This window comes from Clostridium sulfidigenes, assembly GCF_000732635.1.
GTDB classification, from domain to species: domain Bacteria; phylum Bacillota; class Clostridia; order Clostridiales; family Clostridiaceae; genus Clostridium_J; species Clostridium_J sulfidigenes.
Genome location: NZ_JPMD01000023.1, coordinates 1 through 57,671, shown reverse-complemented (window position 1 = coordinate 57,671; position 57,671 = coordinate 1). Strand labels below are relative to the sequence as shown.

Here is a 57,671-nt window from a genome sequence, read left to right as displayed (position 1 = left end):
TTTTACAGATCTATTGTATCCTTCATAGGAATTCTCTAAAGTTACTAAAGCATTTAGTCTAGCTTCTTTATTTCCTTGCTCTCTCAATATTTCTTTTAATTTTTTCTCTAAGATCTCTAAGTCATGCTTACACTTAGATAGTTTTTTTCTATTTTCCTTAACTTCCTCTTCATATTTCTCAATATTAATACTAGCCTTATTCTCTTCTTCTATTAAATGATTCTTGGTCTTGTTATTTATTAATATAGAATTTTTAAAAGTTTGAACATCTAATATTAAGTTTTCTACATTTCCACTACTAATTTCGATATTATTTTTTAAAATATCTATTTCGCTAGTTTTAGAATTAATATTATTATAATACTTAAATTTTATCTCTTCTAATTCCTTCAATCTATTATTATCACTAGTTACACTATTTAATACATTTGTTAATTCTAATTGTTTTTTTTCTATTTTATTATTTATGTCTAATTCTTCTTCTTTTAAGGCAGCAATACTTTTTCTTTGATTTTCTATTTTCAAATACGCCTCTTCAAGATATTGATTTTTTTGCAGTATTTCACTGTTTAATCTATTTATACTGTCTTCTAAATGTAATATTTTTTCTTCAAAGAGTTTAACTTCTCCAATTACTCCTTGATGTTTATTTTGACTTTCATAATAAATCTTTTTCTTTTCTTCTAAAATATTATTTAAAGCTTCTAGCTCTTCATTATTATTTTCATAAGCTAGTTTTAATTCATATTTTTCTTTCTTTAAGGTTTCTATATCTGTAGTTACAGCATTTATTGTGTTGTTGTATCTATCTATGTTAATTTTAGTTTTTTCCAAAAAATCTATGATTATATTAACTTCCTTTACTTTTATCTCTTCAGAAGCTTCTAAAAATATTTTGGCTTTTTCACAATCTTCTTCTAAGGATGGAAGCCTTTCTTCATAGGTAGAAATAATATCATTTATTCTAATAAGATTTTGCTCCGTGTTATCTAGTTTCCTTTCAGCCTCTTCTTTTCTTGTTTTATATTTTACTATACCTGCAGCCTCTTCTAATAACTTTCTTCTATCCTCTGACTTAGCACTTAAAATTGCATCAATTTTACCTTGTCCTATTAAGGAATATCCTTCCTTACCTATACCTGTATCCATAAATAAGGCTTGTACATCCTTTAATCTACACACAGTATTATTTATTAAATACTCACTTTCACCTGATCTATATAATCTTCTTGCAACGGTTACCTGAGAATAGGCTATATCTAAGTCGGAATCACTATTATCTAAAGTAAGAGAAACTTGAGCAAGCCCTACAGGTTTTCTATATTGAGTACCTGCAAAGATTACATCTTCCATTTTATCTCCTCTAAGATTCCTAATACTTTGTTCACCCAGCACCCACCTTACAGCATCTGAGATATTACTTTTTCCACTTCCATTGGGACCTACAACTACAGTTACACCCTTTTTAAATGTAAGCTCTGTCTTATCTGCAAAGGATTTGAATCCTCTTATTTCGATAGATTTTAAGAACATCTATTCACACTCCTAAGCTCCTAAGATTATAGGTAAAATAAGTACTGCAGCCATAGCAATGCATATACAAGTAGTTATTATTTTTATATACTTTTCTCTTTTTTTCTTAGTCATCCTCATAAAATCCACTCCTAACTTTAATTTAAAGAAAATATCCTATAATCTTCCTAGGATACTTAAAATATATATTTACTTTAGCCTATATAATCAAAAGTTTTATTGATATTTAAGTTTAAAATAATCCTTCTGATTAATTATATCTAACTTTGTACCATTATAAAACCCTATGGAAGACTTTCCTATATTTCTTTCTTGAGTTACAAATATTTCTTTACTCTTTAATTTTTTTAGAAGCAGATTAAAATATTGCTTTTTATTAGAATAAAGCTTAGATATATCTTTAGGATTTATATATATTTTGTACTTATCCATTTCTTTATCTTTATAGTAATCATAAATCATATCACAGTAGACACTACTCTCCACCAGCTCTCTAAAAGCAGGATGAAAAGGTCCATCTACCACATCTCCATCAGCACTAATCTCCTCTGTAGGTTGAAGTCCAATTCGAATAACCTTTATATCATTACCCTCCATCATTCCATAGACTATCTTACTTATATCTACAGCTTCCTCTAAAGTATATGGTTTATATAGGCCTTCCCTTAAGAGCTTTTCCATAGGAGTTTCCTTAATAACTAGGGATGGGTATATCCTACAGATATCTGGATTCATAGAAATACTTTTTCTTGTAGTTTCAATATCCTTCTCTCTTGTATCTCCTGGGAGTCCTAGCATGATTTGATGCCCTAAGGTAAATCCATATTCTTTTATTAATTTCGACGCCTTCTCCACATCTTCTGAACTATGCCCTCTTCCTGATTTATGTAAAACTTCTTCATCTAAAGATTGAACTCCTAATTCTATAATATCTACATCAAAACTTTTTAGGTGGTCTAAAATCTCTTGGTCTATATAATCTGGTCTTGTGGACAATCTTATAAATTTAATCTTTCCTATTTTTTTATAGTTTTGAGCTACTGATAATAGTTCTCTTTGGATGCACATATTAATTCCTGTAAAAGTACCACCGAAAAATGATACCTCAATTATAGCATCACTACTATCTATAGTTTCTAAATAGTCCTCTATGGTTTTTTTTACATAAGCACCGTCTACATTTCCTGCGCTACCTGCTGACCCTGCATCTCCTGTAATACTATCCTGATTACAAAACACGCAAGTATGAGGACACCCTATATGAGGCACAAATATAGGTATAATATAATGATTTTTACTCACTAATATCACCCCTCTTAATTAAAACTTCCCTAGCGGCCATTTGTTCAGCTTCTTTCTTACTATACCCTGAGCCACTTCCTTTAGCTTCTCCATTAATCAAAACCTTCACAAAAAATTCTCTTCTATGAGGTGGTCCTTCAAAATTAATAAGAGAATAAGAAATATCTACATCTCCATTCTTTTGTAATATTTCTTGAAGCTTTGTCTTATAGTCTAAAATTATCTCATTTTTAACTGCTTTAATAATAATCGAGTTAAAGTTTTTAAGGACAAATTCCTTAGTTACTAAAAGTCCTTCATCTAAGTATACTGCAGCAATAATAGCTTCTACAGCATCAGCTAAAATTGATACTCTAGTTCTACCACCGGTTAATTCTTCACCTTTACTCATATAAATGTATTTTCCTAGTTCCCACTTCTTAGCTATTTCAAATAAAGAATTTTCACATACAATTAAAGCTCTTACCTTAGTAAGGTATCCTTCTGTTTCATCTATGTGATTAGTAAATAAATATTCAGATATAATTAATTCTAAAACTGTATCTCCTAAAAACTCTAATCGTTCATTGAAGGCAGTGTTTCTTTCATTAGCATAAGAACTATGAGTTATTGCTGTTTGTAATAAATTTAAATCTTTAAAGTCAATACCTAATTTATTTTTTAATTCTAATGTACTTTTTAATATTTTCATCTTTTTACCTCTTTCGCCAAGGTTTATTCTTCAATTTATCTAAATAACCTACCAACTTAATATTATTATTCAAGTAAATAAACTCAAGTGGATAAATTCAAGAATAAATCTAAAAATAAGGTTCCGCATTTCTACGGAACCTGCTGATATTATTCTTCTACTCGTGCTTTTATATAGTCAACTACATCTCCAACACTAGTTATTTTTTCTGCATCTTCATCAGGGATTTCCATGTCAAATTCCTCTTCAAGGGCCATAATTAACTCAACTAAGTCCAATGAGTCTGCTCCTAAATCATCAACAAATCCAGAGTCCATAGTTATATCATTTTCATCTATGCTTAGTTGCTCCGCGATTTTTGCTCTTATCTTTTCAAACATTTTATATACCTCCTAAAAATTCAATATAATATCACTATTTAATATAATAGCATATTGGATAATAATCAACTGTTTATTTTCAAATACTATATTATAATATACTAAACCTACAAAATTTTATTCACTTATTTTAATTTTTTATTTTTCTTCTTTAAAAGCATCTTTAACTTTATCTAATACTTTTGTATCATAATAGGTTTTAGAAAGTTTAATTGCATTTTTTAAAGCCTTGGCATCGGAGCTTCCGTGAGCTTTTATGCAAATACCATCAACCCCTAAAAATGCAGCTCCACCGTATTCTTTATAGTCATAGTGCTTTTTAAATCTCTTAAATACAGGCTTTAATAATAGTCCGCCTATTTTTGTTGTTGTGGAACTCATTATTTCATTTTTAAGCTCACTTAGAATGGTTTCTGCAACGCCTTCATACATCTTTAATACGGTATTCCCTACAAAACCATCACATACAAGGACATTTACCTCTCCTTTAGGAATTTCTCTCGGCTCTACATTTCCTATAAAATTTAAATTCTCTTGTTTTAAAAGTTGATAAGCTTCCTTGGTTAATTCATTTCCCTTTTCTTCCTCTGATCCTATATTTATAAGACCTACAGTAGGATTTTCAACAGATAATACACTTTCAAAGTATACCTTACCCATTTGAGCAAACTGAGTTAAATAATGGGGTTTACAATCTGCATTAGCTCCTACATCTATTATCATAAATGGACCATTTTTACCTGGCATAACTGGTGCTAGTGCTGGTCTACTTATCCCTTTAATCCTCTTTACAATAAGAGTACAGCCTGCTAAGAAGGCTCCTGTACTTCCAGCAGATACAATGGCATCTGCTTCCTTATTCTTAACTAATTCTAAAGCTTTAACAAGAGATGAATCCTTCTTAGTCTTTAGAGCTTTTACTGGTGCTTCATTAGTTGAAATAATTTCAGTAGTATTTAAAATAGTTATTCTTCCTTTGGTATATTCATATTTTTCTAATTCTTTTTTTATTAAGATCTTCTTGACCTGTAATTATTATATCTATATCATATTCTTTTTGTGCAAGAACACAACCTTCTACTATAGCTTCAGGTGAATTATCTCCACCCATTCCATCAACTACAACCTTCATAGTAACTCCTTTCATGATTTTAAAATATTTAAATACATTATATATTTTTTTCATTTAAATTTCCACATAAAAATAAAAAGAAAGTCTATCGACTTTCTTCTTATTCCTCAGTTGAAACAACTTCTCTATTCTTGTAGTAACCACAGTTCTTACAAACTCTGTGAGCAAGCTTCATTTCGTGGCATTGAGGACACTCTACTATTCCTGGTAAACCAAGTTTAAAAGTTTGAGCTCTTCTTGAATCTCTTCTTGCTTTTGAAAATTTTCTAGCTGGATTTCCCATTATTACACCTCCTTATGGTTAGAAAACATTTGTGATAGCTTTTCAAGTCTAGGGTCTACATAAAAATCAGTACAAGAACATTGTCCTAAATTTAAATCTTTCCCACAAGTCTGGCATAAGCCTTTGCAATCCTCTTTACATAACCTTTTAACAGGTAATTCAAGGAGAATACTGTTTTCAATAATTTCATAAATATCTATATTCTCAGTATTGGTTGAGATAATCTCACAATCATCAGTGTTTGATATTTCTTCTTCTATGTGCACCTTAACTTCATAAGAAAAAGCTTTTGTACATCTAGAACAATTTAATAATACTTCAGTATCTACGTCACCAACAAGTTCTATAACTTCCTTTTTGCGACGCAAAAACCCATTAAACTTAATAGGCTTGGAGTATTTTACCATTTCACTACCATCGTAAAACTTATCTTTCTCAATTTCGATATCTATATTCTTTCTCTCATAGTTCTTATCATTTAAATCTTTAAAGTTTATAATCATAACAACACTCTGAAAAAACATAATATACCTGTTTTTTCTCATATAACTAAGACTAGTTATATATAATGCAAAATGCATAGCTTGAGTAAAGCTCCAACTTCCCTCCTTAAGTTAATTAAATATATCATTCAAACACAAGTTATTATATAAATTATACCGATAAAAGTCAAGGTAATTTACACATGTATATTTTTTCCTTAAGATAAAAAGCTAATTTTTTACTCAAGCACATAAATATTTTTACTATTTAGAAGTAAGTTCTTTAGTATCTCTTGCTATTACTAACTCTTCATTTGTAGGAATAACAAATACTTTTACTTTAGCTCCATCTTTGCTTACTTCTGTAGATTTTCCTCTAACATTATTCTTAGCATCATCTATTTCAATACCTAAGAATTCTAAGCCTTTGCAAATTTCTGCTCTAGTTTCTATAGCATTTTCTCCAAGTCCTGCTGTAAATACAACTGCATCTACTCCGCCCATTGCTGCAGCATAAGCACCAATCATTTCTCTTACTCTGTAGTTATATACATTTAAAGCAAGAATAGCTCTTTCATTTCCTTCTTTAGCAGCATCTTCTATATCTCTAAAGTCACTACTTACTCCTGATAATCCAAGAACTCCTGATTGTTTGTTCATTAAATTATCAACTTCTTTAGCTGTCATTTTTCCTTCATTCATTAAGAATGTAACTATAGCAGGGTCAATGTTTCCACATCTAGTTCCCATTGCTATTCCTTCAAGTGGAGTGAATCCCATACTTGTATCTACACAATGGCCATCTTTTATAGCAGCTAAGCTAGCTCCGTTTCCAAGATGACAAGTGATGATTTTAACATCTTTTATGTCTTTGCCCATTAATTTAGCACATTCTGCTGATACATATTTATGTGATGTTCCGTGGAAACCATATTTTCTTATTCCATACTTAGTGTATAGCTCATATGGTAGTGGGTACATATAAGCAGTTTTTGGCATTGTTTGATGGAATGCTGTATCAAATACTGCAACCATTGGAGTGTTTGGCATTAAGCTCTTGCAAGCATTAATTCCAATTATGTTTGCTGGATTATGAAGTGGCGCAAGTTTTACACACTCTTCTAAACTTTCCATAACTGCATCATCAATTACTACAGATTCTGAATATTTTTCTCCACCATGAACAACTCTGTGTCCTACTGCTGATATTTCATCCATTGAAGAAATAACTCCATGGTTACCATCTACTAATGCACCTAAAACTAATTTTATTGCATCTTTATGGTCAACCATTGGTTGCTCTATTATATATTTATCTCTTCCTGGAACCTTTTGAGTTAAAATTGAACCTTCAATTCCTATTCTTTCAACTAATCCTTGTGCTAAGCTCTCTTCTGTTTCCATGTTTATTAATTGGTACTTTAATGAAGAACTTCCACAGTTTATTACTAATACTTTCATTCTCATTTCCTCCTGACGCATTTGTAATATATTAATATATCATTATATTAGATTACAATATATTTTTAATTAAATCAATATAATATTTATTTACTATTTTGCGCTTGCACTGCTGTAATTGCTACAACATTTACTATATCATCTACACTACATCCTCTTGAAAGGTCATTTATTGGTTTTGCAAACCCTTGACATACTGGGCCTATAGCTTCAGCTCCTGCAAATCTTTGAACTAATTTATATCCAATATTTCCTGCTTGTAAATCTGGGAATATTAAAACATTAGAATTTCCTGCTACTGTACTATTTGGCGCTTTAAGACTTGCTACTTTATCAACTATAGCTGCATCTAATTGTAATTCTCCATCTATTGCAAGATCTGGTCTAGCTTCTTTTGCCATTCTTGTAGCTTCAACAACCTTATTTACATTTTCATGTTTAGCACTTCCCATAGTTGAGAAAGATAACATTGCAACCTTTGGATCTATTCCACATAGAGTCTTTGCATTTTCTGCTGTACTTATAGCTATTGATGCAAGCTCTTCTGATGTTGGATTAGGATTAACTGCACAATCTCCAAATAATAGAGTGCCATTATCTCCATATGGAGAATTTTCAAGTTCCATAACGAAGAAACTTGAAACAACTTTTATTCCTGGAGCTGTTTTTATAATTTGAAGTCCTGGACGTAATAAATCCCCTGTGCTATGTACTGCTCCTGAAACTAATCCATGGGCATCTTCTAGTTTAACCATCATTGTTCCATAATAAACTGGGTCTTTAACTGTTTGTAATGCTTTTTCCTCTGTAACACCCTTGTTTTTTCTAAGTTCATAAAATGCTTTTGCATACTCTGCAGTCTTAGGTGATACTTCAGGATCTACAATTTCAATTCCCTCAATATTTACCCCGAAATTCTTAGCATTTTCCTTAATCTTATCCTGGCTACCTACTAATATAACTTTAGCTATTTTATTTTTATGGATAATTTCTGAAGCCTTTAAATTTCTTTCTTCTTCACCTTCTGGAAGTACTATTGTCTTCATCTCTTGTTGTGCTAATTTCCATACTTTTTGTGTAAAACTCATTTTTCTTACCCCTTTCAGTAAAAATATTCTAAATATCCCTTATTACTATACCCCTTTTCATATATATTTTTCAACCTCTATATTGAATTTTTTTGACTTAATTTAATAATTAGGCTATGATAATTAACATTTTTTTGATATAATCTATGGTTATATGAGTACAGGAGGTAATTTTAATGAAAATATCAGGAATTATTGTGGAATATAATCCTCTTCACAATGGACACCTTTTTCATATAAATAAAACTAAAGAATTGACTAATAGTGATTTAATTATTGCAGTAATGAGTGGAAACTTTAATCAAAGAGGTATTCCTTCTATAGTAGATAAATGGAAAAAAACATCAATGGCTTTAAATAATGGGGTAGATATTGTTTTAGAACTCCCTGCAATATACAGCCTATCTTCTGCGGAATTCTTTTCTTATGGTTCCGTGAGTCTTCTTAATAGTCTAGGGATAGTAGATTCAATTTGCTTTGGAAGCGAAGCAGGTGATATAGACTTTCTTAAAGAAGTATCTGATCTACTAGTAGAAGAACCTCCTTTATTCAAGTCCTTATTGAAAGAAGAATTAGGTAGAGGATTACCTTTTCCAAAGGCTCGTTCTTCAGCTTTAATTCATTATTTAAATAAAAAAAATTACTATAATGAAAAAGACTTAGCTGATTATCTAAATTCTTCTAATAATATTTTAGGTGTTGAATATCTTAAGAGCATAAAAAAACTTCATAGTAATATTGTACCCTATACCATAAAAAGGGAAGGTGGAAATTACAATAGTACCAATTTAAATAATATCTTCTCAAGTGCTACTGCTATTAGAAAATCTTTGAAATCAAATACTTCAATGGAAGAATTAATATCTCATGTTCCTCCTAGTGTTTACGAGGATATGGTAGAACTTAAAAATAAAAATTATAATTTTCCCTTTGATTACATGATGTATCCATATATAAAGTATAAGGCTATAACTAGCAAAAATAACTTTTTCGAATCAATTCCGGATGCTTCTGAAGGTCTCCATAATAAGATATTAGCTACCATAAAAGACGCTAAAGATTATGAACATTGTATTGAAATGATAAAAAGTAAACGATATACCTATACTAGAATCAGTAGAATACTATGTCAGTATTTTCTAGGCTTTTATGAATACAATACCTTAGAAATGCGTAAAGAGCCTTGTCCATATGCTCGTATTTTGGGCTTCACTAAACATGGAGCTATGGCATTAAAATCAATGAAGAACAATTCTTCTATACCAATATATTCAAAACTACCAAAGGATATAAACCCTACCTTAAAATTAGATTTACAATGCACTAGTGGCTATAGCATTCTAAATCCTTCCATAAGTGCTATGGAAGATTATCTACAAAGCCCGATTATATTATAAACATAATTCTTCAAGGAACCATACCAAAATAACCTAAATCATTAGATTAATTTTTAGTGAATTGTTTTGAAAGTACCTTGAAGATTTTATTTTACCTATATTTTGTTATCATATATTCCCAAGATAAAAAATATATTTAAGTATATCAATTTAAAAGGATTATTTAAATGAAGGCATTATTTTTTATTGTAATTGCGCTTATTATATTTTTAATATATTTATTATTTAGAAAATCATCAAAAAACCTTCTGCTTACAACAATATTTTCTCTCTTAATTATTTACATCATACTAAATCCTAAAGATTGCATAGCCTTTACTATAAATGGAGCTAAACTGTTTTTTTACTCGGTATTTCCATCACTATTCCCCTTCTTGGTCATAGTTAACTTAATTTTTTCTTTTGGGGGTATAGAAATTTATTCAAAATTTTTAGGTAAGATACTATGTACCCCTTTAAGACTACCAAAGGAGTGTAGTGTAGTTATTTTAGCCAGTTTGTTTTGTGGATATCCTCTTGGGTCCAGATATGCTTGTGAACTCTATGAAAGGAAGGTTATTGATAAACCAACTTTTGAAAGACTTTTAAATATAGCCACCAATGGAAGCCCTCTGTTTATTATAGGTACTGTTGGTACTGCAATGCTCCATAGTGCATTTTTAGGTTATATCCTTCTTATTTCTAATGCTTTATCTTGTATTGTTATGGGGTTAATATTACCTACTAAAAAGACTAATAAATATACTATATATAGCAATTCTTCTGTTGCTGCCACACAGATAAAAGAAAGCCTTAACTTCGGGGTAGCCATGAAAAATGCCCTTGAAGATGCTACCAAAACCTGCTTATCAATAGGTAGCTTTGTAGTTATTTTCTCTGTAATTATAAACATAATAAAAAGCAGTGGAATATATCACACTGCCCTTATTTCTTTATGTAGTTCCGGTATTATTAATTACAATCTACTTGATGGAATCTTCCTTGGATTTATAGAAATTACAAATGGATGTAACATTGTAGCTACAAGCCCCTTAACCCTAAATATTAAAATTCTTATATGCAGCTTTTTAATAGGTTTTAGTGGGTTATCTATAACCTTCCAAGTATACTCCTTTGTTTACAAATATAAGGTATCAATGAAAAAATATATACTTCTAAAAGTTGTTCAGGGAATAATATGCACCTTGATAACATTGTTATTTTTAAAGCTACCATTTTCTCTAGTTAATCAGGAAACTTTTTTCATAAACAATACTATGCTATCATCTAAACCAGGGTTTTTGGTCCTACTAATATTTATATTTTCTATTCCTGTAATATTTAAAAAGTTACGAGATTGTTTTTAGTCATTTCCTAATTCTTTAATATTTTCTCTTACCTTAGATGTAGTGGAAGAAATTTCTTTATATAATTTTACAAGCATTTCTTCCATTTCATTTTGTATAACTTTTAAAGACTCTTCTCCTATAATGTCTATATCCTTTTGTAAATTGCTTAAAGTGCTGTCTGCATAATTCATAACTCCAAATTTTAAATCCTTAGCTTGCTTATTAGCTTCACCTTTAATTTTTTTAGCTTCCTCATTAGCACTTTCTAATATTTCTTCTGCTTCTTTTTTAGCAGCTACTAACACATCACAGTTTTCATATTCTTGTTGTGCTCTTTTTCTACTATCCTGAATAATACGTTCTGCTTCACTTCTTGCTTCGTCTAAAATTATTTCTTTACGATTCATTAAATTTTTAGCTTCTTCAAATTCATCTGGTAGCAATTTTCTCATTTCGTTAAGAGTTCTTAAGACTTCTTTTTTATTAATAGATACTTTACCTACTAAATTCTTTGGTGACATGTCAATAGTTTGTTGTAGATAATCTAATAGTTCTAATACCTTCACTATAATTCCCCCTCAAAACTTTTAGCTCTCTCTCTAATTTCATTTTCTAACTCTTTTGGAATTAATCCATCCAAGTGTCCCTTAAACAAAGCCACTTGCTTTATAGCTGATGAGCTAAGATAAGAGTACTTAGAGTTGGTCATCATAAACATAGTTTCTTTTGTTTTATCAAGCTTTTTATTCATTAGTGCCATTTGAAACTCATAATCAAAATCTGACATAGATCTAAGTCCCTTAACCATTACATCACTGTCTTCTGCTTCCATAAAATCCACTAAAAGACCTGTAAAACTTTTTACTTTTACATTTGGTAAAGCTTTAACCACTCTCTCAATTTGATCAATTCTTTCTTCAATGCTAAACCAGCCACTTTTGTTAGGATTTAGTAATACAGCTACTGTAACCTGATCAAATACGTATGAACATCTTTTTATAATATCTAAGTGACCATTTGTTATTGGGTCAAAACTGCCCGGATAAACTGCTTTAATCATTTTTTACTCCTTAAATTCATAGAAACATACAGTGGTGTTTCCGTATTTTCTTTGGTCTATTAAAACGATGTCTTCATAACCTTCACAAATTTCTTCACCTGAATCTATTTTCGTTACAATTAAGCCATCTCTTTGTAGTAAATTATGTTTTTTTATAAGTTCTAGAGCTGGTGGAATCATATCTTTTGCATAAGGTGGATCTATAAATATTAAATCAAATACCTTGCCTATTCTCCCAAACTCCTCTAAGTATTTGTATGAATCACCCTTATAAGATGTACAGAAATCTTCAAACTTTAAATTTTTAATATTTTCTTTTAAATATTTATAAGTTACATCTCCCATGTCTATTAAATGACACTCTTTAGCTCCTCTACTTGCAGCCTCTAGACCTAGGCTTCCTGTACCAGAAAACTGATCTAAAACTATACTGCCTCTTACTTTATTTTGTATTATGCTGAAAATTGATTCTTTAACTCTATCTAGAGTAGGTCTAGTGCCCATCCCCTCTGGTGATAGTAACTTTCTTCCTTTAGCTTTTCCTGCAATTACTCTCATTTTTATCTCCTTTGACCTTAGTTAAAGCAAATATAACTAGTGCTTTTCTCTAAGTTAATCATTATTTCTTTAAGTATTCTTTTGTTTTCTTCATCCTTGTTATTAATAAATTTCTTAGCTTCCTGATTTGCTATTTTAAATAGTTGAAAATCCTCTGATAAATCACTAAGAATTAATCCATTTTCACCAGATTGTCTAAGTCCAAACATTTCTCCACTTCCTCTTAATTTTAAATCTTGTTCCGCTATATAAAAACCATCATTGCTATTTTTCATTATGTCCATTCTCTTTTTAGTTGTTTCACTTTTTATATTAGCTACAAGAACACAATAAGATTTATGAGACCCTCTTCCAACTCTTCCTCTTAACTGATGCAATTGAGATAATCCAAACCGCTCTGCATTTTCTATAATCATAACCGTTGCATTAGGTACATTTACACCTACTTCAATAACCGTAGTGGATATTAACACCTTAATGTTTCCTTCTTTAAATTCACTCATAATTAAATTTTTGTCTTTATTACTCATTTTACCATGAAGAATGGCGATTTCCATACTTTTAAAGTAAGTTTTTTTTTAGTTCTTCATATAATGCTGTTACAGAACTTAATTTCATATCTTCATTTTCTTCAACCAGTGGACAAACTACATAAATCTGTCTTCCTTTTTTTATCTCCTCTAAAGCAAAGTTATATATTCTCCCCTTTTCCTGAGTAGATAAATAATAGGTATCAATGGGTTTTCGCCCTGGTGGTAAAGTATCTATTATCGATACTTCTAAATCTCCATAAAGATATAAACATAAGGTCCTTGGAATAGGTGTAGCACTCATTACAAGTACATCAATATCTTCACGCTTATTTCCAAATCTAGTTCTTTGACCAACACCAAATCTATGCTGTTCATCAGTTATTATAAGTCCTAAGTTTTTAAACTGGACATTATCTTCTATCAAAGCATGAGTACCTATTATTAAGTCTATTTCACCTTTCAATAACTTTTCTTTTATAAGGTTTTTATTTTTTTCTGTGGTACTACCTGTTAGTAACTCTATGGTAATATTAAAATCCTTAAAAACTTTTTCTGCCTCGTAGTAATGCTGTTTTGCCAATATTTCTGTAGGCGCCATCATGGCACCTTGATACCCATTCATAATAACATTAAAAAGGGCAATAAAAGCAACTATAGTCTTACCACTACCTACATCTCCTTGAACTAATCTATTCATAGGACTAGGTTTCTTTTGATCTCTTAATATTTCTCTAACAGTTCTAGTTTGTGCATCTGTTAACTGAAAAGGCAACTTATCCTTTAAAGCTTTCAGATCCTTTGATATGGAAAAGGAGATTCCCTTAGAATTAATACTTCTATTTTTTAAGGCCATAAGCTTTAAAGAGTATGTAAATAACTCTTGAAACTTTAATCTTTTTCTTGCCTCTTCTAATAACTTTAAACTTTTAGGATTATGTATATTTCTTATAGCACTATCCAAAGACATAAAATCATGTTCATCCAAAATTGACTTTGGTAAATTTTCTTGTATTTTTACTGTGTTTAAAGTTTCTGTAACTATTTTGTTTATAAAAGTATTAGAAATATCATCTCTTAAGGGATATCTTGCCATAATATCTGTACTCTCTGTAGTAGTATTCCTCATTATGGTTCCATTTTTAATTATAAAATCTCTACCTTGTTTCTCTATAATGCCACTTATAACATATCTACTGCCAATTCTAAAACTACTTTTCACATAGGCTGATTAAACCATATTCCCTTAACTAATCTGCCTTTATGAATAAATCTAATGGTTGTAAGTATTTTGCCTGTTTTTGTCCTTATGTCAGGTAAAATTCTCTCCACTCCAACTTCCAATATTATCTTTCCCTTAGAATCCACTTCATCTAAATCTTCAACAATAAAGATACTCTCATAATCCCTTGGAAAGTATAACAATAAATCTAAAATACTATATATTCCACATTTACTCAATTTCTCAGCCATTTTAGGCCCTACACCTTTAATGGCTGTAACACTACTATAAATATTCACCTTATCAACTCCATATGGCTAACATAGAAAAAAAGCCCTAAGGCTTTTATTCTACTGATGTAATAAAATAGTATAATGGTTGCTCACCATTAAAACATTGAACATCCATCTCTGGATATGCTTCTTCTAATTCTGATATTAACTGGTTAACCTTATTCTCTTCACAGTCTTCACCATAGAATATAGTAATAAGCTCGCTATCTTCATTTACCATGTTTTCTATAAGCTTTTTACATACAGCATATACATCCTGACCTATTTCATTTATTTTTCCTTCTAATAATCCTAGAATATCTCCCTCTTTAATATGTCTACCATTGTCTTCGGTATCCTTAACCGCATAGGTTACAGAACCAGAAGTAACAGTTTCTATAGTTTCATTCATAGCTGCTTCATTTTCTTCTGAAGAGCCATCTGGATTAAACATAGTTATAGCTGTAATTCCTTGAGGGATAGTTTTTGTAGGAATTACTATAACCTTTTTATCTTCTATTAAATCTACAGCTTGTGTAGCTGCCATTATTATATTTTTATTATTTGGAAGAACAAATACTACCTCAGCATTAATTTTATTGATACTATTAACTATATCCTCTGTACTAGGATTCATAGTCTGACCACCTTCAATAACCTGATCTACGCCAAGATCTTTAAATATTGAAGAAATCCCGTTACCTCTAGCTACAGTTACAAATCCATAAGCTTTAGGATCTTCTTTTATTTCTTCCACTACTGCATCATTGCTACTTTCATCTATTCCTAATAAAGATCTGTGTTGTTCTCTCATATTTTCAATTTTAATTTTTGAAAGATCTCCAAAGGTTACTGCTTTAGATAAAACTGCTCCTGGATCATTAGTATGAACATGAACCTTAGTTATATCCTCTAATCCTACAAGAACTAATGAATCACCTTGAGATTCAAGGAAATCTTTAAATTTTGGTATATCTTTTACTTCATTAAGTATGATAAACTCTGTGCAGTATCCAAATTTAATATCTTCCGGAGCCATGTTTAGCTCTGGAATATCATAATTATTTTCTGACTCACCTTCTAAATCATTAATTAAAGAAACTTCACTTTTATTTTTTAGAACTTCTAACATACCTCTTAATATTATTAATAATCCCATTCCACCAGCATCTACTACCTTAGCTTGTTTTAACTGTGGTAACATTTCTGGAGTCTTATCAAGCATCTTTTTACTTTCTTCACATACTTCTTCAAATAATTCAACTATATTTTCAGCTTCACTGCAGATAGCAGCTTCTCCCGCCGCTCTAATTATAGTTAAAATCGTTCCTTCTGTTGGTCTCATAACTGCTTTATAAGCAAAATTTGAGCCTTCTACAAAAGAATTCTTAACTTCCTCTATAGTTGCCTCCTCTGCATTTTCAAGTCCCTTTGCCATACCTCTTAAAATCTGAGAAAGAATAACTCCAGAGTTTCCTCTAGCTCCCATTAAAGCACCCTTAGCTAACCTCTTAGATACTTCTCCTATACCCTTATTCTCTAAACCTTCTATTTCTCTAGCTGCAGCCTTAAAGGTTAAAGACATATTTGTTCCTGTATCTCCATCAGGTACTGGGAATACATTCAAGGAGTTTACATATTCTTTCTGCTTCTCTAATGCATTTGAAGCACTTTTTATCATATTTGAAAAATCACGTCCATTAATCTGTGTATATGCCACTTTATGTTCCCCCTTAAACTCTAATGCCTTGAATATTAACAGTAACTTGAGAAACCTTAACACCTGTAAGATTTTCTAAATTGTATCTAACTGTTTGTATTATATTATTAGCGATTACTGCAATTTTAGTTCCATATTCAACAATTATATATAGTTCTATAGCTATAACATTCTCTTTTTGAGTTATTTTAACTCCTTTTGCTAGGTTTTCAGCTTTTAATAATTCCCATAAACCATCCTTAGCATTCTTTAAAGCCATGCCAACAACTCCATAGCATTCCATGGTTGATACACCTGCTATATTAGCTATTACATCTTCAGAATAGTATATATTTCCTATTTCAGTTGTTATATTAGCTTTCATAATCAATTCCTCCTTAATTATACCTTATAAACATTTTATATTAACTTAAGATTTAATTCAACTAATATAATTATATATATCATTGAATTTTATTATAACAATATGTATAATATAATGGTATGTGTTTATTTTTCTTAATACTTGCAACAATCATAGTAATTATGTTAAAATAACTTGTGTTTGATTTATAGCAGTATGTTGAAATTTTGAGGAGGTGTAATATATGTCAAGAAGATGTGAAATATGCGATAAAGGTGTAGTTTCAGGAGTACAATTCTCTCACTCTCACCGTCAATCAAAAAGAAAATGGGCTCCAAACTTAAAAAAAGTTAAAGCTATAGTTAACGGTTCACCTAAGACAGTACACGTTTGTACTAGATGCTTACGTTCTGGTAAGGTTCAACGTGCCGTTTAATTGGTAAAAAAAATGCAACTACCTTTATAGTTGCATTTTTTTATGTGCAAAATTAATAACTATGTTTTTTTCTTACAAAAATTTTAACTATTTTAGATAAAAACTTAGGTAGTTTAATTACTCTTATAGTCACCCTTTAACCTCCTTAACCAATTGTTAGCAAAACTTATTCATTATAAACCATCCAGCACATATAATGGCACAACCTATGGCTACCATCCACCCCCAAAATGGAATTAGCATAGCTAATACTATCCCTGCTCCTACAGAACTAACAATAAGTCCCAACCTTTTAGTTGTCCTACTCCTCATACTTACTTCCCCCATAAGCCTTTTTAGTATCATTATATGTATTGACGTAAAAAGTGGTACATAAATAAAAAAATTACAATCATCAATTGTAATAATGACTGTAATCCTATATTTAAAATTTATATTTTATGAATTCTCACTACTATAAGACATCCTTTAGAAAAAGTTATGCTAACTTTTTCCTCCTCAAACTCATTAGATACAGTGAGATTGTTTCCTTGTGCTAGCTCAAAATTCTTTAATTTATATTTGACTCCCTCTATAGTTAAATCATGGGTATCTTCTAAATAACTAAATAGAGAAAATATATCCCCTTTTTTCCCAAATATATTTGTAGGTTTATCTATAAGATAGATTTCATTATACTCATCTATTATACGACAATCTATTGATTTTTTTAAACCTTTATTGAGAATACATAAATTTGCATAGAAATGATCAATTCTCTTCCCCGTACATCCTAAAAAAATTATTTCTGTAGCTCCTAACTCCACTGCCTTATTAAAAGCTATATGACTATCTGTATAATCCTTCTCCTTTGGAAATCTAATGGTTTTAGAGCTATTACTTATTTCTATATACGTTTTTTCATCAATAGAGTCAAAATCTCCTAACAAATAATTTGGATGTATTTCATGATTTAAAAGAACGTTAGCACCTCCATCAGCTGCTATAATTATAGACTTTTCATTTATATATTTATCTAAAATCTTTTTACTTGGAGGATCTCCTCCTCCAACTATAACTGCTTGCATACTAAAACCCACTTTTTATATTACTTATATTTTTTTCTATTTCATTATTTTTGAATACTGCTGAACCCGCTACTATAGAATTAGCTCCACATTTTACAACTTTACTAACATTGGTTGCATCTATGCCACCATCTACTTGTATATATAATTCTTTATTATATTTATCCTTTAACTCTTTAACTTGTGATATTTTATCTACTGAATACTCTATATATTTTTGACCTCCAAATCCCGGATTAACTGACATGATAAGTACCATATCTAAATCTGGAATTAAGTTTTCTATCATAGAAACAGGAGTACCAGGATTTAATGCTACTCCAGCTTTAACTCCTAAGCTTTTAATATATTTTATAGTTCTGTCTATATGTCTATCTGCTTCATAATGAACTGTTATCATATCAGCTCCTGCATCTACAAAATCCTTTACGTATCTAGCTGGATCTTCAATCATTAAATGTACATCGAAAACTAAAGTTGTAAGATTTCTTATGGATTTTATAACAGGTACTCCAAAGGATATGTTAGGTACAAACATCCCGTCCATAACATCTATATGAACCCAATCCGCTCCATGTTTTTCTATTTCTTTAACCTGCTCTCCTAACCTTGAAAAGTCTGCTGACAATATAGATGGTGATAATTTTATCATTTTCTATTCCCCCTACTAATAATTTCTTCTAATGTTTTTATGTAGAATTCATATCTACTTTTATTTATTTGTCCAGATTCTACCTTTTGTTTTACTATACAACCTGGTTCTTTATAATGAACACAATTATTAAACTTACATCCATCTTTAAATTCTTCAAATTCTGGAAATAGATGTTGTAGTTCTTCTTTATCTATGAAATCTAATTCCAAGGAAGAAAATCCTGGTGTGTCAACTAAAAATCCATCTTCTATCCTTATAAGTTCACTATGCCTAGTTGTATGTTTTCCTCTTTTTAGTTTATCACTAATATCACCAGTTTTCATAGCATCTCTACCTAAAACTTTATTCAATATAGTAGATTTACCAACTCCAGAAGGCCCACAAAATACAGTAATATTCCCCTTTATCTTTTCCTTTAACTGTTCTATGCCAACACCATGTTTTCCTTGTACATACATTATTTCATATCCAGCTTCATTTAGCATACTACCTATTTCCTTACTATAATCACTTTCAATGTCCATTTTATTAAAGCAAATAATAGGTACTACATGATTATACTCACATAAAACTAAGAATTTATATAATAAGCTTAAATTCAAATCTGGATTCTTACTAGTAACTACTACAAAAGCTTGAGTTACATTAGCAACGGCAGGTCTTATAAGTTGATTTCTTCTCTTTAATATTTCTGTTATAACACCCTTTCCATTTTCTTCTTCTATGATTACCTCATCACCAATCATAGGAGTTTCACCCTTATGCCTAAATTTCCCTCTGGCCTTACACTCTATAACTTTTTCTTCAACATCCACATAGTATAATCCACCAATTCCTTTAACTATTACACCTTGCATATATTCCTCCTAAATTTTAACTAATCCTTAGGCAAGTTTAAAACTTACCTAAGGATTATTAACTTCATTGGTTAAGGTTCTTCATCATCATCATCATCGCCACCTATATTAGGGGCTTTTATTTGAGCTATAAGATTTATAGTACTTCCTTTATCTAACTTATTACCTTCAGGTACATCTTGACTTATAATAAGACCTTTTCTATCTCCAGTAACAGTTATTCTAAATCCAAGTGAGTTAGCTGTTGCTTGTGCATCTTCAATGGTTCTTCCAATAAAATTAGGAACTTCAACCTTACCTTCATCTGGATCCTTATATTGATAATAATTAACACTTATCTTTTCATTTTCTTGTACTGAAGTTAATGCAGGTTCACTTTGGTTAAATATCTTTCCATCCCTACTTATATCATCAGTTATTACTGCAGTAGTAGACCCAAGTTTTAGATTTACTACGGCTAATACTTGTTCTGCTTCTTTTAGTGTTAATCCAATGAGGTCTGGTACTTGTGTCTTCTTTATCCTAGAACCTATGCTTATAACTATATCTACTGTATCACCTTTTTTAACCTTAGTCTTTGCTACTGGATTGGTACTTATTACTGCACCTTCTTCTATTTCTTCAGAATAGTCTTCTGTTATCTTTCCCACCTTAAGTCCTTGAGTAACTATATGGTCTTGGGCAACACTTTTACCCAGTTTCACAACATCTGGTACCTCAATCTCTCCTGGTCCTGTACTAATCCTTACTCTAACTTCACTTTCTTTTTTTACTGCAGTACCTTCCGATGGAAATACTGCAATTATAGTTCCAGCTGGCTTATCACTAGCTTCCTCTCCTAAGACTACATAAGTTAATCCTACTTTTTCTACAGCATCTTTGGCTTCATCTGCTGTAAGGCCAATTATCTTTGGAACCCTTAATTCGTCTTTTTTAACATTGCTGTTACCTTTGTTATATATACTAGTACCTACAAATACACCTAAAAGAATAGTTAATAAAAGAGCCCCTCCAACTATTAGTACCTTTTTCCAGGTGCTAGTTTTTCTCTTTTCGCCATCATAATCTTCATAATCCTCGTCTTCTTCCTCTTCTTCCTCTTCATCCATATCCTTATTGGCTAGTTTCTTACCAAGATTGCTAGCATACATAGTATTTTGAATTTGAGTTGCATCCATTACTGTAGTATAATCATTATCCATATTGGATGGTGTTACTATATACTTATTATTATTCTCTATTCTCATTAAATCTATTAACATATCTGTTACATTACTATATCTTTTTATAACTTCCTTCTGGGTAGCCTTAATTACCAAATTATTTAGACTATCTGGTACTTCTGGAACTAAAACCTTAGGAGGCACAATAGTATCTTGTATATGTTTAAGTGCAACCGCTACAGCACTTTCTCCATCAAAGGGAACTCTTCCTGTTAGCATTTCATATATCACAATTCCAAAAGAATAGATATCTGTTCTATTATCAACTATCTTTCCTTTGGCTTGCTCAGGAGAGAAGTAATGTGCAGAACCAATAACTTTATTAGTATGAGTTATTGTATCAGATGAAGTAGCTTTAGCTATTCCAAAATCTGTAACCTTAATTACACCTTCTTCATTTATTAATATATTGTGAGGTTTTATATCTCTATGGATAATTTTATTTTTATGAGCACATTCTAAAGCTTTAGCAATTTGTATTGAAATCTTTAAAGTTGAGTCCATGGAAAGAGGTGCATTTTCTCTTATGTATTCTTTTAAAGTTTTTCCATTCACTAATTCCATTACAATATAATTAATATTTCCTTCTGAACCCACATCATAAATATTAACTATATTACTATGGGAAAATGTTGCTGTAGCTAAAGCTTCTCTTCTAAATTTCTCCATAAATTCACTATTATTAGAGTACTCTGGCTTTAGTATTTTTATTGCTACAAATCTATTTAAAATTCTACATTTAGCCTTATATACTACTGCCATACCCCCTTCGCCAATCTTTTCTATGAGTTCATATCTATTTCCTAACATAGTTCCTATCATCTGCACTCCCACTCTCCTTTAAAAATGATGATAGAAATATTATCTCTTCCACCATTTTTCTTACTCATGTTTATTAGTTCCATACATTGATTGCCATTATAACCTTGTAAAACTCTAAAAATATCCTCCTCACTTACTTCATTAGTAAGTCCATCACTACAAAGAAGAATTTTGGAAACCCCTCTTATATCTAAACTGTAGTAATCTGCCGTCACTACTGGATTAGTTCCTAAAGCCCTTGTTATAACATTTTTATTAGGATGATTCTTAGCTTCCTCATTAGTTATTGTTCCATTATCTAATAGTTCTTGTACCAATGAATGATCTTTTGTAACCTTAACAAGCTGTCCATCCTTTAAAATATATCCTCTACTATCTCCTATGTTTACCATAGTTAAGTTATTTCCTCTAACAAAAGCTCCCACAAGAGTAGTTCCCATTCCATTACAACTTTCGTTTAACAAGCTTTCTCTATATATTTTTCTATTAGCACTTAGGATTGCCTCATTTAAAATTTCCTCTTCTGACCTATCCTTTTTATGATTAATTACATATTCAATAATGGTATCTATAGCAATCCTACTAGCAACTTCACCAGCATTATGCCCTCCCATACCATCGGCTATTACAAAAATACCGAAATCTTCTTCTTCATAGTAACCAACGGAATCTTCATTAAAAGTTCTTTTATTTCCAACATCCGTTTCTATTCCTAACAATCTCCCCATTAAAAACTACAACTCCCTTTTTTCTATATAACTTTTTCTCAGCTGACCACAAGCAGCATTTATGTCTAAACCCATTTCTTTTCTAACAGTAGTTTCAATCCCATGTTTCATTAAAATATCTCTAAAGCACTTAACTTGCTCTTCATTTGATTTTTTTAAATCATTTTCATCTATTTCATTTATTGGAATTAAATTTACATGACATAACATACCTCTTATTAATTTTACTAATTGTTCAGCTTGCTCTTTAGAGTCGTTTACCCCCTTTACTAATGCATATTCAAAGGTAATTCTTCGTCCCGTTTTATCAATATAATATTTACAGCTATCAATAAGCTCAGATATAGAATACACCTTAGCAATAGGCATAGTTTTCACACGCAACTCATCATTAGGAGCATGTAATGAAATTGCTAGTGTTATCTGTAAATCTAAATTTGCTAAGCTCTTTATCTTAGGCACAATTCCACATGTAGAAAGAGTTATATGACGTTGTCCTATATTAAGTCCATACTGAGAATTTACATCCTTAATAAATTTTACAACATTATCATAGTTATCTAATGGTTCTCCACTTCCCATAAGTACAATATTTGAGATTCTCTCCCCAAGTTGTTTTTGTGAAACCATAATCTGACCTAACATTTCTCCACTACTTAAACTTCTAACAGCTCCTCCAATGGTTGAAGCACAAAACTTACAACCCATATTACATCCTACCTGAGTTGATATGCATATAGAATTTCCATGATTATACTGCATAACTACTCCTTCAACTATATTACCATCATGTAAAAGAAATAAATGCTTGCGAGTATCACTATTTTTAGAACTATATGTTTCTACTATTCTAGGTATTCCTATAAAAAAATTTTTTTCTAATTTTTTCAAAGTATCTTTAGATATGTTAGTCATCTCTTTGAAGTCCCAAACTTCATTATAAATCCAAGAGAATACTTGTTTAGCTCTAAATTCTTTTTCACCATTTTCTTTCATCCATGATTTAAGTTCTTCTATATCTAAATCTAATATATTTTTCATTTCTACTCCTATTTATTTCTACGAATTTTTGCTATAAAAAATCCATCCATATATTCATTAGGCAACACTGTTACAGAACCCTTTTCGTCATAGACTAGATTTTCCACCTGTCCAAAGTTTAAAGGCTCTACACTAAAATCTTTAAAATTACTTAAAAACCAGTTTATATTCCCTTGATTTTCTGTTTTATTTATAGTACAAGTTGAATATAAAATTATTCCATCTGGTTTCACATATTTAGCTGCATTCTTCATTATTTCACGTTGAACTGTTATTAAAGATTTTAATTCTTTCTCTTTTTTTGTATATTTAATTTCTGGTTTTTTTCTTATTATTCCTAGGCCAGAGCAAGGTACATCTATAAGCACTCTATCTCCCACCTCAATTAAATCTTTGCATTCTTTAGTAGCATCTAATATATCTAATTCAATGTTTGTTAGTCCTAATCTTTCACTATTACTTCTTATAAGTTCTAGCTTATGATCATAAATATCAAAAGCCTTAACTATACCTGTATTATCCATTATTTCAGCTATATGAGTAGTTTTTCCTCCTGGAGCACTACATAAATCTAATACAGTCATATGCTCTTCTAAATCCATACTAGGTGCTACTAGCATAGCACTTTCATCTTGAACTGTAATAGCACCTTTCTTAAACAGTGGATTTTCCTCTACACTCTTTCCTCTTACGATTCTTATGGCTTCAGGACATATAGACCCCTCTTCTACGTTGTAAGCATTCTTTTCTAACTCATGAAAAACCTGTTCAAAATCTCCCTTTGTGGAGTTTACTCTAACTGTAACAGCAGGTCTTTTATTAAGCCCATCTAGTATCTTCTCTCCAACTACCTCTCCATATTGCTCAATAAATAATTTTACCATCCATTGAGGAAAAGAATATGAAAATGCTAAACTTTCATTAATGTTTTCTTTATTATAATAATCTTTATTCTTATTTCTTAAATAACTTCTTAATACGCCATTTACTAATTTGGAAGCTCCCACAGACACATTAGTCTTAGCTAAATTAACTCCCTCATTTACTGCTGCAAACTCAGGTATTTTATCTAAATATCTAAGCTGATATATACAAACCCTTAATAAATTTAAAATATATTTATCTGTTTTGTCAAATTTTTTTTCTAAAAAAGTCTTAAGTATTTTATCAATTGCGTACCTATATTTTATAGTACCATAAACAAGTTCTGTAGCTAATGCTTTATCTTTATCTCCAAGATTACATTGACTAAGGTTGTTGTTTAAAACAATATTAGAATAAGCCTTATTTTCAAAGACTTGCATTACTGTATTTATTGCTACTTCTCTAGCACCTATCATTCATATCATCCTATCTACGATTTCTAGTGTTATCCATTTTCCTACTAATCATTTCTATTTCTTATAGCAATGAGTCTTAAAAGCTGTGCAATAGCTGTAACTGCTGCTGCTACATAGGTTAATGCTGCTGCAGTCAAAACATTTTTAGCTCCCTTTACTTCATCTTCATAAAGTATATTCCTTGCACTTAATATGGCTACAGCTCTACTGGATGCATTAAACTCTACAGGCAGTGTAACTATCTGAAAAAGAACTGCTGCTGAGAATAATATAATACCAAAGTTAACTAATGGTGTAAAAGACATTACAATTCCAATAAAGAATAATATCCAAGAAGCTTGGGAGCCTATATTAGCAATTGGCACTAAAGCTGTTCTTATTTTAATTGGTGCATATCCTTCTTTATGTTGAATAGCATGACCTATCTCATGGGCAGCTACACCTATAGCTGCCAGGGATGTACCGTTGTATACATCTGTTGATAGTTTTACCACCTTTTTACTAGGGTCATAGTGATCTGTAAGGTGACCCCCTGTAACTAATACTGGAATATCAAAAAGTCCGTAGGCATCTAATATCATTCTAGCTACTTGACTTCCAGTATATCCATTTCTACTATATACTTGTGAATACTTTGCATAACTACTTTTTATTTTCATCTGAGCCCATATTGAAATGATAAGAGCTGGTATAAGAATAATCATTGTTCTGTCAAAAAAACTTCCATAATAATATCCCATATATATTTCTCCTTTTTCTTATTTAATTAATTTTTACTCTTCTTTTGAACTTTTTAATAATATATTTTCTTCAATAGAATTTCCTTTTATATATTCTTCTACTCTTAAAGGCTTTTTATTAGGAAATTGAACCTTAGTTATTAATATATTATTATCTTCAGTTGAAACCAACATTCCTTCTTTATCAACTTTTAAAATAGTCCCTGGAGTTTTAGAAGACTTCTCGTTAGTAAGCCTAGTTTCAATTACCTTCATAGGCTCATCTTTATAATAAGTATAAGCTATTGGAAAAGAGTAAAGTCCTCTTACAAAATTATGTATGTCTTTAGAACTTTGATTCCAATTAATCTTTGCCATCTCTTTATTCAGCATACTGGCATAACAACTTTTACTTTCTCCTTGCTTTATTGGAGTTATCCTGTCATTATAAAGACCTTCTATAGTTTCAATTAAAAGCTCAGCTCCACTGTTCATAAGTTTATCATGGAGCTCTGCAGTAGTCATATTTTCTGTAATCTCTACTTTGTTCTTTAACAACATATCTCCTGTATCTAAACCTATATCCATTAGCATGGTGGTATTTCCGCTTTCCTTTTCTCCCTTCATAATAGCATAATGAATTGGTGCTGCACCTCTATATTTAGGAAGTAGTGAACCATGAAGGTTTATACATCCATATTTAGGTATATCTAAGACTTCCTTAGATAGAATTTGACCAAAGGCTACAACTATTATGAAATCTAAATTCATATTTTTTAATTCTTCTATTAAACTTTTTTCATTTTTTAGTTTTTCTGGTTGATAGACCTTTATATTATGGTTAAGTGCTACCTGTTTTACTGGTGACATTGCCACAGATTTCCCTCTTCCTTTAGGTCTATCTGGCTGAGTAAGTACTGCCTTAACTCCATATTTTTCAATAATTGCTTCTAAGGATGGTACTGCAAAATCTGGTGTACCCATAAATACTATATTCATCTTCATACCTCCTATTTCACTGTCTTATCAGTATATAATATTCCATTTAAATGATCTATTTCATGACAAAGAGCCCTTGCTAGAAGATCCTCCCCCTGAATTTCAATAGAATTTCCATCTCTGTCTTCAGCTTTAACTTTTACATATTGGGGTCTTATAACATTTCCTTGTTTACCTGGTACACTTAGACATCCTTCTACATCCTTAACTTCACCATTAGCCTCAACAATCTCTGGATTAATAAGTATTATTGGTCCATCACCAATATCTATAACCACCACTCGCTTTAAAATACCTACTTGTGGTGCTGCAAGACCTACTCCATTAGATTCATACATAGTATCTAGCATATCATCAATTAATATTTGTGTTCTTTCATCAATATTTTTAACTACCTTACTAATCTTCCTTAATATTGGGTCTTCATTAATTCTTATATTTCTTAATGCCATAATCATTCTCCCTTACAGTAAATTATTTGGATTTATATCAATACCAATTCTTATATTTTTATAATTAATCTGTTCATAGACTAAATTTTTTATATCCATAGCATAATTATCATCAAAATCACCTTTAATTATAATTTGCCATCTATACAAACTTTTTATTTTAGAAACCCCACAAGGACATGGTCCTAATAACTCAATTTTATCACTTCTATAGTTTTTTATCCTTACTTTATCTGCTAAACTTTGTATACTTTTTATTAAATGTTCCTCATTTTCACTGCTTAAATTTATACACAAAATCTTAGAAAAAGGTGGATAATCCCTTAACTTTCTAATAATTATTTCTTCTTCATAAAAACTTTTATAATCATTTGCAGCAGCATAAACTATACTATAATTATTTGGATTATAAGTCTGAAGTATTACTTTTCCAGCCTTATTACCTCTACCTGCTCTCCCAGCTACTTGAGTAACTAATTGAAAGGTCTTTTCTGCAGCTCTATAGTCCGGTAGATTTAAAGATAAATCTGCAGCAATTATTCCAACTAGGGTTACTTCTTTAAAATCCAAGCCCTTAGCAATCATTTGAGTACCTATTAACACATTGTACCTTTTTGCAGAAAAGTCTTTATATATTTTTTCATAAGAATCTTTTCCCCTTGTAGTATCGAAATCCATTCTAAGAGGTTTACTATCTAAAAAGGTCTTTCTAACACTATGTTCTAATTGCTCTGTGCCTACGCCAAAATATTTCACATATTTACTTTTACATTTTGGACAAGTTTTTAATGCTCTTTGCTTTGCTCCACAATAGTGACAAGTTAAATTGTTATCATTATGATAGGTAAGAGAAATATCACAATTATCACACTTAAATACGTAACCACACTCTCTGCAAGATACAAAAGTAGAATATCCTCTTCTATTTAAAAACATTATGGCTTGCTCTTTTTTTTCTAAACATACTGTCATTTCTTCATAAAGTCTTCTACTAAACATAGACTTATTTCCTTCTTTTAGCTCTTCTCTCATATCAACTATCTCTATAGTTGGAAGATTAGCTCCATCGGCTCTGTGATTTAAAGTAATTATATCATATTCACCTTCCGTAGCCTTATAATAAGTCTCAATGGAGGGTGTAGCAGATCCTAACACCACTTTACATCCTTCAATTTCAGCTTTTAAACTAGCTATATCTCTTGCATGATATTTGGGGTCACTATCTGATTTATAACTAGTTTCATGTTCCTCATCTATAACAATAAGGCCTAAATTAGAAAAAGGAAGAAAAATTGCAGATCTAGCACCTATTGCTACTTTAACATTTCCCGTTTTTACTCTCATCCATTCATCAAATCTCTCACCTATAGATAACCTACTATGAAATATAGCAATATCTCTTCCAAACCTTCCCTTAAACCTTTCAACCATTTGAGGAGTTAAGGCAATTTCCGGAATTAATATTATAGAATCTTTATTTTTTTTAATCATCTCTTTTACTAGGTTCATATATATCTCAGTTTTTCCACTACCAGTTATACCATGAATAAGAAATTTATTACTACTACTTTGGGATAATATAGTATCAACACATCTTTGTTGAATTGAATTTAATATTTTTTCCTCATATTTTTTATATACATTTTCATTATACCTATTAACTATAGTTTTTTTAACATCTAAGAATCCATTCTTAATTAATGTATTAATCCTAGACAAAGAAAATTCAAACTCACCAGTAAGTTCTGTCTTATTATAAATTCCATTATGTTCTCCTATAAAACTCACAATATTTATATATCCTTCTTTACTATATTTTTCTGTTAATGGTCTACCAATAATTACACTATTTTTAGTTTTAAAGGTTGTTCCTTTAGTTATTCCACTGGGAATCATAACTTTTATACATTCTAAATAAGTACATAAATACTTCCTTCTCATTATTTCTATAAGACGTATATTATCCTCCGTAAGAAATTCCATACTGTCATCTATATCAACAATTTCTTTCAATTTAGTATTATCATCTATATCATAAAATATATCAACTATAAATCCATATATTTTCTTATTTCCATTTCCAAAGGGAACTGTAACCATTCTGCCTTTTTTTACTTTACCATATAAGCTTTCAGGCACCTTATATGTAAATATTTTATCTACTTTTACAGCTTCATTATTTACGATAATTCCTAAATACACTTTTAGTCCCCCTTCTAGAGGTGTCTACCTCCATTCTAAATTAACTATTAACCATATTTTCTTTTTTAAACCCATTAGATATATTATATAAATAAATAATAAAAAAAGCGACTTAGTCGCTCTTTTTATTTATTGTTTAAAATCATATTAAAAAGCTCATGTCCAACTAATCTTTTACTCATATTATCAAGAGATATTTCTTTCCCATCTCTATTTATAACAGTAACCCTATTAGTATCACTTCCAAAGCCTGCATTACTTTCAATTATATTATTAGCTACAATATAATCAAGATTTTTCTTTTTTAGCTTTATGTGAGCATTTTCTATTACATCGTTACTCTCAGCTGCAAATCCAACTAAGATTTGGTGTTTTTTTAGGGTTCCTAGTTCCTTTAGAATATCGTTATCTCTTTCTAGTTCTATATTTAAATTACCTGGTCCCTTTTTTATCTTCTTATCTGAATAAGTCTTAGGTTTATAATCACTTACTGCTGCAGATTTAACCACAATATCACTAGTATCAAATTCTGCTTTAACTGCATTTAACATTTCTTCATTGGTTTCTACTTTTATGATTTTAACTCCTAATGGTGCTTTTATACTGGTAGGACCACTGACAAGAACTACTTCTGCTCCCCTGTCTCTAGCCTCTTCAGCAATTGCATATCCCATCTTACCAGTAGATCTGTTAGTTAAAAACCTTACTGGATCTATATTAGCTCTAGTAGGTCCTGCTGTTACTAGCACTTTTTTACCTACTAAGTCCTTTGGTTCATGAAGATGTGATAAAATCATTTCTGCAATTTCTTCTGTGTCAGCAAGTTTTCCATCTCCTACATCTCCGCAAGCTAATCGCCCACTACTAGGATTTATAAACTCATACCCATAACTTTTCAATTTTTTAATATTTTCTTTAACTATGGGATTGTTATACATATTAGTATTCATGGCTGGTGCAAAGATTACCTTTGCATTAGTAGCCATAATAGTAGTTGATAACATATCATCAGCAATGCCATTTGCTACTTTACCTATAATGTTTGCTGTAGCTGGAACTACTACTAGTACATCCGCTTTTTTAGCTAAAGATATATGCTGAATTTCAAAAACCTTAGGTTCATCAAACATATTCTTTATTACTGCATTTTGACTTAATGATTGAAAACTTAATGGAGTAATAAACTCACAAGCTGACTTTGTCATAATAACGTCCACATTTATATCTTTCTTTTTCAATCTGCTTATAACATCTAGAGCCTTATAGACTGCAACTCCACCTGTTACTCCAATAACTACATTTTTCTTACTCATCTAAATTTGAGCCTTCTTCCGCTTCTTCATTTACTAGTTCAACTTCTTGAACCTTAGTAAACTTATCATCTGCGTCTCTAATTTCTATAATCCCTTGTTTAACTTCATTAATAGCAATAGTTAATGGCTTTGCACCTACGCCTTGTACTTTTGGCTCTTCACCGTCAATTATTTTTCTTGCTCTTCTTGAAGTAGATACTACTAATGAATATCTGTTATCCACTTTTTCTAATAATTCCACAATAGATGGATTAATCATTGAATTGCTCTTTGAATTACTCATATCTTTTAGAACCTCCCTAATAGCTCATCTTTAATTTTAAATACTCTACATTTTTCAGCGACTATTATACTTTCAATTTTTTTAACTGCATCTTCAACCTTATCATTTACAACGGCATAGTCATATTTAGATGCAAAGCTTATTTCATCATAAGCACATTCCATTCTAGTCTTTAATGACTCTGGAGTTTCGCTTCCTCTATTTGTTATTCTATTTCTAAGTTCTTCCATAGATGGAGGCATAATAAATATAAATATTCCTTTAGGATATGAAGATTTAATTTTTAATGCACCTTGTATATCTATTTCTAATATTACATCCTTACCTTCTTCTAACATCTTTAAAACCTCAGATTTAGGTGTACCATAAAAGTTACCATAAACCTCTGCATATTCCAGAAAATCTTCTTTATCAATCCTATTTAAAAACTCATCTCTCTCTATAAAGAAATAATTTACTCCTTCTACTTCACCTTCTCTTGGCTTACGCGTAGTGCAAGATGTAGAAATCCATATTGGACTTTTTTCAATTAGCGCCTTACATACAGTCCCTTTGCCTGCTCCTGATGGTCCAGATATAACTAATAATTGTCCTTTACTTCCCATATTAATCCTCTACCTCATCTATAGCATCATCACCTTTAGATGACAATCTATGTGCTACTGTTTCAGGCTGAACAGCAGATAGTATTACATGGTCACTATCAGTTATTATAACTGCTCTAGTTCTTCTACCATAGGTAGCATCTATTAGCATACCCCTATCTCTAGCTTCTTGAATTATTCTTTTTATAGGCGCTGATTCTGGACTAACAATAGCTACTAATCTATTTGCTGAAACAATATTTCCAAATCCAATATTTATAAGTTTTATACCCATGCCCTACCTCCTAAATTTATTCTATGTTTTGAACCTGTTCTCTAATCTTTTCTATATCACTTTTTATATCAAGTGCTATATTAGTTAATTCCAAATCGTTAACTTTAGACGCAATTGTATTTGCTTCTCTGTTCATTTCTTGAACAATGAAGTCTAGCTTTCTACCTATTGGCTCTCCTAGTTTAAAAGTTTTGATGACTTGCGCAACATGGCTTTTAAGTCTAACAATTTCTTCATCAACACAGGATTTATCAGCTTGAAGAACTACTTCCATAGCAATGCGATTTTCATCAATACTTTTTTCTGCTAAAATTTCTTCTACTTTCTTTAGAAGTCTTGCTCTATACTCTTCTGTAACTTCTGGCACCCTTCTATTAATTATATCAACATTACTTGAAATACATTCACATCTCTTTGTAATATCTATCAAAAGTTTTTCACCTTCTTGTTGCCTCATGGACACAAGATTGTGTACTGCCTCTTCTACTGCTGGTAATAATATCTTCCATGTTTTTTCTAAATCTTCTTCCTTTTGTTCTAATTTTAGAACTTCTGGAAAACGTGCTAAGGTTGTAGCAGAAATATCATCCCTTAAATCATACTTATCCCTTAAATTATGTAATACCTCCACATAATTTTCAGCTAAACTCTCATTTACCACTACAGACATATCCTCGTTAGCTCCTTGATTTTGAGTAATAAATATATCTACCTTTCCCCTTTTAATCTTGTCATTTACATATTTTCTTATACCATCTTCTAAAGATATTAAAGTTCTTGGCATTCTAGCATTAAGCTCAAAGTATCTGTGATTTACTGTCTTTATTTCCACAATAAAACTAGATGCTTCGCTCTCTGATGTACCTCTTCCAAATCCAGTCATGCTTTTTATCATATACAACGCACCCTTCTAGACCTTCTTAAATTCTTTATTTATTATACATAATGTATGTGGCTTATTTCAACCCATAAACAAAAGAATTTTAAAGAAAAATGAAATATTCTTTAGAAAACCTTAGAAAAACCATTATAATTTAAAATATTCACTCTATAAACAAGGGACATAAGCTTGTATTTTAAGCTTATGTCCCTTATTTATAAATTAGTTCAATAACATCACTGATATTAATAAATATATATTTAAAACTTTATTTAACCAAAGATTATTTTTAATAAGAATATTATTGCTAGAATATATACAACAAAAGATACTTGTTTTCTATCCTTAGCTTCCCTAGTTGTAATATTAGCTATTAGGTTTAATATAGCGTAAGATAACATTCCTATCATTAATCCATCTCCTATACTATATGTCATAGGCATTAATGCTATAGTAAGGAACGCTGGTACACCTTCAGTGAAATCAGAAAAATCTATATTTTTAACTGATTCTATCATGAAGAACCCTACAATAATTAAAGCTGGTGCTGTTGCACAACCTGGTATAGCAACAAATAATGGTGATAAGAACATAGCAAGTAAGAATAATATTCCTGTAACTACTGCTGAAAGACCTGTTCTAGCTCCTGATGCAACTCCAGCAGAACTCTCTACATAAGTTGTAACTGTAGATGTTCCTACAAGAGCTCCAAAAGTTGTCCCAATTGCATCTACTAGTAATGCCTTCCCTGCATTTTTAACTTTACCATCTTTATCTATCATTCCAATCTTTGACGCTACTCCAACTAAAGTTCCAGCTGTATCAAAGAAGTCTATAAATAAAAATACAAATACAACTGAAATAAATTCTGATATAGTTCCCGCATTAGTGAATACTGAGAAATCTAATTTACCCGCAATAGGTGCTATAGATTCAAACTTTAAGATACCTTTTGGTAAATATATTCCTGCAGCTGTAGCAGCTTCTGGTGATAAAGCAGCATATATCCATGCAGCTATAGCACTAGCGGCCATTCCCCAAAGTATTGCACCTTTTACATTTTTTTTAGATAAAATTACAATAACCATTACACCTAATATTGTAATTAACGCTGTTGGGCTTACTAAACTACCCATGGTTACCTTTGTAGCTTCGCTTCCAACTACTATTCCAGCATTACCAAAACCTATAAATGCTATAAATAATCCAATACCTGCAGTAACTGCATATTTTAAGTTAGTTGGTATACAGTTTACGATAGCTTCCCTAACCTTTGTTAATGATAATAAAATAAATATAATTCCTTCTACAAATACTGCTGTTAAAGCTATTTGCCAAGATATCCCCATTTCCATTACTACTGTATATGCAAAGAATGCATTAAGTCCCATGCCTGAAGCTAATCCTAATGGTAGATTGGCATAGATTCCCATTAAAATAGTAGTAACCCCAGCTGATAGGCAAGTTGCTGTAACAACTGCTCCTGGATTCATTCCAACACCAGGATCTCCTAATATGTTGGCATTAACGGCTATTATATATGCCATAGTTAAGAAAGTTATTAACCCACCAACAACTTCCCTCTTTACATCGGTACCATTTTCTTTTAACCTAAAAAATTTTTCCATAATACTTGTCCTCCTATTAATATGTATTATTGCAAAAAAATAGTCACTGGATAAGAATCCCAGTGACAGTTTTTTAACATAGGAATTCTCATAGTCGGATTTTATCGGTATCCGGTAGAAACATCTAATCCATCGCATTAGACCTATATGAAAATTAGTGATTATTTCTTTTTACAAGATTATAATATCAACTTTATATACCTATGTCAATGATTTTTACGTATATTAATTTTATTTTTATTTGTAATGTTCGTATATTAATAATGTCCTTTTTCAAACACTTCTCTTATTTCGTCTAAATTCCTTGTTTTTCCCAAGGCTAAAATCATCTTTATTCTAGCCTTTTGCCCTGGCATGCTATCCCCAAATATAACACCCATATTTCTTAATTGTTTTCCTCCGCCTTCATAACCATAACTATCTAGAACTCTCCCCTTATAACACCTGGAAACTATAACTACTGCCACACCTTTATTTATAGCCTTTTCTACAGAATTAGCCATTAACGGTGGAATATTGCCTCTCCCCATAGCTTCAATTACTAATCCCTTAGCACCTTGACTAACACAATAATCTATAAGTGTTCCATCCATTCCTGCACAGGACTTAATAAGCTGAACATTATTTTCTATTACATCAGTATTTATATATTCCTTTGTAGTGCTTCCTCTATAAAACCTTACTTCATTACTGTCAACAATACCTATTGGACCAAATTCTGGACTTTGAAACGTATTAAGGTGCATAGAGTGAGACTTTGTAACCTCACTAGCACAATTTAGTTCATTATTTAAACATACAATTACTCCACGATTTCTTGATTCTTTAGATGTAGCCGTACAAATTGATGCTGCTAAGTTAGCAGGTCCATCGTATCCTAGCTCAGAACTATTTCTCATGGAACCCGTAACTACTACTGGCTTTTCACTATTTATAGTTAGCTGTAAAAAATATGCTGTTTCCTCAAGAGTATCTGTTCCATGGGTAACTACTACTCCATCTACATCTTCTCTTTCTAAAAACTTCTTAACATAATTTGATAATTCCATCATTATATCTGGGGTCATATGAGGGCTTGGAAGGCTAGAAAATGTATATGATTCTACTTCTGCATAGGATTCAATACCTGTTACCATGGACATTATTTCTTCACCTGTTAAATTAGGCACCGCTGCTTTTATTTTTTCATCTACCTTCATAGATATAGTTCCACCATTAAATATTACTACAACTTTACTCATACTTTATGTACCTCCAAAATCTTTATTATTTACAATTCAAAATAAAAGTTCAATTACACTTAACTTGTTTATAATCAATTTTAATTATATCTCTTTATCAAGGGCATTGTAAATGTACCTTATCCATTATAATCATTCCAATGAAATCTTTTACATAATTAAATATATTACAATGGTGAGAATTATACAATAAAAAATATAGTTTTGAAATTAATATTAATTTCAAAACTATATTTTTGAATTTGAAGAAAACGTCTTAACATTCATTAGATAATTATGCAGATAAGTCCACCATTTCCCTCATTAATAATTTTCTGAAGGGTTTTTTGAAGTTTAATTTGCACATCTTCAGGCATTTTATAAAGTTTATTTTGAAGTCCTTCTTTAACTAATTCTTCTAAAGACTTTCCAAACATGTTACTTTGCCAAATTTGTGAAGGATCATTTTCAAACTGCTCTAAAATTGATTTGTAGAACTCTTCACTTTGTTTCTCACTACCCATTATTGGTTGAATTTCAGTTTCAATATCAGCTTTAATTAAATGTAATGATGGAGCTGAGGCTTTTAGTTTTACTCCATATTGATTACCCTTCTTAACAATTTCAGGCTCTTCTAGTTTCATTTCAGTAAGCTGTGGTGCAACTAATCCATAACCAGTCTCATTAACTTCTTTTAATGCCTCCTCAACCTTATCATATTCTATTTTAGCCTTGTAGAAACTCTCCATAATACTTAATAAATCATTTTCATTTTTTATATCAGTATTACAAATCTCTCCAAGGATCTTATAAAATAATTCATGTTTTGGATTAATATCAACACAGGAAGTACCTTCTCCCATATTCATTTCTTTAACTTTTATGTCTGATAAGAATTCAATTCCTTTAAAGGCATCAAGACATCTCTTAACATCTCTAACTTTATAGATATCTTTACACATGGCTTTTAGAATAGTCATTATGTTTACCTTTAACCAATGAGATGAATTTAAACTCTCCATCCACTGAGGCATGTCAATATTTATTTCTTTTACTGGGAACTCTCTTAGAACTGTATCAAATATTTCTGTAATCTCATTGTTTCCTATATTCATTACATCCATAACTTTTACAGGAACATCATACTTTTCTTCTAGTTCCCTTCCTAGGTCTTTACTCTCTTCAGAATTAGGATTTACAGTGTTAAGAACTATTATAAATGGCTTATTTATCTCTTTAAGCTCCTTTATAACTCTCTCCTCAGCATCTACATAATCCTCCCTATCTAAGCCTGTAATACTTCCGTCTGTAGTTACAACTATACCTATTGTAGAGTGATCTGTTATTACCTTCTTAGTTCCTATTTCTGCCGCTTGCTCAAATGGAATTTCATAATCATGCCATGGAGTAGAAACCATTTTAGGTGCATCAGCCTCTGTATAGCCTAATGCATTCTTTACTATATATCCAACACAGTCAACCATTCTAACTTTAAATTTTACTCCGTCCTCAAACTGAATTTCTACAGCCTCATTAGGAACAAATTTAGGTTCTGTAGTGTGAATAGATTTTCCTGATCCACTCTGTGGCAATTCATCTTTTGCTCTGTCCTTCTTATGAGGATTTTCTATGTTAGGTATAACCATTAGTTCCATGAACTTTTTAATAAAAGTAGATTTACCTGTTCTAACTGGCCCAACTACCCCCACATATATATCCCCTTGAGTTCTTTCTGCTATATCTTTATATATATCAAAATTTTCCAAGGCTACCCTCCCGCAACTACATATTAACATTATATATATATTGATATAGAATTAATATTATGCATTAATAAAATAAAAAAGTTCCCCTTTTTATTTTAAAAGGAAAACTTTTAATACTTGATATGTTTTTAAATTAAATTATTCACTTTTAGCATAACTAAGTAATTCTTCTAATGTTAAGTCCTTATTGTGACAAAGTTTACTAATTGTTTTATTTCCAACATATCTATAATGCCATGGCTCATATTTATATCCTGTTATATCTTCTTTAGTCTTAGTATACCTTAAAATAAAGCCATACTTATAAGCATTTTCTAGAACCCAAGCACCCTCTTTGGTATTCTCAAAGGATTGATTTAAATCAAAGGCCATATCTCTGCTAGTAATATCAATAGCTAATCCAAGTTGATGTTCACTTTCACCAGGTTTTGCTACATATTCACTATGTTCACTGTCTTTATTTTGAATATCCTCATTGTAGATATATGTCTGCGAATCATATCCTCTAAATCCATTACTTAAAAATAAATTAATACCTTCTTCTTGAGCATCATAAAACATCTGCTCTAAATCTTCAACCATAGCTGCACTAACTAGGTTTTTTTCATTACTTCTTTCAGATACTAAGTTGATATTAGGAATAACTAAATTACCTGGCATATACTCCTTAGAAAGCAAATTTTCTTTGTTTACCAATGTATATAATCCCGTTGTATCACTATTAATAATATCTTTTATTTCTTTTATCTCATCTTTTGTTAAGGTAGCGCTAACTGTAGAGTCACTTAAATCAGGCACTTCTTCTAAATTGCTATATTCATGTTCATTAATACTATTGCCTCTAGAAGGCGTTGTTTTTCCTTGGTTATATTTAGAAGTTTTATTCTCATAATCATTGTTGAATATATTAGCTGTATCAAGGACTTTTGAATCTTCCTTTAACACAAGTCCAATCATTATACCCACTAAAAATAATAACCCAATAATTATTGTAGTTCCATTATTAAAACCTGATTTCTTTTTATAGAAAATATCTTTTCTTTTATAAAATGCATTTTTTTTCTTTATATAATTTTTATTATTCAACATAAGTTTTTGTTAGCCTCCTACCTTTATCTTCAATTTTTCATTGAAAATAAAATTAATTCTCATCTATCTAACCTTATATCATTATATCAAATATTAAGATATTATCAAAATAAAATATTTTAATTAAATAAATGTTTACAATTCATTGTTTTCATCCTTATATTTTCTTCCCATTAATTTTGTAACACATTCTTTAGCATTCTTCCCTTTAAAAAGAACTTCATACAATGCAGTAGTTATTGGCATATCTACATCAGTTTTAGATTTTAATTCATGAAAGGCTTTAACAGCCTCAATTCCTTCTACAACCATACCTATCTCTTTTATGGCTTCTTCCATTGTCTTTCCACTTCCAATTAATATTCCTGCTCTTCTGTTTCTACTATGCATACTAGTGCAAGTAACTATTAAATCACCCATTCCTGTAAGCCCATAGAATGTCTCAGCTTTTCCTGAGAGCTTAGTTCCAACCCTTATTATTTCACTCATCCCTCGAGTCATTAGAGCTGCTTTAGTATTATCTCCATATCCAATGCCATCTGAAATCCCAGCAGCAAGGGCAATGATATTTTTAAAAGCTCCCCCTATTTCAACTCCAATAAGATCATTATTTGTATAAACTCTAAAGGTATTATTGCTAAATACATCCTGGATTTTTTTTGCAGCTTTCATATCCTTTGATGATACCGTTACTGTAGTAGGTATATTCATTGCTACTTCTTCTGCATGACTAGGACCTGATAGCACTACTATAGGATGACCTTTTATTTCATCTTCAATTATTTCTGACATTCTTTTTAATGTATGATTTTCTATGCCCTTAGCCACAGTTACAATTATTTCATCACCTTTAAGAAAAGGCTCTACTTTTTTTGAAATCTCTCTAATAGCCTTTGAAGGTACTGCAAGAACTATTATATTACTATTTTCTATAGTTTCTTCAAGATCACCATAGGCAGTAACTTTTTCTGGTATGGCAATTCCCTTAAGATACTTTGTATTTTCTCTTTTTATATTAATATCATTAACTGTGCTTTCACTATGGCACCATACAGAACATTCTGACCCTTTCTTAGAAAGTAATACAGCTAAAGCTGTACCGAAACTTCCTCCTCCTATAAAAGAAATCTTATTCACCTTATCCCTACTTTCTTAAATTATATAAAACAATGAGAATAAATATTATACTATTTATTCTCATAATGTCTATTAATTCCTTCTTATTTACTGAAAATCCAATTATAATAAAATATATAGAATTTTTATTAATCTTCTTTTCTCTTCCTAAATATAGTTTTTATTCCAGTACCTTTGAAATCAAAACTTTCCCTTAGCTTATTCTCTAAATATCTCTCATAAGAGAAGTGTAGTAAAGCTGGATCATTTACAAAAAATATAAATGTAGGTGGTTTTATATCCACTTGGGTTACATAATAAATTTTTAGTCTTCTTAATGCAACTACTGGAGGTTCATTCATAAGTACAGCTTTACTTACCACATCATTTAATACCCCTGTAGCTATCCTCTTAGTATAATTATTATAGCACTCTTTAGCTACATTTAAAACTTTGTTTACCCTTTGACCTGTTAAGGCAGATATAAATAAATAATTAGCATATGGCATAAAAGATAACCCTCTACCGATTCTAGCTTTATAATCATTCATAGTCTTATCATCTTTTTCAATTAGATCCCATTTGTTAACTATTACAACTATTGCCTTATTAAGTTCATGGGCATATCCTATAATCTTTTCATCTTGATCACTTAACTCTTCTGTAGCATCAAGAATCAATATACACACATCAGCTCTCTCTATGGCTGTAAGAGTTCTTATAACGCTATATCTTTCTATCTCTTCTTTAATCTTACTTTTTCTTCTTAATCCTGCAGTATCTATTAATATAAATTTACCCTCATCAGTTTCTAATTTACTATCAATAGCATCTCTTGTGGTACCTGGAATATTACTTACTATATTTCTATTTTCACCTAGTAACTTATTTATAAGTGAAGATTTTCCAACATTAGGCTTACCCACCATGGCAATTTTTATGTATTCTTCATCTTCTTCACTACTTCCTAACTCATCAAAATGAGCTACAACTTCATCAAGCATATCTCCAAGACCTAATGCTTGAGTTGCTGAAATAGTTACTGGATTACCTATACCTAAGTTATAAAATTCATAAGCATTATCTTCTAATTCTCTTCTATCAATTTTATTTACTACTAATGTTATTGGTTTTCCTGATTTTCTAAGCATTTGTGCCACTTCATAATCTGATGGATGAAGACCGGCTTTACCATCTACTATAAATACAATTACATCTGCTGTTTCAATAGCAATATTTGCTTGCCTTCTCATCTGAACCATTATAATGTCTTCATTTTCTGGCTCAATTCCACCAGTATCAATAATTGTAAAGTTATGTCTTAGCCATTCAGCCTCTGCATAAATTCTATCTCTTGTAACTCCTGGTGTATCTTCTACTATAGCTATTCTCTTTCCTGCTAATTTATTAAAAAGTGTAGACTTACCTACATTTGGTCTTCCAACAATAGCAACTACTGGTTTTCCCATATTAATCCTCCCTTAAATGTTCATTTATTATAGTTATTAAATCATCTCCTGTGAAATCACAAATAATAACTTTTCTATTTAGTTCTCTAGATAAATCTTCCACAGTATAATCATCTAACAGTATGGCTTTATCTGAATTAGAAAGTTCATAGCCTTTTCTAAGGACGTTATCAGGTATTATTATATATTCTCCAACTTCTCTTTCTTTAAGTGTGTTTATTATGTCTATTCCTGTTAAAAGCCCTGTTACTGTTATAGTCTCTCCAAAAAACTTATTTGGTATCTCCTCTACGGTAATATTTATATTATTATTCAACCTTTGAATTTTATCTTTTATATGTACTATTTCAGGATAAACTAAAGCCCCTGTTACAAAGGTAAAAGATCCCACTCCATCTTTCTTTAAATCTGGAAGTGTAGTATCTATGGTATCCTTTAATAGAGTTACCATTCCTACACCATCTTCAATTTGCTCAAATCCTTGGTAATGCTCAGAGTCTGGTAATGGTTCCCCTGATACTATATAAAATTCGTCTGACAATCTAACAAAGGGTGTTCCACTTTCTTCATAGTACTTTTTTTGTAGCTCTTTAACTAAATTGATTTGATTTAAAGAAGTTTCTTGTGTAAATAAATTTAGTTTTTTTAGTCCTTCTCTATGCTTAGTTATCCCTAAGGGTACTACTGCTACACTATTAACATTAGGATAAAGTCTATATAGATCTTCTATAGTGCTAACTAATTCTTCTCCATCATTAATTCCTGGGCAGCAAACAATTTGAGTGTTCATCTTTATTCCTGCTGCTGATAACCTCTTAAGTATATCATATATTTTACCCGCAAATCTATTGTTGAGCATTCTAACTCTAAGTTCTGGATTTGTAGTATGTACAGATACATTTATAGGACTTATCTTGTATTTTATTATTCTTTCTATATCCTCTTCTTTCATATTAGTTAGAGTTAAAAAATTTCCTTGTAAAAAGGATAGTCTAGAATCATCATCCTTAAAATATAAAGTTTCTCTCATTCCTTTAGGTAATTGATCTATAAAGCAAAAAATACAATCATTATGACATGTCATAGGTTTATCAATAATTCCTTCTCTAAATACTATCCCTAAATCTTCATCATAATCCTTCTCAATTTCAATTTCCCAAATCTCTCCATCTTTCTTCTCCACTTCTAAAAGAAGTACTTCATCAGTAATAAGAAATTTATAATCTATTATATCTTTAACATCATTTTCATTTATCCTTAAAAGTCTATCTCCAACCTCGATATCTACTTCTTCTGCAATAGAATTTGGAATAACCTTACTTATTTCATTTTTCATATTTGTATCTCCTTCATTCCTATAGCATGATTATACCACTATTATGTTATATTATCTTAATTATATTCCCTAGTCAATGCACCTAATTAAGATTACCTCAAAGCTTTCTATTTTTCAACAAAAATATAATTTAATTTCTAAGTAAAATAAAAAAGCTGACTACACATAGCCAACTTGTAATTTGAAGGTGGATTTAAATTAATTTAATTTTAGTTTTTCTCCGCTCTCTAAATATATAGTCCATTCACAAATATTGGTAGCATGGTCTGCCATGCGTTCCAAAAACTTGCATATAAATAAAAATTGACTAGCTTGATTTATAGTCGTTTGATCATTTCTCATTATTACAAGTAATTCATCAAATATACTCTTAAATAATCTATCTACCTGATCATCCATTTTACTTACTTCATGAGCTCTACTTATATCTGTAGTTATATATACCTCTAAAGAGTCTTTAATCATTTTTTCTACAATTTTAGCCATATTAGGTATATCTATAAGTTCCTTAATATAAGTTTCTCCTATAAGTTTTTTTGCAATCTTAGCTATGTCTACAGCATGGTCTCCCATTCTCTCTAAATCAGTTATGATCTTTGTAGTAATAAATATCCTTCTTAAATCACTGGCTAAGGGCTGCTCTGTAGCCATTAGTTTTATACACTTATCCTCTATATCTTCTTCAAAGTCATCTATTACATCATCCTTTTGAATTACTTCTTCTGCTAAGATTTCATCCTGTTTTTTTAATGCATCAATGCTATCTTCTATTTGTTTGGCTACAGCCTCACCCATGGCCATTAAATCTTCATGAAGTTGTTGTAATTTAAGATCAAAACTATTTCTTGTCATCCTCTTCACCTACACTTTATAAATTTTAATTATTGATAACTATCTAATTTCATTCTATTATTAACCAAATCTTCCTGTGATATAATCTTCTGTTCTCTTATCCTTTGGCATATGAAACATCTCTTCTGTCTTTCCATACTCCACAATTTCTCCATTTAAGAAGAATGCTGTTTTATCTGATATACGTCCTGCTTGTTGCATATTATGAGTTACTATGACTATAGTGTATTTTTCTTTAAGCACGTCCATAAGTTCCTCTATCTTAGAAGTTGATATTGGATCCAATGCAGAAGTAGGTTCATCCATTAGTATGACCTCAGGTTCAACAGCTATGGTCCTGGCAATACAAAGTCTTTGTTGTTGACCTCCCGATAATCCTATAGCACTTTTTTTAAGCCTATCCTTTACCTCTTTCCAAAGAGCTGCTCCTTGAAGAGATTTCTCTACAATTTCATCTAACTTCTTTTTATCCTTTATTCCATGAATTCTAGGTCCATAGGCAATATTATCATAGATAGACATTGGAAATGGATTTGGTTTTTGAAATACCATTCCTATTCTTTTTCTTAATTCTATTTCATTTAGCTCTTTGTAGATATTGTTATCTTCAAAAAAAACTTGCCCTTCTATTTTTACATCATCAATTAAATCATTCATTCTATTTAAAGTTCTAAGAAAAGTAGACTTTCCACACCCCGATGGACCTATTAAAGCTGTAACACTATTCTTATCTATTTCTATATTTATATTTTTAAGAGCATGATTTGATCCATAGTGTAAATTAAGATCTTTTACAGATATTATTGACATTATATTTCCTCCTAGTTACATTCTAATGACTAAAATTTTTCTTTATTTATTGTTTTTGTGATCCCCTTAGCTATCAAGCTTAAAGCTAAAATTATAAATATTAGTATAACTCCAATTGCAGATGCTAGCTCTATATTTCCGGCTTCCTTAGTAACTAGATAAGCATGTACAGTAAGAGTCCTACCACTAGACATAAGGTTTTGTGGCATTGCAGCTACTGTACCAGCGGTTAAAAGAATTGCTGCTGATTCGCCGATAATTCTTCCAATAGATAATATTACTCCTGATAAAATTCCTGGCATTGCACTGGGAACTACTATTTTGTATAAAACTTCAAACTTAGTTGAACCTAAAGCTACTGCACCTTCTTTATAACTTTGAGGAACTGTCTTTAAAGCTTCTTCTGTGGTTCTTATAATTACAGGTAGTACAATAATAGCTAATGTTAAAGAACCTGATACAATTGAAAATTGCAATTTAAGAGTAGATACAAAGAATACTGTTCCAAATAGTCCATATATTATAGATGGTATACCTGCAAGACTTTCTGTTGCAAACCTAATTAATTTAACTCCTCTTCCTTGCTTTGCATACTCTTGTAAATATATAGCTCCACAAATCCCTATAGGAATTGATATTAATAAAGATAATATTACCGTTAACAATGTAGTAACAATCATCGGAAATATACCACCACCATTTGTGGGAGAATAATCTCCAAAAATAAAGTTAAAATCTACAAGTCCAAAACCTTTATTAAATATATATCCTACTATAATAGCAATAATTAGAGCTGTAATAGCTGCAGATAACCATAAAATAGTTTTTAATATATTGTCTTTTATTTTTCTCATATTAATTACCTGCCTTTTCTGATATTTTAGCTATTACAAAGTTTAACAATAGAATGAAAGAAAACAAAACTACTCCTGTTGCAAAAAGCATTTCTTGATGTGTTCCAAAGGCATATCCCATTTCCAATGCTATATTAGTAGTGAGAGGTCTTACACTATCTGTTATATTATTTGGTATTATGGGGCTATTCCCAGCAACTAAGATAACTGCCATGGTTTCTCCTATTGCTCTTCCCATCCCTAGTACTATAGCTGTTAAAACTCCAGACTTAGCTGCTGGTAAAATTACTTTAAATATAGTTTCAATTTTAGATGCACCTAAAGCTAAAGATGCCTCTTTATATTGTTTTGGTACTGATCTTATAGCTGTTTCTGCCACTGAAATAATAGTTGGTAGCATCATTACTGAAAGAACTATTATAATGGCAAGTAAACTTTGTCCTTTAGGAAGGGATAATTTACTTTGAATAGCTGGTACTATTATTCCAAGGGCAAAGACTCCAAATAATACAGAAGGAATTCCTGCTAATAATTCCACTCCCTGAGACATTATCTTTGCTACTGATTTAGGTGCTATTTCAACAATAAAAATAGCTGTTAATATTCCTATGGGTACCCCTATAACAAGAGAGCCTAGGGTTCCATATATAGAAGCAATTATCATAGGAAGAATTCCATACTTTTCTGAACTAGGTACCCACTCTGTTCCTAGTAAAAATTCTCCAAAGGAATATCCTTTAGATATAAATGGTGTCAAACCCTTATAAAATACAAAACCTATTATTAAAATTAAACTTATTACTGCTATTAAAGCACATACTTTAAAAACATTCTCTGATATATCATCAATTATATATTTTATCCCCTTAAGTTTGTGGGGTTTTTCCGTCTTAACTGATTTCACTGACATATATTTGACCTCCAATTTAAATTCAATAGACCTTTAAGATAATTTTTCTCTCAAAGGTCTATACCCATTGTGGCGCATAAATTATCTATTTTACTTTTATTCCACCGGCTTCTTCAACAATACCTTGACCTTTTTCACTTAAAATGTAGTCAATAAATTGTTTTCCATCCTTTGTTAATTTATCTTCTTTATATACTACTAAGAAAGGTCTTGATAATTTATACTCTTTGCTTAATACTTTTTCAGGTGTTGCTTCACTTCCCTCTATTTTTAAATCCTTAATTGAATCATCTAATTGTTCAAAAGAAATATATCCTATTGCATTTTTATTTGTTGAAACTGTAGTTTTAACACTTCCATTACCTTCTGCTATAGTTGCATTTTTCTCCAATTCTTCTGAAGTATATCCTACAATTTCTTGGAAAGCATCTCTAGTTCCTGAACCATCTTCCCTTGAAACCACCACTATTGGGGCATCAATTCCTCCAACTTCCTTCCAGTTAGTTACAGCTCCCGTATATATGTCCTTAATTTGTTTCATAGTTAAGTTTTCTGCTTTATTTGATGGATGGACTACTAAGGCTATTCCATCATAAGCAATTACTGTTTCAGCAACTTCTGATTTTTCTTCATCTTTTAACTCACGTGAAGCCATACCTATTTCACTAATACCTTCTACAGCATTTTTTATTCCTGCTGAAGACCCTATTTGTTGAACCTCTACAGTAACATTTGGATTTTCACCTTTGTAACTCTCTGCTTCCTTTTCCATTAATGGCCCTACAGAAGTTGAACCTGATATTTTAATAGTTATAGCTTTTGCTTTATTATCACTAGTATTATTACCGCTATTATTTGAATTGGAAGTATCCTTTCCGCCACAACCTACTAATAATCCCATGGTCATTGTTGCAACTATTCCTGCTATTAATATTTTTATTGACTTCTTTTTCATTTAAATTCCCCTCCAATTTGTTTTTTTATTTATCTTACAATATTGATTATATTCTTTCTTAGTTAAGCTATTATTATCCATATATTAAAAAAACTTTACTTAGGTTAATAATACTTAACATAAACAAAGTTCTTAACTTCACAAGAAAAAGACTAGAGAATTTTCTCTCTAGTCTTTTATGAATATATTATCTTATCTTAATTATTCTATTTTTCTATATGATATGGAATTGTAATAATAAATTTTGTACCAACGCCTAAAGTACTTTCTACATCTATACTACCATTAAAACCAATAATTATATGTTTAACTATAGCAAGACCTAATCCTGTTCCACCCTTTGCCCTAGATCTAGCTTTATCTACCCTATAAAATCTTTCGAAAAGTCTTGGTATATACTCTTTTGCAATTCCCATACCACTATCTTCTACAATAACTTTAAAGTAGGTATCATAAATTATCTTTGTTATTACTACCGTATCAAAGGCTTCACTATATTTTATTGCATTATCCACTAGATTTATAAGCATTTGTTTAAATTTATCCTTATCTCCTAGAATATTAGGTATCTCATCTCCAACTATACTTACATGCACCTGCTTTTGTTCACCAGTATTCTTCATTAAATAAAATACATCCTCTATAGCTTTATTTACATTAAATACTTCTTTCTTAAATTCTTGTTTATGCTCAATTTGTGATAACAATAATATATCTGATATAAGTGTTGTAAGTCTTTCTGCTTCTTCATTTATTATAGTTAAAAATTTTTTCTTAGTCTCATCATCATCAACCTCTTTTAAAGTCTCAGCAAAACCTCTTATAGATGTAAGAGGAGTTTTAAGTTCGTGGGATACATTAGCCACAAATTCAGTTCTCATATTTTCTAACTTCTTCAAGTCAGAAATGTCTTGTATTACTGCTACTGCTCCAATATGCTGATGATTATGAACTATAATATCTGCGGTTCTAACCCTAAGAAATTTTATAGTAGGAGCACTTAACTTAAACTCTTTAATATCTCTATCTCTCATAGAAAATATAAATTTTAAATTCACTTCTTTACATATATTTTCAACTGGATTGCCTACTACATCTTCTTTAATATTAAAAATTTTCTTTGCATAGTTGTTTATCATTATTATATTGTGACTATTATCTATAGCAATTACGCCACTTTCCATACTTTGAAGAATTGCTGAAAGTCTATTTTGCTTTTCACTTACCTCATGTAAGCTACTTTCAAGTCTATCAGCCATATGATTAAAGTTCAAAGCTAACTTACCAAGCTCATCATTGGTAGTAATTTTAATTCTTCTACTTAAATTTCCATTAGTGATCATAGAAGTAATAACATCTAAATCTCTAATTGGTTTAACAATTATATAGGATAACTTATTGGCAATCCAAAGAGATATAAAAATCATTATAATTATAGCACTACCATACCATACTATATATGTATCATTTAATTTATGTGTTGCTTTTACAGGGGTTGAAACTCTAACTACTATACCATCTTCTATAGCTACAGCATAGTAAATAACATACGTTTCTTCCCTATCACTATATCTAGTAACAGTACCTTCCCCTTTAGATTTAGCCATGATAACTTCATCTTTATTATTATAATTTATTAATTTTTCCACATTTCCTAAAGAATCAAATTGGGCAGTGCCATTGCTATTTATAATAGTAATTCTAATATTCAAATTTTTCATTTTATCTACTACATTAGAAAAACTCGCCTGGTCAATGTTGTGTAACTGTTCACTTACTAAATAAGCATAAACATTTAATTGTTCTTTAGCACTCTCTTCACTTTCATAGGTAACTATTGTATAAAATACTGTAGTTAGAAATCCTAATACAAAAACTAATGCTGCAAAAACACTTAGCATTAGTCTTTTTTTCATAGTTCTTCGTGAATTATCTTTCATAACTGTCCCCAGAATTAAATTTATATCCTATACCTCTAATAGTTTGAATATAAATTGGATTTTTATCATTATCTTCTATTTTCTGTCTTAAATGTCTCACATGGACATCTACAGTTCTAGTTTCTCCTACATATTCGTAGCCCCATATCTTATCTAAAAGAAAATCTCTTGTCATAACTTTTCCTTTGTTTTTTATCAGTATTTCTAAAAGTTCAAACTCTTTTAATGTAAGCTCTATTTTTTCTTTTCCTTTATATACTTCATGTTTTTGATAATCTATATTTATATCTCCAAACTTAAAGCTATTGTCTTCTTGTTTAAAACTCGTTCTTCTTAATATAGCTTTAGCTCTAGCTACTAGTTCCCTCACCGAAAAAGGTTTTGTTATATAATCATCTGCTCCTAACTCTAAGCCTAAAATCTTGTCTAACTCCTCACCTTTTGCTGTAATCATAATTATTGGTGTAGACTCTATAGATGATTTTTTTCTAATAGACTTACATACTTCTAACCCATCCATCCCCGGTAACATGAGGTCTAAAAATATTAGATCTGGTTTTTCATCTTCAGCTATTTTTAATGCATCAATTCCATTATCAGCAGTTATAACCTTAAACCCATTCTTAGTTAAATTAAATTTAATTAGTTCCTGAATATGTGCCTCATCATCAACTACTAATATTGTTTTTTCCATAAATATCACTCCTTAAACTCATGGATAAATACAAAGGAAAATAACCTACCATGAGATTCTTCTTCTTTTCTATATGAATATAACTTTTTATCCTTGCTACAGTATGTACATAAATTTAAACATACTATATTATTATTTTTGATACCTTCATTCATTAACTGTATCTCTACACACTTTTGTAAATCTAAATTTCTACCATAATTAATCTGTTGATTTTTAAATAAATCACAATCCTTGAAATTATCTATAAGCTCCTGGCTTACTTCATAGCAACAGCTTTTATTATGAGGACCTATAAAAGCTTTAATATAGCTATGATTACACCCATAATTTTCTTTCATAACTTTAATTCCTTTAGAAACTATATTATTCAAAGTTCCTTTCCAACCACTATGAAGAGCTGCTATTACTTTATTTTTAGTATCTACTAAAATTATTGGTACACAATCCGCTGTAAATACTCCAATAGCAACCTGTTTTTCTTTTGTTACAATACCATCTCCATCATAGTTTACTATATCCATATTTTCTTCATAAGAAAATACTTTAGTTCCATGAACTTGATTTAAATATACAACCTCATTTACTTTAAACCACTTTTTTAAATTATTTAAACTAGACTTTCCTTCATTAAATGTTTTATTAAAGTTTAAATTATTTTTTGCTGTAGAAAATCCAATGGTTATATCATCTAAATCATAGGTTAGAAATTCATTATTTTCTATGTTATAAGATCTCATATTACTTATCACCACTTAAACCCTTTATCTCTTCTATAAAACTATTAATATCATCAAACTTTCTATATACAGATGCAAATCTTATATAAGCAACTTCATCCATATACCTTAATTTCTCCAATATTAATTCTCCTATTTCCTCGGATCTTATTTCACTAGTCATGGTATTATTAAGTCTTTTTTCAATAGAATTTACTAAGTTTTCTATCTCTAATCTCGATACAGGTCTTTTCTCACAGGCTCTTATAACACCACTTATGATTTTATCCCTATTAAATAACTCTCTAGTTAAGTTTCTTTTTATAACAAATATTTGTATATCCTCTATTTTTTCATAGGTAGTATATCTTTTATTGCAATTAAGACATTCTCTTCTACGTCTAATTGCACCATCATCTTCTGTTGCTCTAGAATCTACAACCTTACTTTCTTCTCCATTGCAATAAGGACACTTCACTATAATCACATCCTCTAAGTTTTTTCTGTTTATACTACGATTATACACAAAGTATTCACCATTTGTATATAATTAATTATTTTCTCCTAATTATTTTCAACAATACCCTCTCCATCTACTAAAATAACATCTACTCCAATTTTTTTAATTCTCTCCCAAGGCAATTCTATATCTTCATTTTTTGAAAACCATCCAGATTTCTGTGTTGGAAGTATTACTGCTTCTAATTTATATTCTTCACAATTAACTTTAAAATCTTTTATATAGCCAAGTTTAGTACCTGTGTTAATATCTATTATCTCCATAGTTTTTAAACTATTTATCGCAAACATTGAAGTTTCCATAAAAAACTCCCTCCTTAAATTTTATATCATTTAATCTATATTCTCTTTAAAATAATATAGAACATAAAAAAGAGCCTAGACTCTCTTTTTTATACCAACGTGATATAGCTATAATAATCTATAAAGCAAAAAGGAGCCTAGGCTCCTTTTTGCTGAGTTATAAATTTTAAATTTTAACCTCATTGCAATGTGAATTTTAATATAATATGTTTTCATTACATAAACTATTGCAACTAGTTTTAATTCTAAATTAAGCTACCTACCTGTAAATACGCATATTACACATGTTTCCTCATATGTTTAAGTGCTGTCTTTTCCAATCTCGAAACCTGAGCTTGAGATATTCCAATTTCATCAGCAACCTCCATTTGGGTTCTTCCTTGAAAAAATCTTAAGTTTAAGATTAGTTTTTCCCTATCTGTAAGCTTCTTCATACCTTCTTTTATTGATATATTTTCAAGCCATCCATCATCTAAATTCTTACTATCACTAATTTGATCCATAACAAATATGGCATCTCCACCATCATGGTAAATAGGTTCAAATAATGAAATGGGGTCTTGAATTGCATCTAGTGCAAATACTATCTCTTCTTTAGGCATTTCTAGTTCTTTTGCAATTTGAGAGATAGTTGGCTCCTTATTATCTTTGTTAACAAGCTTATCTCTCACTTGTAATGCCTTATAAGCAATATCTCTTAAAGATCTACTTACTCTAATAGAGTTATTATCCCGAAGGTATCTTCTAATTTCTCCAATTATCATCGGTACTGCATAAGTGGAAAATCTAACATTCTGACTTAAATCAAAATTGTCAATAGCCTTCATAAGACCTATGCAACCTACTTGAAATAAGTCATCTACATTTTCCCCTCTGTTATTAAATCTTTGAATTACACTTAATACTAACCTTAGATTTCCTTTTATAAAATCCTCTCTACAGCCCTTATCACCTTGCTTTATCTTGATTAGTAGTTCCCTCATTTCCTTCTCTTTTAATACAGGTAGTTTCGAAGTATTCACTCCACAAATTTCTACTTTATTAATCATCATAAGGTCTCATTCCCTTCAGAATAATTACATTAAAATTATCTCCTGATGTAGCTTTTTTATACTAAAGACAACCTTATAACATTTTATTAATTTCTTTTTTAAGTCTCTTAATTATTCTTTTTTCCAGTCTAGAAATGTAGGATTGAGATATACCAAGCATATCCGCAACTTCCTTCTGGGTTTTTTCTGTAATTCCATTTAGTCCAAATCTCAACTCTATTATTTCTTTTTCCCTACTATTTAATTTATCCATAGCAATTCCAAGAAGTTGCTTATCTACTTCTTCTTCTATATAGTTATATACTACATTACTATCAGTTCCTAATATATCTGATAATAACAGTTCATTTCCATCCCAATCAATATTTAATGGCTCATAAAAAGATATTTCTGTTTTTATCTTATTATTTCTTCTTAGATACATAAGTATTTCATTTTCTATACATCTAGAAGAATAGGTTGCTAATTTAATCTTCTTTTCTGGTGCAAAGGTGTTTACAGCTTTTATAAGCCCTATAGTACCTACTGATATTAAATCCTCTACATTTACTCCTGTATTTTCAAATTTTCTTGCTATATAAACTACCAATCTTAAGTTACGTTCAATTAATATGGATCTTATACTTTCATCTCCCATTTCTAGATTTTCTACCAATACTTCCTCTTCTTCTTTAGTCAATGGTGGTGGTAATGCATCATTTCCCCCTATGTAGTAAATTGATTTTGCAAAGCCTTTAAACTTACTTAAAAATCTACTTAGTATGCTTTGCAACCCATTTCTCACTTCTAAAATTTTTTTTGATATTTTATTCATAAAAATTCCTCCTATTCTATAATCCCCCTTGGTAAAAGTCCATTATAATCACTATGTTTGCTAAGCTTATTATCACAAAATGCCAATATCAAACTTTCTTCTTTTATATTTCCATTAATGTTTATCTTCACACTATCTGGTCTAATTCCAATAAGTTTCCCATTACATCCACTTACCACAGAATAAGGAATGTTATATATGCTATGGTTCTTTAAATTTAAATCTTTGAAAAACTTCCTTTCTACAATTATTACAGGCAAATTTGTTGCTGGCTCTCTAAGTTCATTACCTGTATCTAAAAAGGCTTTTATTATAGTCTTCACATTATCGATACATATTTCAGTAGTATATACATAATTAGTTAATGAGCGTCTATCTTTTACATATACAGTCAACTTATAAATTAACATATAAATAATCATTAAAGACAATATAAGATTTTTATAGGAAAAATTATATATCATAGCACTTGATGATAAAGATGGATTATCCTTTATGGCTATATAAAAAGACATTCCTGCAAGAAGTACAGAATACAATATAAATATTCCAGTAGCTTTTAATACTTCACCCATACTTTTATCTTTAATAGATATTATCATCATCAGTAGAGCTACTACTATTTTAAAGGGCGTAGATGTAAAAAACTGTAGTTTAGGAATAACTATAGCAAAAACATATGAAGCACCAATAGCTGAACTTAGCATTAACCTACCCATTGAAACCTTCTTTTTTATAGTTTGCATAGTTATTGTTAGTAAAAATAAATTCACTAAAAAATTTTCTAACAAAAGCATATCTAAGTACACTACCATTTTATTTACCCCCTTAAAGATTATTATATAGGTTACTTACGGTAAAATTTGTAAAATCATATGGTAAAATTTCATATTATTACTAGAAAATTATGTCATTTTACGATTTTTTTTTTAAATTAAGTATTTATTAAAAAATAAACTGTGTAATGTAAACAAAAGCCCTTGAAATAATAAAGGGCTGAAATAGAATACGTTTTATTCTACTTCAGCCTTTATATGGAATTTTAAAAATTTAAATAAGAAGAGACTATTACAAAATAATTAAAAATCATTTTGCAATAGTCTCTTAATAAAATAAATAATAATCTTATATTATCTCATGCTTTTTCTTAGCCATGTAGGAACTGTAAAATCTTCACTTTCCTCTTTAGAAGATGTAGTAGCTTCACTTGATTGAGTTGCTGCTACCTCTGATTTAGGACTCTGACTTTTAATAGAGTCAAAGCTTACTCCACTTTCCATTTTAGCTTTTTCACAATCAAATCCTGTAGCAATAACTGTTATTCTTATCTCATCATTTAAGCTCTCATCAATTACAGCACCAAATATAATATTTGCATCTGGATCAGCTTCTTCCTGTACTATTTGTGCAGCTTCATTAATTTCTAACAAAGACAAATCAGATCCCCCAGTAACATTTAAAAGTACTCCAGTTGCTCCTATAATTGAGGTTTCTAAAAGTGGACTTGCTATTGCTTCTCTTGCAGCATCTTGCGCTCTATTATCGCCAGTTCCAACACCTACTCCCATATGAGCAAGCCCTTTATTAACCATAATAGTGCTTATATCTGCAAAGTCCAAGTTAATTAATCCTGGTATAGTTATTAAGTCAGAAATACCTTGTACACCTTGTTTTAAAACATCATCTGCTTTTCTAAAAGATTCTACAAGGGTAGTTTTTTTATCCACAAGAGATAATAATCTTTCATTTGGAATTGTTACTAATGTATCAACTGATTCCTTTAAAGCCTTAATTCCAGCTTCTGCATGAATCATTCTTTTTCTTCCTTCAAAAGGGAAAGGTTTAGTTACAACACCTACAGTTAAAATCCCCATAGATTTAGCTATTTCTGCTACTACTGGTGCAGCTCCTGTACCAGTTCCTCCACCCATTCCACAAGTAACAAATACCATATCTGCACCTTTTAATGCTTCAATTATTTCTTCCTTACTTTCTTCTGCTGCTTTTCTTCCTATTTCGGGATTTGCACCAGCACCTAAGCCTCTAGTAAGCTTGTCTCCTAATTGGATTTTAAACTCAGCCTTAGATAAAACTAATGCTTGTTTATCTGTATTAATACCTATGAATTCAACATTTTTAAGTCCTTCTTCAATCATTCTATTTACAGCGTTGTTTCCACCGCCACCACAACCTACAACTTTAATTTTACATAAATCATCATTTTGAACATCGAAATCAATCACTTTATTACCTCCTCATTAGAAAAACTCTTTAGAATTCCCTTTAGTCTTGTTATAAACTTATTTTCTTTACTTCTATTATTGCTGCTACTCAACTTTTCATTACAACTTTCACAGGAACTTTTTTCTTTATTAAATATTTCTTCTTTGTTTAAAACATCTCTTATGATTCCTGTAGCTGTTGAATATATTGGATTTGCTGCTCCAACATAATTTGGAACACCTATTCTAACTGGCTTTCCTAATATTTCTGAAGCTATAGTCGTAATATCTCTAAATAAAGATATTCCACCTCCAACAATTACGAAACTGCCAATTTGATCACTTAATTGTTCTTTTTCAATGCGCTTATTTATTATTTCAAGTAGTTCTTTGACTCTTTCACCTATTATATCTACTAACATTTCATAATTAATTTCCACTATACTATTTCCACTAGTGTTAATCTTTATTTTATGATTTTCAGTTGAATTATCTTTTAATAATGTATTACATTTAAATTTTAATCTCTCACTATCTTGTAATGATAACTTTAGGCAAATAGAAATATCATTTGTAATATTATTACCACCTAAGGGTACTGAAAAGTAATCTAAGAATCTATTATTCTTAAAAACTGTAATTTCCATATTAGAACTTCCAACATCGATAATTGCTACACCTTTAGCAAGTTCAAGATCTTCAATTATATCCTTGCTTATACCTATAGCATTAACTACCCATCCCTTTATCTCGATTCCAGTTTCTTTTAAACATTTTTTATATCCATCAACATATTTTTTACTTAGTATAAATGCGTTGCCTTCTGATTCTAGTACCTTCCCTTTCATTCCTAATGGATTAGTAATATTCTTCATAGAATCAACTATGTATTCTTCAATATCAACTTGGACAATTTCTTGCTCCTTGCCAACACAAAACTTTGCAACTTCTCCTACATTTAATATATCTTCTTTGCTAATCTCTTTCATTTCTGGGAAAGACAAAACACCTTTAGTCTTTACGATTTCACATAAAGAAATTGGTACAGATAAGTATGCTTCTTCTAATGGTGAATTTACAATTTCCTTTAAACGCTCTACTACATTGCGTAAAATATAAGAAATATCCTCTTCATCCAACATTACATTATCCTTAACTCCCTCATAATCTGAAGTAGTAATTCCCATAACTTGTATTTTGTTTTCTTGGTCTAATCTCCCAACTACTCCACATACCTTTGAAGAACTTATATCTATTCCAACAATGTAATTATTCATATAACATATTCCTCCCACATTCTACTCCCTAAGAAGTTTACAGTGTACAAAGGTATATTCAACATGAAAAATGAAATTCCTTCAAAATAGTAGAATATTTTTAGAATATATTTATACAATGCCTAGTCTCTATAATATCTTACTACCATATACAGGTAAATAACGAAATTATCTCAATATATTATAAATACGCCATTTAATCATTTATATTCTATCTATAGTATAAAACTTAATTAAAAAAAACACAATAGTTAAATTCCCTATACCATTGATATTATAGGTTTTCTAAGAAGCAAAGAACTCTGTTTACAGTTCTTCTTTATCAATATATCTTATAATTTTACTTATAGCCATTTCCATAGTCTGCATACCATATTTTGACGAAGTTTCCATAGTTGATGGTATTTGATGTATTTTCCCTTCTCTAATTAAATTTTGAACTGCTGGGGTATTAACCATTACTTCAAGAGCGGCAATTCTTCCACTACCATCCACCTTCTTAAATAATCTTTGACATACTATACCTTTTAACACCGTAGAAAGCTGATTTCTTATCCTTAATTGCTGTTCTGACGGAAAATAATTTATGATTCTATCAATTGTTTTGTAGGCACTTATGGTGTGTAATGTAGAAATTACTAGATGTCCTGTTTCTGCTGCTAGAAGTACTGCTGACATAGTTTCTAAATCTCTTATTTCTCCAACTAAAATTACATCTGGATCTTCTCTAAGTATGGCTCTTAGCCCACTATCATAGCTTTCCGTATCCCTTCCTATTTCCCGTTGATTAATTAGAGACTTCTTATGATTATGTAAATACTCTATAGGATCCTCCAAAGTCACAATATGAGTTTTTTTATTTGAATTTATCTCATTTATCATAGCTGCCATAGTAGTACTCTTACCACTTCCAGTTGGCCCAGTTATAAGAATTAAGCCATCCTTTTTATTTGTAAGTTCCTTTATAATTGTAGGCATATTTAAATCTTCTAGAGTTGGAACTTTTACTGGTATTACTCTAATTGCAATAGTATCAAAACTTCTTTCTTTATATACATTAACCCTATACCTGCCTACATCCGGTAGAGTATATAGTATATCTCTCTCCCCTATTTCATTATATATAAAGTAATCTTCTCCAAGGATTTCCTTACTATATTTCTTAACTATTTCTTCAGATAAAACTTCTTCTATTACATTTAATAATTCTCCATTTTTTCGTAGAATAGGAGGTGCTCCTACAGACAGATGCAAATCTGAACCTTGATTTTCAACCACATATTTTAAAAGTTCCTTTAGTTCCATTTTTTATCTCCTTACATATAATAAAATACATTTCCACCTACATTGTTATTTTTATAATTATCTACTTTACATTAAGTTTACTATAATTTTAATTAGTATATCAATTTATATAATCGTATTAAATATATTTATATTTATATAAT

55 protein-coding genes, 3 pseudogenes and 1 riboswitch (1 of these 59 running past the window's edge) are annotated in these 57,671 nt (G+C 30.3%); of the genes and pseudogenes, 3 read left to right on the top strand and 55 right to left on the bottom strand.

Annotated features, from left to right (window positions below; all coding sequences use genetic code 11):
- The 9 genes and pseudogenes from smc to pta form a co-directional block, all read right to left on the bottom strand.
- Window positions 1–1,533: the beginning of a chromosome segregation protein SMC gene (smc, locus tag IO99_RS09435; protein WP_035132749.1), read on the bottom strand. 2,025 nt of this gene lie to the left of the window's left edge; the window shows 1,533 of its 3,558 coding nt (coding positions 1–1,533); its start codon is at window positions 1,531–1,533; the stop codon falls past the left edge of the window.
- Between the two features lie 216 nt (window positions 1,534–1,749).
- Entirely contained in the window at window positions 1,750–2,835 is a 1,086-nt protein-coding gene (locus IO99_RS09430; RefSeq protein WP_035132747.1) for an elongator complex protein 3, read from the bottom strand.
- The gene (gene rnc / locus IO99_RS09425; RefSeq protein ID WP_035132745.1) at window positions 2,828–3,526 is read right to left on the bottom strand and encodes a ribonuclease III; all 699 of its coding nucleotides are present in this window, start codon (window positions 3,524–3,526) and stop codon (window positions 2,828–2,830) included. The genes IO99_RS09430 and rnc overlap by 8 nt, the downstream gene beginning before the upstream one ends.
- Before the next feature lie 149 nt (window positions 3,527–3,675).
- The gene (acpP, locus tag IO99_RS09420) at window positions 3,676–3,906 is read right to left on the bottom strand and encodes an acyl carrier protein (RefSeq protein ID WP_035132743.1); all 231 of its coding nucleotides are present in this window, start codon (window positions 3,904–3,906) and stop codon (window positions 3,676–3,678) included.
- A 138-nt stretch (window positions 3,907–4,044) separates the two neighbouring features.
- Window positions 4,045–5,038: pseudogene (gene plsX / locus IO99_RS09415) on the bottom strand (phosphate acyltransferase PlsX).
- A 100-nt stretch (window positions 5,039–5,138) separates the two neighbouring features.
- Entirely contained in the window at window positions 5,139–5,321 is a 183-nt protein-coding gene (gene rpmF / locus IO99_RS09410) for a 50S ribosomal protein L32 (RefSeq protein ID WP_035132741.1), read from the bottom strand.
- A gap of 2 nt (window positions 5,322–5,323) precedes the next feature.
- Window positions 5,324–5,824, bottom strand: a complete 501-nt coding sequence (locus IO99_RS09405) for a YceD family protein (RefSeq protein WP_035132835.1) — start codon at window positions 5,822–5,824, stop codon at window positions 5,324–5,326.
- Between the two features lie 243 nt (window positions 5,825–6,067).
- The gene (locus tag IO99_RS09400) at window positions 6,068–7,264 is read right to left on the bottom strand and encodes an acetate/propionate family kinase (RefSeq protein ID WP_035132739.1); all 1,197 of its coding nucleotides are present in this window, start codon (window positions 7,262–7,264) and stop codon (window positions 6,068–6,070) included.
- 86 nt (window positions 7,265–7,350) lie between these two features.
- On the bottom strand, window positions 7,351–8,352 hold the full coding sequence (gene pta / locus IO99_RS09395; RefSeq protein WP_035132736.1) for a phosphate acetyltransferase: 1,002 nt from the start codon (window positions 8,350–8,352) through the stop codon (window positions 7,351–7,353).
- Window positions 8,353–8,528: 176 nt separating this feature from the next.
- Between pta and IO99_RS09390 the strand changes: the two genes are divergently transcribed.
- A complete protein-coding gene (locus tag IO99_RS09390; RefSeq protein WP_035132734.1) occupies window positions 8,529–9,749 on the top strand; it encodes a nucleotidyltransferase in 1,221 nt (406 codons plus the stop codon).
- 167 nt (window positions 9,750–9,916) lie between these two features.
- Window positions 9,917–11,095: a sporulation integral membrane protein YlbJ gene (gene ylbJ / locus IO99_RS09385; RefSeq protein ID WP_035132731.1), complete on the top strand. Its 1,179-nt coding sequence runs from the start codon at window positions 9,917–9,919 to the stop codon at window positions 11,093–11,095.
- On the opposite strand, the gene IO99_RS09380 is transcribed toward ylbJ, so the two are convergent.
- From IO99_RS09380 to IO99_RS09355, 6 genes and pseudogenes are all read right to left on the bottom strand, one after another.
- The gene (locus tag IO99_RS09380; protein ID WP_035132729.1) at window positions 11,092–11,643 is read right to left on the bottom strand and encodes an ATP synthase F0 subunit B; all 552 of its coding nucleotides are present in this window, start codon (window positions 11,641–11,643) and stop codon (window positions 11,092–11,094) included. The genes ylbJ and IO99_RS09380 overlap by 4 nt on opposite strands.
- Window positions 11,643–12,137, bottom strand: a complete 495-nt coding sequence (gene coaD, locus IO99_RS09375; RefSeq protein WP_035132727.1) for a pantetheine-phosphate adenylyltransferase — start codon at window positions 12,135–12,137, stop codon at window positions 11,643–11,645. The genes IO99_RS09380 and coaD overlap by 1 nt, the downstream gene beginning before the upstream one ends.
- Before the next feature lie 3 nt (window positions 12,138–12,140).
- The gene (gene rsmD, locus IO99_RS09370) at window positions 12,141–12,695 is read right to left on the bottom strand and encodes a 16S rRNA (guanine(966)-N(2))-methyltransferase RsmD (RefSeq protein ID WP_035132725.1); all 555 of its coding nucleotides are present in this window, start codon (window positions 12,693–12,695) and stop codon (window positions 12,141–12,143) included.
- Between the two features lie 17 nt (window positions 12,696–12,712).
- Window positions 12,713–14,746, bottom strand: a pseudogene (recG, locus tag IO99_RS09365) (ATP-dependent DNA helicase RecG).
- A 46-nt stretch (window positions 14,747–14,792) separates the two neighbouring features.
- Complete coding sequence (locus IO99_RS09360; RefSeq protein WP_035132723.1) at window positions 14,793–16,439, bottom strand: DAK2 domain-containing protein; 1,647 nt, start codon at window positions 16,437–16,439, stop codon at window positions 14,793–14,795.
- Between the two features lie 13 nt (window positions 16,440–16,452).
- Window positions 16,453–16,803 carry an Asp23/Gls24 family envelope stress response protein gene (locus IO99_RS09355; RefSeq protein ID WP_035132721.1) on the bottom strand — a complete coding sequence of 117 codons (351 nt, stop codon included), beginning with the start codon at window positions 16,801–16,803 and terminating at the stop codon, window positions 16,453–16,455.
- A gap of 223 nt (window positions 16,804–17,026) precedes the next feature.
- Here IO99_RS09355 and rpmB point away from each other — a divergent pair, with 223 nt between their 5' ends.
- Entirely contained in the window at window positions 17,027–17,218 is a 192-nt protein-coding gene (rpmB, locus tag IO99_RS09350) for a 50S ribosomal protein L28 (protein WP_035132719.1), read from the top strand.
- 156 nt (window positions 17,219–17,374) lie between these two features.
- On the opposite strand, the gene IO99_RS19325 is transcribed toward rpmB, so the two are convergent.
- The 40 genes and pseudogenes from IO99_RS19325 to IO99_RS09155 form a co-directional block, all read right to left on the bottom strand.
- The gene (locus IO99_RS19325; protein WP_198028577.1) at window positions 17,375–17,530 is read right to left on the bottom strand and encodes a hypothetical protein; all 156 of its coding nucleotides are present in this window, start codon (window positions 17,528–17,530) and stop codon (window positions 17,375–17,377) included.
- A 119-nt stretch (window positions 17,531–17,649) separates the two neighbouring features.
- Complete coding sequence (locus IO99_RS09345) at window positions 17,650–18,285, bottom strand: thiamine diphosphokinase (RefSeq protein WP_035132717.1); 636 nt, start codon at window positions 18,283–18,285, stop codon at window positions 17,650–17,652.
- Window position 18,286: 1 nt separating this feature from the next.
- On the bottom strand, window positions 18,287–18,937 hold the full coding sequence (gene rpe, locus IO99_RS09340; RefSeq protein ID WP_035132714.1) for a ribulose-phosphate 3-epimerase: 651 nt from the start codon (window positions 18,935–18,937) through the stop codon (window positions 18,287–18,289).
- Window positions 18,934–19,797, bottom strand: a complete 864-nt coding sequence (gene rsgA / locus IO99_RS09335; RefSeq protein ID WP_035132712.1) for a ribosome small subunit-dependent GTPase A — start codon at window positions 19,795–19,797, stop codon at window positions 18,934–18,936. Before rsgA ends, rpe begins: the two co-directional genes overlap by 4 nt.
- A gap of 71 nt (window positions 19,798–19,868) precedes the next feature.
- Window positions 19,869–21,842 (bottom strand): Stk1 family PASTA domain-containing Ser/Thr kinase, encoded by a 1,974-nt coding sequence (gene pknB / locus IO99_RS09330; RefSeq protein ID WP_051824032.1) that lies wholly within the window; start codon window positions 21,840–21,842, stop codon window positions 19,869–19,871.
- On the bottom strand, window positions 21,839–22,570 hold the full coding sequence (locus IO99_RS09325; RefSeq protein ID WP_198028576.1) for a Stp1/IreP family PP2C-type Ser/Thr phosphatase: 732 nt from the start codon (window positions 22,568–22,570) through the stop codon (window positions 21,839–21,841). The genes pknB and IO99_RS09325 overlap by 4 nt, the downstream gene beginning before the upstream one ends.
- Window positions 22,571–22,576: 6 nt before the next feature.
- Window positions 22,577–23,611, bottom strand: a complete 1,035-nt coding sequence (gene rlmN / locus IO99_RS09320; RefSeq protein WP_035132711.1) for a dual-specificity RNA methyltransferase RlmN — start codon at window positions 23,609–23,611, stop codon at window positions 22,577–22,579.
- Window positions 23,612–23,619: 8 nt separating this feature from the next.
- Window positions 23,620–24,951 (bottom strand): 16S rRNA (cytosine(967)-C(5))-methyltransferase RsmB, encoded by a 1,332-nt coding sequence (rsmB, locus tag IO99_RS09315; RefSeq protein WP_035132710.1) that lies wholly within the window; start codon window positions 24,949–24,951, stop codon window positions 23,620–23,622.
- 44 nt (window positions 24,952–24,995) lie between these two features.
- Complete coding sequence (locus tag IO99_RS09310) at window positions 24,996–25,691, bottom strand: zinc metallopeptidase (RefSeq protein ID WP_035132709.1); 696 nt, start codon at window positions 25,689–25,691, stop codon at window positions 24,996–24,998.
- A 33-nt stretch (window positions 25,692–25,724) separates the two neighbouring features.
- Complete coding sequence (gene fmt / locus IO99_RS09305) at window positions 25,725–26,669, bottom strand: methionyl-tRNA formyltransferase (RefSeq protein ID WP_035132708.1); 945 nt, start codon at window positions 26,667–26,669, stop codon at window positions 25,725–25,727.
- 11 nt (window positions 26,670–26,680) lie between these two features.
- On the bottom strand, window positions 26,681–27,121 hold the full coding sequence (gene def, locus IO99_RS09300) for a peptide deformylase (RefSeq protein WP_035132707.1): 441 nt from the start codon (window positions 27,119–27,121) through the stop codon (window positions 26,681–26,683).
- Window positions 27,122–27,133: 12 nt separating this feature from the next.
- Window positions 27,134–29,323 carry a primosomal protein N' gene (gene priA, locus IO99_RS09295; protein WP_035132706.1) on the bottom strand — a complete coding sequence of 730 codons (2,190 nt, stop codon included), beginning with the start codon at window positions 29,321–29,323 and terminating at the stop codon, window positions 27,134–27,136.
- A 125-nt stretch (window positions 29,324–29,448) separates the two neighbouring features.
- A complete protein-coding gene (coaBC, locus tag IO99_RS09290) occupies window positions 29,449–30,636 on the bottom strand; it encodes a bifunctional phosphopantothenoylcysteine decarboxylase/phosphopantothenate--cysteine ligase CoaBC (protein ID WP_035132705.1) in 1,188 nt (395 codons plus the stop codon).
- 61 nt (window positions 30,637–30,697) lie between these two features.
- Window positions 30,698–30,919: pseudogene (gene rpoZ, locus IO99_RS09285) on the bottom strand (DNA-directed RNA polymerase subunit omega); the annotation flags it as partial.
- 5 nt (window positions 30,920–30,924) lie between these two features.
- Window positions 30,925–31,524: a guanylate kinase gene (gene gmk / locus IO99_RS09280; RefSeq protein WP_035132704.1), complete on the bottom strand. Its 600-nt coding sequence runs from the start codon at window positions 31,522–31,524 to the stop codon at window positions 30,925–30,927.
- 1 nt (window position 31,525) lies between these two features.
- Window positions 31,526–31,798: an extracellular matrix/biofilm regulator RemA gene (gene remA / locus IO99_RS09275; protein WP_035132703.1), complete on the bottom strand. Its 273-nt coding sequence runs from the start codon at window positions 31,796–31,798 to the stop codon at window positions 31,526–31,528.
- 16 nt (window positions 31,799–31,814) lie between these two features.
- Window positions 31,815–32,693 (bottom strand): YicC/YloC family endoribonuclease, encoded by an 879-nt coding sequence (locus IO99_RS09270; protein ID WP_035132701.1) that lies wholly within the window; start codon window positions 32,691–32,693, stop codon window positions 31,815–31,817.
- A 257-nt stretch (window positions 32,694–32,950) separates the two neighbouring features.
- Window positions 32,951–34,306, bottom strand: a complete 1,356-nt coding sequence (locus IO99_RS09265) for an NCS2 family permease (RefSeq protein WP_035132699.1) — start codon at window positions 34,304–34,306, stop codon at window positions 32,951–32,953.
- 71 nt (window positions 34,307–34,377) lie between these two features.
- Window positions 34,378–34,477, bottom strand: a riboswitch (purine riboswitch).
- Window positions 34,478–34,563: 86 nt separating this feature from the next.
- Window positions 34,564–35,547: an asparaginase gene (locus IO99_RS09260; protein WP_035132697.1), complete on the bottom strand. Its 984-nt coding sequence runs from the start codon at window positions 35,545–35,547 to the stop codon at window positions 34,564–34,566.
- A 266-nt stretch (window positions 35,548–35,813) separates the two neighbouring features.
- On the bottom strand, window positions 35,814–37,292 hold the full coding sequence (gene spoIVA / locus IO99_RS09255) for a stage IV sporulation protein A (RefSeq protein WP_035132695.1): 1,479 nt from the start codon (window positions 37,290–37,292) through the stop codon (window positions 35,814–35,816).
- A 138-nt stretch (window positions 37,293–37,430) separates the two neighbouring features.
- Complete coding sequence (locus IO99_RS09250; protein WP_051824031.1) at window positions 37,431–38,381, bottom strand: M15 family metallopeptidase; 951 nt, start codon at window positions 38,379–38,381, stop codon at window positions 37,431–37,433.
- Between the two features lie 135 nt (window positions 38,382–38,516).
- A complete protein-coding gene (locus tag IO99_RS09245) occupies window positions 38,517–39,518 on the bottom strand; it encodes an NAD(P)H-dependent glycerol-3-phosphate dehydrogenase (protein ID WP_035132693.1) in 1,002 nt (333 codons plus the stop codon).
- A 128-nt stretch (window positions 39,519–39,646) separates the two neighbouring features.
- Entirely contained in the window at window positions 39,647–40,966 is a 1,320-nt protein-coding gene (gene der, locus IO99_RS09240) for a ribosome biogenesis GTPase Der (protein ID WP_035132691.1), read from the bottom strand.
- A 1-nt stretch (window position 40,967) separates the two neighbouring features.
- On the bottom strand, window positions 40,968–42,302 hold the full coding sequence (locus IO99_RS09235) for a radical SAM protein (protein ID WP_035132689.1): 1,335 nt from the start codon (window positions 42,300–42,302) through the stop codon (window positions 40,968–40,970).
- Window positions 42,303–42,500: 198 nt separating this feature from the next.
- Window positions 42,501–43,154 (bottom strand): phosphate signaling complex protein PhoU, encoded by a 654-nt coding sequence (phoU, locus tag IO99_RS09230; protein WP_035132687.1) that lies wholly within the window; start codon window positions 43,152–43,154, stop codon window positions 42,501–42,503.
- 60 nt (window positions 43,155–43,214) lie between these two features.
- The gene (gene pstB / locus IO99_RS09225) at window positions 43,215–43,964 is read right to left on the bottom strand and encodes a phosphate ABC transporter ATP-binding protein PstB (protein WP_035132685.1); all 750 of its coding nucleotides are present in this window, start codon (window positions 43,962–43,964) and stop codon (window positions 43,215–43,217) included.
- 29 nt (window positions 43,965–43,993) lie between these two features.
- The gene (gene pstA, locus IO99_RS09220) at window positions 43,994–44,818 is read right to left on the bottom strand and encodes a phosphate ABC transporter permease PstA (RefSeq protein ID WP_035132683.1); all 825 of its coding nucleotides are present in this window, start codon (window positions 44,816–44,818) and stop codon (window positions 43,994–43,996) included.
- Between the two features lies 1 nt (window position 44,819).
- Window positions 44,820–45,728, bottom strand: a complete 909-nt coding sequence (gene pstC, locus IO99_RS09215; RefSeq protein WP_035132681.1) for a phosphate ABC transporter permease subunit PstC — start codon at window positions 45,726–45,728, stop codon at window positions 44,820–44,822.
- Window positions 45,729–45,813: 85 nt separating this feature from the next.
- Entirely contained in the window at window positions 45,814–46,683 is an 870-nt protein-coding gene (locus tag IO99_RS09210) for a phosphate ABC transporter substrate-binding protein (RefSeq protein ID WP_035132679.1), read from the bottom strand.
- 206 nt (window positions 46,684–46,889) lie between these two features.
- The gene (locus IO99_RS09205) at window positions 46,890–48,623 is read right to left on the bottom strand and encodes a HAMP domain-containing sensor histidine kinase (RefSeq protein WP_051824030.1); all 1,734 of its coding nucleotides are present in this window, start codon (window positions 48,621–48,623) and stop codon (window positions 46,890–46,892) included.
- On the bottom strand, window positions 48,613–49,323 hold the full coding sequence (locus IO99_RS09200) for a response regulator (protein WP_278245238.1): 711 nt from the start codon (window positions 49,321–49,323) through the stop codon (window positions 48,613–48,615). Before IO99_RS09200 ends, IO99_RS09205 begins: the two co-directional genes overlap by 11 nt.
- The gene (pgeF, locus tag IO99_RS09195; RefSeq protein ID WP_035132675.1) at window positions 49,323–50,057 is read right to left on the bottom strand and encodes a peptidoglycan editing factor PgeF; all 735 of its coding nucleotides are present in this window, start codon (window positions 50,055–50,057) and stop codon (window positions 49,323–49,325) included. The genes IO99_RS09200 and pgeF overlap by 1 nt, the downstream gene beginning before the upstream one ends.
- 1 nt (window position 50,058) lies before the next feature.
- Window positions 50,059–50,514, bottom strand: a complete 456-nt coding sequence (nrdR, locus tag IO99_RS09190; RefSeq protein WP_035132824.1) for a transcriptional regulator NrdR — start codon at window positions 50,512–50,514, stop codon at window positions 50,059–50,061.
- Window positions 50,515–50,600: 86 nt separating this feature from the next.
- Window positions 50,601–50,858 carry a YlmC/YmxH family sporulation protein gene (locus tag IO99_RS09185; RefSeq protein ID WP_035132673.1) on the bottom strand — a complete coding sequence of 86 codons (258 nt, stop codon included), beginning with the start codon at window positions 50,856–50,858 and terminating at the stop codon, window positions 50,601–50,603.
- A gap of 278 nt (window positions 50,859–51,136) precedes the next feature.
- A complete protein-coding gene (gene sigG / locus IO99_RS09180) occupies window positions 51,137–51,910 on the bottom strand; it encodes an RNA polymerase sporulation sigma factor SigG (RefSeq protein ID WP_035132671.1) in 774 nt (257 codons plus the stop codon).
- Between the two features lie 73 nt (window positions 51,911–51,983).
- Window positions 51,984–52,724, bottom strand: a complete 741-nt coding sequence (sigE, locus tag IO99_RS09175) for an RNA polymerase sporulation sigma factor SigE (RefSeq protein ID WP_051824029.1) — start codon at window positions 52,722–52,724, stop codon at window positions 51,984–51,986.
- An 11-nt stretch (window positions 52,725–52,735) separates the two neighbouring features.
- Window positions 52,736–53,539 (bottom strand): sigma-E processing peptidase SpoIIGA, encoded by an 804-nt coding sequence (gene spoIIGA / locus IO99_RS09170; protein WP_035132669.1) that lies wholly within the window; start codon window positions 53,537–53,539, stop codon window positions 52,736–52,738.
- A 315-nt stretch (window positions 53,540–53,854) separates the two neighbouring features.
- The gene (ftsZ, locus tag IO99_RS09165; protein ID WP_035132667.1) at window positions 53,855–54,967 is read right to left on the bottom strand and encodes a cell division protein FtsZ; all 1,113 of its coding nucleotides are present in this window, start codon (window positions 54,965–54,967) and stop codon (window positions 53,855–53,857) included.
- Entirely contained in the window at window positions 54,964–56,223 is a 1,260-nt protein-coding gene (ftsA, locus tag IO99_RS09160; RefSeq protein ID WP_035132664.1) for a cell division protein FtsA, read from the bottom strand. Before ftsA ends, ftsZ begins: the two co-directional genes overlap by 4 nt.
- A 306-nt stretch (window positions 56,224–56,529) precedes the next feature.
- Complete coding sequence (locus IO99_RS09155) at window positions 56,530–57,528, bottom strand: type IV pilus twitching motility protein PilT (RefSeq protein ID WP_051824028.1); 999 nt, start codon at window positions 57,526–57,528, stop codon at window positions 56,530–56,532.
- Window positions 57,529–57,671 lie beyond the last annotated feature (143 nt).

Bases quoted from the DNA above. Each gene is read 5' to 3' on its own strand.
- rnc (WP_035132745.1), bottom strand. From the start codon at position 3,526: ATGAAAATATTAAAAAGTACATTAGAATTAAAAAATAAATTAGGTATT.
- acpP (WP_035132743.1), bottom strand. From the start codon at position 3,906: ATGTTTGAAAAGATAAGAGCAAAAATCGCGGAGCAACTAAGCATAGAT.
- rpmF (WP_035132741.1), bottom strand. From the start codon at position 5,321: ATGGGAAATCCAGCTAGAAAATTTTCAAAAGCAAGAAGAGATTCAAGA.
- IO99_RS09405 (WP_035132835.1), bottom strand. From the start codon at position 5,824: ATGATTATAAACTTTAAAGATTTAAATGATAAGAACTATGAGAGAAAG.
- IO99_RS09400 (WP_035132739.1), bottom strand. From the start codon at position 7,264: ATGAAAGTATTAGTAATAAACTGTGGAAGTTCTTCATTAAAGTACCAA.
- pta (WP_035132736.1), bottom strand. From the start codon at position 8,352: ATGAGTTTTACACAAAAAGTATGGAAATTAGCACAACAAGAGATGAAG.
- IO99_RS09390 (WP_035132734.1), top strand. From the start codon at position 8,529: ATGAAAATATCAGGAATTATTGTGGAATATAATCCTCTTCACAATGGA.
- ylbJ (WP_035132731.1), top strand. From the start codon at position 9,917: ATGAAGGCATTATTTTTTATTGTAATTGCGCTTATTATATTTTTAATA.
- coaD (WP_035132727.1), bottom strand. From the start codon at position 12,137: ATGATTAAAGCAGTTTATCCGGGCAGTTTTGACCCAATAACAAATGGT.
- rsmD (WP_035132725.1), bottom strand. From the start codon at position 12,695: ATGAGAGTAATTGCAGGAAAAGCTAAAGGAAGAAAGTTACTATCACCA.
- IO99_RS09355 (WP_035132721.1), bottom strand. From the start codon at position 16,803: ATGAAAGCTAATATAACAACTGAAATAGGAAATATATACTATTCTGAA.
- rpmB (WP_035132719.1), top strand. From the start codon at position 17,027: ATGTCAAGAAGATGTGAAATATGCGATAAAGGTGTAGTTTCAGGAGTA.
- IO99_RS19325 (WP_198028577.1), bottom strand. From the start codon at position 17,530: ATGAGGAGTAGGACAACTAAAAGGTTGGGACTTATTGTTAGTTCTGTA.
- IO99_RS09345 (WP_035132717.1), bottom strand. From the start codon at position 18,285: ATGCAAGCAGTTATAGTTGGAGGAGGAGATCCTCCAAGTAAAAAGATT.
- rpe (WP_035132714.1), bottom strand. From the start codon at position 18,937: ATGATAAAATTATCACCATCTATATTGTCAGCAGACTTTTCAAGGTTA.
- rsgA (WP_035132712.1), bottom strand. From the start codon at position 19,797: ATGCAAGGTGTAATAGTTAAAGGAATTGGTGGATTATACTATGTGGAT.
- pknB (WP_051824032.1), bottom strand. From the start codon at position 21,842: ATGATAGGAACTATGTTAGGAAATAGATATGAACTCATAGAAAAGATT.
- IO99_RS09325 (WP_198028576.1), bottom strand. From the start codon at position 22,570: ATGGGGAGATTGTTAGGAATAGAAACGGATGTTGGAAATAAAAGAACT.
- rlmN (WP_035132711.1), bottom strand. From the start codon at position 23,611: ATGAAAAATATATTAGATTTAGATATAGAAGAACTTAAATCATGGATG.
- rsmB (WP_035132710.1), bottom strand. From the start codon at position 24,951: ATGATAGGTGCTAGAGAAGTAGCAATAAATACAGTAATGCAAGTCTTT.
- IO99_RS09310 (WP_035132709.1), bottom strand. From the start codon at position 25,691: ATGGGATATTATTATGGAAGTTTTTTTGACAGAACAATGATTATTCTT.
- fmt (WP_035132708.1), bottom strand. From the start codon at position 26,669: ATGAATATAGTATTTATGGGTACACCAGATTTTGCAGTACCATCCTTA.
- def (WP_035132707.1), bottom strand. From the start codon at position 27,121: ATGGCATTAAGAAATATAAGAATTAATGAAGACCCAATATTAAGGAAG.
- coaBC (WP_035132705.1), bottom strand. From the start codon at position 30,636: ATGAGTAAGAAAAATGTAGTTATTGGAGTAACAGGTGGAGTTGCAGTC.
- gmk (WP_035132704.1), bottom strand. From the start codon at position 31,524: ATGGGAAGTAAAGGACAATTATTAGTTATATCTGGACCATCAGGAGCA.
- remA (WP_035132703.1), bottom strand. From the start codon at position 31,798: ATGGGTATAAAACTTATAAATATTGGATTTGGAAATATTGTTTCAGCA.
- IO99_RS09270 (WP_035132701.1), bottom strand. From the start codon at position 32,693: ATGATAAAAAGCATGACTGGATTTGGAAGAGGTACATCAGAGAGCGAA.
- IO99_RS09265 (WP_035132699.1), bottom strand. From the start codon at position 34,306: ATGGAAAAATTTTTTAGGTTAAAAGAAAATGGTACCGATGTAAAGAGG.
- IO99_RS09260 (WP_035132697.1), bottom strand. From the start codon at position 35,547: ATGAGTAAAGTTGTAGTAATATTTAATGGTGGAACTATATCTATGAAG.
- IO99_RS09250 (WP_051824031.1), bottom strand. From the start codon at position 38,381: ATGTTGAATAATAAAAATTATATAAAGAAAAAAAATGCATTTTATAAA.
- der (WP_035132691.1), bottom strand. From the start codon at position 40,966: ATGGGAAAACCAGTAGTTGCTATTGTTGGAAGACCAAATGTAGGTAAG.
- IO99_RS09235 (WP_035132689.1), bottom strand. From the start codon at position 42,302: ATGAAAAATGAAATAAGTAAGGTTATTCCAAATTCTATTGCAGAAGAA.
- phoU (WP_035132687.1), bottom strand. From the start codon at position 43,154: ATGACAAGAAATAGTTTTGATCTTAAATTACAACAACTTCATGAAGAT.
- pstB (WP_035132685.1), bottom strand. From the start codon at position 43,964: ATGTCAATAATATCTGTAAAAGATCTTAATTTACACTATGGATCAAAT.
- pstA (WP_035132683.1), bottom strand. From the start codon at position 44,818: ATGAGAAAAATAAAAGACAATATATTAAAAACTATTTTATGGTTATCT.
- pstC (WP_035132681.1), bottom strand. From the start codon at position 45,728: ATGTCAGTGAAATCAGTTAAGACGGAAAAACCCCACAAACTTAAGGGG.
- IO99_RS09210 (WP_035132679.1), bottom strand. From the start codon at position 46,683: ATGAAAAAGAAGTCAATAAAAATATTAATAGCAGGAATAGTTGCAACA.
- IO99_RS09205 (WP_051824030.1), bottom strand. From the start codon at position 48,623: ATGAAAGATAATTCACGAAGAACTATGAAAAAAAGACTAATGCTAAGT.
- pgeF (WP_035132675.1), bottom strand. From the start codon at position 50,057: ATGAGATCTTATAACATAGAAAATAATGAATTTCTAACCTATGATTTA.
- IO99_RS09185 (WP_035132673.1), bottom strand. From the start codon at position 50,858: ATGGAAACTTCAATGTTTGCGATAAATAGTTTAAAAACTATGGAGATA.
- sigG (WP_035132671.1), bottom strand. From the start codon at position 51,910: ATGATGATTAATAAAGTAGAAATTTGTGGAGTGAATACTTCGAAACTA.
- sigE (WP_051824029.1), bottom strand. From the start codon at position 52,724: ATGAATAAAATATCAAAAAAAATTTTAGAAGTGAGAAATGGGTTGCAA.
- spoIIGA (WP_035132669.1), bottom strand. From the start codon at position 53,539: ATGGTAGTGTACTTAGATATGCTTTTGTTAGAAAATTTTTTAGTGAAT.
- ftsA (WP_035132664.1), bottom strand. From the start codon at position 56,223: ATGAATAATTACATTGTTGGAATAGATATAAGTTCTTCAAAGGTATGT.
- IO99_RS09155 (WP_051824028.1), bottom strand. From the start codon at position 57,528: ATGGAACTAAAGGAACTTTTAAAATATGTGGTTGAAAATCAAGGTTCA.